Raw genomic sequence first — 57,671 nt, forward strand, 5'->3', positions numbered from 1 at the left:
AAATCATCTATAGAATTATAGTCATATAATTTTATTTAAGATATTTATTATATAACAATATGTATTATCTATATTAGATTATTATTAAAATATTTTTTTATTTTAAATAAATTAAAAATGTTTTTACTAGATAATACATTTTTATAATTTTTAAAGATTATAGTAATATTTTTTAAAAAATATTTATTATATTTTCAGAAAAGATAAACTGTAAATTTTAATTTTAAAATTTTCTATATATTAATATAATATTAATATATTTTTATAATAACAATATTTTCTAGATAAAATAAAATATTGTTATTTATCAAACAATAATACATATTATTATGATTAATCAAAATTGTTCTTTATCAATGTGGTTGAAAAAATTAGAAAAAATAGGAGAGAAAAAAACATCTGATTTGATTTTATTAAAATCTATTGCAAAAAAATTAGATTTGTTAGATTGTAAAGCTTTTATTTTTACAGTGACTGGAACAAATGGAAAGGGTACTACTTGTGCAATGTTAGAAAGATTGTTATTAAAAGAAGGTTATCAAGTAGGACTATATACTTCTCCTCATTTATTTAATTATAGAGAAAGAGTTCGTATCAATGGGTTATTATTAGATGAAACAGAACATATTACTGCTTTTAAAAGTATAGAACTTGCGAGAAAATCTTTTATATTAACTTACTTTGAGTTTATTACACTTGCAGCATTACATTTATTTAGAAACTATTCATTAGATATTATAATATTAGAAGTAGGTTTAGGAGGTCGATTAGATGCGACTAATATTATTGATTCTGATATATCTATAATAACTAATATTGCTATTGATCATAGTAACGTCTTAGGCAAAACACGAGAGAGTATTGCTCGTGAAAAATCAGGTATTTTTAGAAAAGATACAATTTCTGTTATCGGAGAAATAAATATTCCAGATATAATAAAAAAAAATGCTATAAAAACACATACAATATTAAAAAAAATTAATGTAGATTGGCATTGGAAAAAAAAAAATGATTATTGGAATTTTTTTCATTCAAATATTGAATTATATAAATTACCCTTAACACAGATACCATTATCTAATGCAGCTATTGCTCTAGCTGCCCTTTATTATTCAGGATTTAAAATTCATGAAGATATTGTAAGAAGGTGTATTTCTTCTGTAAAACTACCTGGTCGATTTCAAATTATTTCTACTACACCTTATATAATTTTAGATGTTGCTCATAATCCACATGCAGCATCATATTTATCTAATAAATTAGAAGAAATGAATATAAAAGGAAAGATATATGCAGTAATAGGAATATTAAAAGATAAAGACATTATAGGTATTATTAATGAATTAAAAAATAATGTGCATTACTGGTTTACAGCACCTTTACAAAATATTCGTACTGCAAATAAAAAACAATTAAAAAATACTTTTCCTATTCATAATACATCTATTTTCAATAATATAAATGAAGCTTATAATCACGCGTTTTCAATGGTAAAAAAAGAAGATATTATTTTAGTTTTTGGTTCTTTTTTAACTATTTCAGAATTATTTTTTGATAAAATCTATGAATAATATAAAATAAAGGTAATTTTGGATAATATATGTTTTTGCTAGATTATATAATAATTTTTGTTATTATTCTCTCGTTTTTTTTCGGTTTATTACGTGGTTTTTATTATGAAGTAATATCTTCCTTTTTTTGGTTTTTTAATTTTTATTTTTTTAGTAAATATAATTATTTTATTAGTTTTTTTAAAAATACTATTCAAGATATTCTTTTAATAAATAATATGTTAATATTTATTATGATTGTTTTTTTTTTATTACAAAATATATTTTAAATATATATGTAAACAAAATTATTAAAAAAATTAAGATGTCTTATTGTAATGTTTTTTTAGGTGGAATCTTTGGCATTATTCGTGGTTTGTTATTAGTATTTTTTATACTACATATATTTAGTTATATTACTTTAGATAATTATAATTATTATATGAATCATTCTGTATTAATTTTTATTTTTTTAAATATATATGATATTTTTAATATATATAGTTTATAAAACTAAGCACATTATTTATATTGTTTTAAGACTATAGTGTGCTTAGAATTCATTATGTAAATGAGTAAAAATATTTAATGTTCAAACATAGCAGAAATTGATTCTTCGTTACTAATACGTCTGATTGCTTCTGCTAGCATACCTGCTAATGTTAATGTACGTACATTTTTTAATGATTCAATTGTTTTAGATAGAGGAATAGTATCACATACTACTACTTCATCAATCACAGAATTTTTTAAATTATTTGAAGCATTTCCAGAAAAAATAGGATGAGTTGCATATGCAAATACTCTTTTAGCACCTCTTTCTTTAAGAGCTTCTGCGGCTTTACATAGTGTACCTCCGGTATCTATCATATCATCTACTAAAATACAATCACGATTTGCCACGTCACCAATAATATGCATGATTTGAGATATATTAGCTCGAGGTCTTCTTTTATCAATAATTGCCATATCAGTATCATATAGTAATTTAGCAATTGCTCTAGCTCGAATAACTCCACCTATGTCAGGAGAAACAACAATAGGATTTTTTAATTCTCTTTGTAACATATCTTCTAAAAGAATTAAACTACCAAATACATTATCAACAGGTACATCAAAAAATCCTTGTATTTGTTCAGCGTGTAAATCTACTGTTAATACACGATCGACGCCAATACTCGATAAAAAATCAGCTACTACTTTTGCTGTTATAGGAACTCTTGCTGATCTAACACGACGATCTTGGCGAGCATATCCAAAGTAAGGTATTACTGCAGTAATTCTACCAGCAGATGCTCTTCTTAAGGCATCTACCATCACAACTAGCTCCATTATATTATCATTAGTAGGTGAACAAGTAGATTGAATAATAAAAACATCGCTTCCTCTTACATTTTCATTAATTTGAACACTGATTTCACCATCACTAAATCTACCGACAGCTGCATTTCCTAAATTAATATATAATCGATTGGCAATATACTTTGCTAGTTTTGGAATAGAATTTCCTGAAAAAAGTTTCATATCTGGCATAAAAAAAACCTTTTTTTTTAAAAGATTTAAATAAATAAATTAATATTAAATTTTTTTATTAAAAAGAATATTTTATTCTTTGTAAATCATTTCATGTAATGGTGATATATTAAGACTTTTTGCTACAAAGCTTTTCATGTTTTTAGGTATTAATTTAAAAATTTTTTCTGCAGAGTTTTTATCATTAAATTCAGAAAATATACAAGACCCTGTACCAGTCATACGAAAATGAGCATATGAGGATAATATTGCAAGTAATTTTTTAATTTTGATAAATGTTTTTTTTGCTATATCTTCAAAATCATTGTTAAAAGGTGCATTTAATAATTCTTGAATAGATTTTTTTGAGTGATATTTCGTCAATAAAGGGTTTAAAAACATTTTTTTTGTTGAGATATGAATATAAGGATATACAACTACATACCATTTTTCTTTTTTTTTTATAGGATATAATATATCTCCTATTCCTTCAATAATTGCAGTATGTCCCATAATGAAACCGGGTACATCTGATCCTATTTCAAGACCAAATAAAGATAGTTCTTGTAAAGTAAATTGTGTGTTCCATAATTTATTTAACACAATTAATGTAGTTGCTGCATTAGAAGATCCACCTCCTAATCCGCTGCCTATAGGTATTTTTTTTTTTAAGAATATTTTTGCTCCATTATAAGTGTTAAATATTCTTTTATAAATCAATCCTTTCTTTTTTAATAATTTAGCTGCAGTAATAATGCTATTTTGTTTATTTAAAAGATATTTTTCTTGAGTAAATAATTTGATAGAACCTGTTTTATTAGGCACAATTTTTAATGTATCACCATAATTAATAAATTGAAATAATGTTTGTATATTATGATATTTATCTTTACGTATACCTGTTATATATAAAAATAGATTAATTTTTGCAGGTGAAGGCCATGTATAGATTTTTTTAATTTTCATGTATTCATATAAAATATTTTATTATATAGTTTGATTAAAATTACAATAAGATCATTTAAAATGATATAATTTTTAATTATGTTCATCATACATTGTTTGATGTTAATTAAAAAATATTTTTACAAAATACTTATTATATAAGGATTGTATGAATAATTCTATTTTAAATAAATTAAAATCTTTACGCAATCGTTATCAAGAAATTGAATGTATGCTTACACAGAAAGATGTTATTGCAAATAGAGAACATTTTAAAGTTTTATCTAAAGAATATTTAACATTATCTAAAATTATGAAAATTTTTATGAAATGGGAAAAATTAAAAAGTGATATTAAAAATATTAAAATCTTATTAAATGATATTGAAATGCAAGAGATTGCTAAAGAAGAATTATATTTATTACATAAAGAAAAAGAGATATTAGAGAAAGAAATTAATATATTATTATTACCTGAAGATCCTAATGATCAACATAGTTGTTTTATTGAAATTAGATCAGCAACCGGTGGGAATGAATCAGCAATTTTTGCTGGAGAATTATTTAGAATGTATACTCGATATGCTGAAATATATTCTTGGAAAACAGAAGTGATGTATACTAGTGATAGTGAAAAGGGAGGGTTTAAAGAAATTATTTTAAAAATCACAGGAAAAGGTGCGTGTGGACGTTTAAAATTTGAGTCAGGTGGTCATCGTGTACAAAGAGTTCCAGAAACTGAATCACAAGGAAGAATACATACCTCGACTTGTACTGTAGCTGTAATGCCTGTAATTCCTGAAGCTAAAAAAGAAGAAATCAATTTATCTGATTTGAAAATTGATACTTTTAGATCATCAGGTGCAGGAGGACAACATGTTAATACCACTGATTCTGCTATTCGAATTACTCATCTTCCTACTGGACAAGTTGTAGAATGTCAAGATGAACGTTCACAACATAAAAATAAAGCTAAAGCGTTATCTATTTTGTCTGCTCGGATTTATGCAAATCAATTAGAGAAAACGCATCAAGAAAGTTCTTCTATGAGAAGAATATTATTAGGTAGTGGAGAAAGATCAGATAGAAATAGAACATATAATTTTCCTCAAAATAGAATTACTGATCATCGAATTAATTTAACTATCTATAAATTAGATGAAGTTCTACAAGGTAAATTAGATTTTCTTATTGAACCTATACGTCAAGAATATCAAGCAGATATGTTATCTTCTTTATCTAAATAATACAAATGAATATTAAACATTGGATAAATCATACTATTAAAAAACTATATTTTTCCGAAAATCCACAATATGAAGCTAGATTATTACTGTCTTATGTTTCTGAGTATGATTATAGTTTTATTATGAAATCAGATGACATCTTGTTAACTAGAAAACAACATAAACTATTAAATAGTTTAATTAATCGTAGATCTTTAGGAGAACCAATAGCTTATATAATCGAAGAAAAAGAATTTTGGTCTTTGTCTTTACGTGTTTCATGTGATACTCTTATCCCTAGACCTGATACAGAAATTTTAGTAGAACAAGCATTATCTAAAATTCAAAATAATTTTTCAATTCTTGATTTAGGTACTGGATCCGGAGCAATTGCTTTAGCATTAGCAAGTATGTGTTCTGATTGTGAAATTATTGGTGTTGATAAATCAAAAAAAGCACTCAAAATAGCATGTATTAACGCATTTAAATTAAATTTTAAAAATGTTTTTTTTCATTATAGCAATTGGTTTTCAAATATTAATAAAAAATTTAATATTATTATAAGTAATCCACCATATATTAGTACAAAAGAAATAAAACTTTTAAAAAAAGATATTTTTTTTGAACCATTTAATGCTTTGATAGCTGATCAAGATGGTTTATCTGAAATTAAAAAAATTATAAAAAAAGCAAGATATTATTTATTTTTTGGAGGTTGGTTATTAATAGAACATGGATGGAAACAGAAATTATCAGTACAAAATTTATTCAAAAAATATAATTTTTCTGAAGTGCAATCTTATCAAGATTATGGAGGAAATGATCGTGTAACTATTGGAAAAAATATAATAAAATAAAATTTATAATATTTTATAAAATAAAAAATATTTTTTTTTAATATAGAATATATAAATTTAATCAAATTTGTATTATTTAAATTTTCGTTATTTTAAAAATTTTAAAAAATTTATTACTAAAACATATGAAATCTCTTTCTAATATTGATTTTTCTAAATTATCACTTTTTGATTCTATTATTATTGCTTCTCAGGTTATTCGAAAAGATTTTCCTGCAAACTGTGTTCTATCTGAATTAAAAAGTAAAATAAAAGAAGCTAAATCTTATATATCATCAGAAAATCAACCTAATAAACAATTAAAAAAATTATTAGAATTGTTTTATGTTCATTGGAATTTTGGTGGAGCTAGTGGTATTTATAAACTTTCTGATGTAATGTGGATTGATAATGTATTAAAGACACGTCAAGGAACAGCAGTGTCTTTAGGAGTTCTTTTTTTACACATTGCTCAAGAATTAAATTTGCCATTAAATCCTGTTGTTTTTCCAACTCAACTTATTTTAAGAGCAGATTGGATTAATGAGAAGAAATGGCTCATTAATCCTTTTAATGGAGATATTTTAGATAAACATACATTAGAAGTATGGTTAAAAGGTAATATTAGCCCAACAGCAGAATTGTATGAAAATGATTTATATAAATCGGAATCTATTACAGTTATACGTAAAATGTTAGATATATTAAAAGCTGCACTGATGGAAGAAAAAAAAATGGAATTAGCATTAAATGTTACAAATTTACTATTACATATTGATCCGAATGATCCATATGAAATTCGCGATCGTGGATTAATATACGCTCATTTAGAATGTAATCATGTTGCTTTAACAGATTTAATTTATTTTGTAGAACATTGTCCAGAAGATCCAATTAGTGAAATTATTAAAATTCAAATTCACTCTATAGAACAAAAAAAAGTTATATTGCATTAAATTTTTTATTGTGTAATTGGTAAATTACGTTTATGTAATGTCTTAAAGTATAATGTTTCAATTATTTTTTGTTTGTGTGAATCTATTTTTTTTCCTTCTAAATAAGAATCAATGACATTATATGTAACACCTAAAATAGATTCATCATCTTGTTGAGGATAATTATCTTCTAAGTCAGCCATAGGCTTTTTAGAATATAAATGTTTAGGAGAATTTAATTCTTTTAATAATAATCGACCTTGTCTTTTATTTAAATGATAAATTGGATTAATGTCTGTTCCACCATCACCAAATTTTGTAAAAAATCCAGTAAGATGTTCTGCTGCGTTTCCTGTTCCAACGACTAGACCATTATACATAGCAGAAACACTATATTGTACTTTCATTCTTTCTCGAGCTTTTTCATTACCTCGTACATAATCTGAAATTATAATTCCTGATTTTTGTAAAGATTTTTCACTTCTTAAAACTGCTTGTTTGATGTTAATGTTAAAAATTTGATCTGGTTTTATGAAATGAATAGCATCTTGACAATCTTGTTCATCAGATTGAATTCCATATGGCATTCTTAATGCGATAAATTTATAATAAGTGTTGTTTGTTTCATGTCTTAACTCTTGAATAGTCATTTGACATAATTTTGCTGTTAATGTGGAATCTTGACCTCCACTAATACCTACTATTAAAGATTTTAGAGAAAGATTTTGCAATAGATATTTTTTTAGAAAATTAATACAATTTTGAATTTCAATTTTTGGAATAATTACTGATTTTACTTTCATTAATTTTATAATTTTTTTTTGTAACATAACAGTCTCTTAATTATTAGTAAAATAAAATATTTTTGAATTTAACTATATTATAATTGTGGATAATAAATTGAATAATTTAATTTTAGTTTTAAATTGTGGTAGTTCTTCTATAAAATTTGCAATATTAGATCCTAAAAATGAAAAAAAATATTTATCTGGTATTGTAGAATGTTTATTTTTATCAGAAACATATATTAAATGGTGTTGTTTAGAAAAAAAATATTATAAAAAAATAGGTTCAAATATGAACCATGAAGATGCTTTAAATTTTATTATAGATGAAGTTTTATTAAAACAAAAAAATATTTTTAATAATATAATAGGGATAGGACATAGAGTAGTACATGGAGGTAATGAAATTAAAAAATCTAGTTTAATTAATGACTATGTCATAACTTGTATTAAAAAATATATTTGTTTTGCGCCATTACATAATCCAGCAAATTTAATTGGAATTCAAACAGTTATAAAAAAATATCCTATTTTATCAGATAAAAATGTAGCAGTTTTTGATACATCTTTTTATCAAAATATGCCTGAAAGTTCTTTTTTGTATGCCATACCATACAACTTTTATAAAAAATATCAAATTAGACGTTATGGTGCGCATGGTATCAGTCATAAGTATGTTTCTTATAAAATTTCTGTTATTTTAAATAAAAAATTTGATTCTTTAAACTTAATTACATGTCATTTAGGTAACGGATGTTCAATTGCAGCTATTTGTAATGGAGTATGTGTCGATACTTCTATGGGATTAACACCTTTAGAAGGTTTAGTTATGGGTACACGAAGTGGAGATATAGATCCTGCAATTATTTTTTTTATGTATAAACAACTTAATATGAGTATAGATGAAATTGAAATGATTTTAAATAAAAAATCAGGTTTATTAGGTTTAAGTGGTGTTAGTAGTGATTTTCGTTATTTCGAGAAACAATATCATTTAACAGAAAAAGCAAAAAGATCTGTTCAAGTTTTTTGTCATCGTTTATCTAAATATATTGCAAGTTATATGAGTTTAATGGAAAATCGTTTAGATGCAGTAATTTTTACTGGTGGTATTGGAGAAAACGTATCTTTAATTCGAGAATTAGTTTTTTCTAAACTTTTTTTATTAGGTTTTAAAATTAATTCTAAACTTAATTGTTCTACTGTAGGAGGAAAATCAGGATTGATTACTGAATCCTCTTCTCATCCAGTATTTGTGATTGCAACAGATGAAGAATTAGCAATAGCTAAAGAAACTATTAAGATAATTAATAAAAAATAGTTATTTTAGTGTGAGTTTTATTTATATTAAAAATAGATATATAAAAATATATATAGGATAATTATGTCGCGTATTATAATGTTAATTCCTTTAGATCAAGATGTTGGTTTAACTACAATAAGTTTAAGTATTGTTTATTTTTTTTATAAACAACGAATCAATAAACAATCTTCTCAATCTATATTATATTTCTCTTGCATAAAAAATCAATTAGATCACACTACATTAATTATTAAAAAATATTTTTCTAAATTTATTCATATATTGGATGATATAGATTTTTCAAAGTCTTTTTTTGATTCTCCAGAATATATATCTTTATTTAATCAAGTGATGGAAATATGTTATAAAAAAAAAAAAATACATGAATTAATTTTAATTAAAGGTATAAAGAAGAATCAGAATATTAATTCTGCAAAAATTAATTATGATCTTTCTCAAAATCTTGATGCAGAAATAATATTTATAGCTAATTTAAATAATAATTCTAAACAATGTATTAAAAACAAAGAAGAAGAAATACATTTTTTTTTAAGACAGTACCGATATAAAAATGTTTTAGGTATTATTTTTAATAAAATTAACAACCCTTTTTTTTTAGAAAGAACAAATTCTCTTATAAAGAAACTAATGATTTTAAAAGAATTTAATAAAACAACAAAGCAGATAGAAATTTCAAAAAAAAATTTTACAGATGATTTTCTTTCGGTGATAGCTTGTATTCCTTGGAATAGAAATATTATACAAATCAATATTTTAGATATTTTTTATTTTTTAAATATAGAATATATTTATTTAATAAAAAATAAAAATCATATTATAGAAGAAATAATTATATTTGATGAAAGTAGTGAAAATATGTTAAAAAAAAAGTATTTAAATACTTTAGTAATTGTTTCTTTTAGTCGTATAGATAATTTTATAAACATTATAAAATTATTAGATCTCAAAAATAATAATATTTGTTGCGTAATATTCACGGGAGCGTTTGACTCAAAAAAAAATATTATTCTTTTATGCAGGTTATTAATTAAAAAATCTATTTCTGTTTTTTTTACAAAAAAATATACAATAGATATATTATCTAAATTACAAAATTTTAATTATAATATTACTTTCAAAGATGATCTTTATATTAAAAAATTACAAAAATTTATTTCTAGTTTTTTTGATTTTTCTAATATTTTTTTTATAAATAAAAATAATAATTATATCAAGACATATTCACCAAAAGAATTTTGTTATCGTTTAAAAATTCTATCACAGAAAAAAAATAAACGTATTATATTACCAGAATCATATGATGTTCGAATTTTAAGAGCAGTTTCAATATGTAATACAGATAATATTGCACAATGTGTATTATTAGGAGATTCTCAAAAAATTTATCAAATAGCATGTAATAATAATATTAATTTACATAAAAATGTTGAAATTATTAATCCTTCTCTTATAAAAAGAAAATATGTTTCACGTCTTTTAGAAATTCGAAAAGATAAAAGTTTGGATCAATTAACTGCTGAGAAACAAATAGAAAATAATATTTTTTTAGCAACTTTAATATTAGAAGCTAATCAAGTAGACGGATTAGTTGCTGGGGCAATTAATAAAACATCAGATACTATACGTCCAGCATTACAGATTATTAAAACACATCCTAATAATTTTTTAGTATCATCTATTTTTTTTATGTTATTACCAAATACAGTTTTAATTTATAGTGATTGCGGTATTAACATAGATCCTAATTCAGAAGAATTAGCAGAAATAGCAATTCAATCAGCGGAGTCATCAAAAATATTTGGAATAGAACCACGTATTGCTATGTTATCTTATTCAACTGGTTATTCTGGAAGTGGGTCTCAAGTTGAAAAAATAAGAAAAGCTACTAAGATTGTTAAAAATAAAAGACCTGATTTAATTATTGATGGTCCTATTCAATATGATGCTGCTATTTCAGAATCAATTCGTAAATTAAAAGCACCATATTCACCGATCGTAGGATCGGCGAATGTATTTATTTTTCCGGATTTAAATTCTGGGAACATAGCTTATAAAGCTGTGCAACGTTCTGCAAATATAATGTCTATTGGTCCAATATTACAGGGATTAAGAAAACCAGTAAATGATTTATCACGAGGTGCTTCAGTAGAAGAGATAATTTATACTATTGCATTAACATCAATTCAATCTGAATAATATAGTAGATTTTTATAATTTTTATTTTAAATTTTAATTATAATATCGCCATATGGTTTACAACAACATGGAAGTATGTCTTTTTTTTTTAATAAAGCAGCCATTGGCTGTTTTATTAAATAAAATACTTTTCCTTTGATTAATTCAATTCTGCATATACCACAATATCCAGAACAACATTGATATTCTATATAAACTTTATTTATTTGTAATACAGATAATAGTGAAATATTGTCTTTATAAATAATTTTTTTTTGAACATTTATTATTTTAATAATAGCATTTTTCATATTTTATAATTGAAATTTTTTAAATTCATGATCAGATATCTCTGAATCAATTTGACCGACTAAATATGAACTAATTTCTGTTTCTTGAGGTGCGTTTTGTATATAATCAGAAGTTAACCAATCGTTAATCCAAGGAATAGGGTTAGATTTTTTTTGAAAAAGAGGAGAAAAACCAAGAGATTGAATACGAATATTAGTAATATATTCTATATACTGAAATAAAATATCTTTATTTAATCCAAGCATAGAACCATTTTTAAATAGATATTCAGCCCATTGTTTTTCTTGTTGCGAAGCTATAAGAAATATATTAATTGCTTCTTTTTTAGACTCTAAAATTATATTTTTCATATCTTTATCATGTTCTATATTACTTAAGATGTTTAATATGTGTTGTGTCCCCGTTAAATGTAATGCTTCATCACGTGCTATTAATCTAATAATTTTTGCATTACCTTCCATAATTTCTCTTTCTGCAAATGCAAATGAGCATGCAAAACTAACATAGAATCTAATGGCTTCTAAAACATTAACGCTAATTAAACATAGATATAGTTTTTTTTTTAAAGACTTTAAATTTATATCAATTTTCTTTTGATTAATCATATGAATACCTTCACCTAATAAATGCCAATAACTAGTGAGTTCGATTAATTCATCATAATAAATAGAAATATTTTGTGCGCGATTATTAATATGTTTATTTGAAATAATATCTTCAAATATCAAAGAAGGAGAATTAAAAATATTTCTAATAATATATGTATAAGAACGTGAATGAATAGTTTCTGAAAAAGACCATGTTTCAATCCATGTTTCTAGTTCAGGAATAGAAATAATTGGTAAAAAGGCGATGTTTGGACTCCTCCCTTGAATTGAATCAAGTAATGTTTGATATTTTAAATTACTAATAAAAATATGTTTTTCATGATCAGGTAAGTTTTGAAAATCGATTCGATCACGAGAAAGATCTACTTCTTCAGGTCTCCAAAAAAATGATAATTGTTTTTCAATTAATTGTTCAAATATGTTGTATTTTTGTTGATCATATCGTGCAATATTGACAGGTTGTCCAAAAAACATTGGTTCTTTAAGTTGATCATTTTTTTTTTTTGAAAAAATTGTATAAGACATAGATATTTAACCTTAATTAACCTAAAATTAAATTTAATTATATATTTTTATATAGTACATGAACCACTTTCACATATGTTTTCGAATTGAGATTCAGATATAATATTTTTCTGATCTTCAGAACCATCGCGAGTATTTTGATAATATAATGTTTTTATACCAAGTTGATAAGAGAATAGTAAATCATATAAAAGTTGTTTCATGGGAATTTTGTTATTTAAAAATTTTTTTGGATCATAATTAGTATTAACTGAAATAGATTGATCAATAAATTTTTGCATAATACCAGCAAGTTGTAAATATCCTATATTATTTGGCATCTCCCAAAGTAATTCGTATTCTGATTTTAGTTTTTTATATTCTGGTACTACTTGTCTTAATATTCCATCTTTAGATACCTTAATACTAACAAAACCTCTTGGAGGTTCAATTCCATTGGTTGCATTAGATATTTGAGAAGATGTTTCTGAAGGCATTAAAGCAGATAATGTTGAATTTCTTAAACCATATTGTTTTATTTTTAAACGTAATTTATCCCAATTAAAATGGAGTGGTTCATGACATATTTTGTCAATATCTTTTTTATATGTATCAATAGGAAGTTTACCTAAATAATAATTAGTATGATGAAATAAAGAACATTTTCCTTTTTCTTTTGCTAGTTGACAAGAAGCTTCTAATAAATAATATTGCATAGCTTCAAAAGTTCTATGTGTTAAATTTTTTGCGCTACCATCTGAATAACGAACTTTGTTTTTAGCTAAGTAATAAGCAAAATTAATTACTCCAATTCCCAGAGAACGTCTAGACATAGCTGATTTTTTAGCTGATATTACTGGGTAATTTTGATATTCTAATATTTCATCAAGAGCGCGAACAGATAATATTGATAATTCTTTTAATTCATCAAGACTTTTAATCATACCTAAATTAAAAGCTGATAACGTACATAGTGCAACTTCTCCATTCATATCATTAACATCGTTTAATGCTTTTGTTGGTAAAGTAATTTCTAAGCATAAATTAGATTGTCTTATTGGCGCAAGAAGAGGATTAAATGAACTATGTGAATTGCAATGATCAACATGTTGTATATAAATACGTCCAGTAGAAGTTCGTTCTTGCATTATTAATGAAAATAATTCTAATGCTTTAATAGTTTTTTTTCTTATATTTGTATTTTTTTCATATGTTATATATATTTCTTCAAATTTTTTTTGATTAGAAAAAAAAGATTCGTATAAATCAGGAACATCAGAAGGACTAAATAATGTTATCATTTCTCCAGACAACATTCTTTGATACATTAATTTATTAATTTGAATTGCATAGTCAATATGACGTACTCTGTTGTCTTCTATTCCTCTATTATTTTTTAATACTAACAAGCTTTCTACTTCTAAATGCCAAATAGGATAAAAAACGGTTGCAGCACCACCTCTAACTCCGCCTTGTGAACAAGATTTTACTGCACTTTGAAAATATTTATAAAAAGGTATACAACCAGTATGAAATGCTTCTCCATTTCTAATAGGACTGCCTAATGCTCGGATTTGTCCTGTATTGATACCAATTCCTGCACGTTGAGAAACATATTTAACAATTGTACTTGCAGTAGCATTAATAGAATTTAAATTATCAGCACATTCAATTAATACACAAGAACTAAATTGACGAGTAGGTGTTCTAACGCCAGACATAATTGGTGTTGGTAAAGAAATTTTAAATGTTGAAATAGCATTATAAAAACGTTGAATGTAATTCATGCGAATATTTTTAGGGTATCGAGAAAATAAGCATGCAGATATTAAAATATATAGAAATTGTGCACTTTCATATATCTCTCCAGTGATTCGATTTTGTATTAAATATTTTCCTTCTAATTGTTTTACAGCAGCATATGAAAAATTCATATCTCTCCAATGATCAATAAAAGAATTCATATGTAAAAATTCTGAATAAGAGTAATCTTGTAATAATTTTTTGTCATATTTCCTTAATTTTACCATTTTTTTTACATGATCATATAATGCTGGTGGCGTAAATTGACCGTAAGCTTTTTTTCTAAGATGAAAAATAGCTAATCTTGCAGCCATATATTGATAATCTGGTGTTTTTTGTGATATTAGATCAGCTGCAGCTTTAATAATAGTTTCATGAATATTAATAGTAGTAATATTATTATAAAATTGAATACGAGAACATAACGCTACTTGTGATACAGAGACGTCATTTAATCCTTCTGATGCCCAATTAAGTACTTTATGAATTTTATCTAAATTAATTTTTTCTGTTCTTCCATCACGTTTAGTAACAAAGAGATTATTTTTCATAATAAATTTAACTTATTTTTAAATAGTATAAAGATGTATTTATTGAATTTACTTTAATAAATAACAAATAAACAGTTTTTTTACATAGGTTCAATAATTCTTTGTAAAGCAACTACTTTTTCATTTTTTGATGTTCTTATTAATATAACACCTTGTGTATTTCGTCTGAGTATTCCTACTTCTGAAACTCTAATTCTAACTAATGTACCTGCATTAGTAATCATCATGATTTGATCTTGTTCGACTACTTGTATTGCTCCTATAATTTTCCCGTTTTTTTTTGTAATTTTAATTGATATTACACCTTGAGTAGCACGAGATTTAATAGGAAAATCAGTAATTTTAGTACGTTTTCCATATCCATTTTGTGTTGCTATTAAAATACATCCTTTATTTTTAGGTACGATTAATGATACAACTTTATCATTTTTTTTAATTTTAATACCTTTTACTCCAGAAGCAGTACGTCCCATGGTGCGTACGCTTGTTTCTAAAAATTGTACTACTTTACCGTTTTGCGTAAATAACATAATATTATTATTACCATCAGTTAACGCTACGCCAATTAATTCGTCATTAGCATGTAAATTAATAGCAATAATGCCAGCAAATCTAGGTTTTTTGAATTGTTTTAAAGAGCTTTTTTTTACTCTTCCATGAGCGGTAGTCATAAAAATATTAAGATTATCTTTATATTCATGGACAGGTAATATAGCTGTAATTCTTTCTTTGGCACTCAATGGTAAAATATTAACTATAGGTTTTCCTTTCGCATGTCTACTAGATTCAGGTAATTGATAAACTTTCATCCAATATAAAATTCCTCTACTAGAAAAACATAGTATAGTATCGTGTGTATTTGCTATTATTAAACTTTCTATAAAATCTTCTTCTTTTATTTTTGCAGCTGATTTACCTTTTCCACCACGTCTTTGAGCATTATAATCAGAAAGAGGTTGATATTTTACATATCCTGAATGTGATAGTGTGACTACTACATCTTCTTGATTAATTAAATCTTCAAAATTAATATCAGTATGGTGATTAGTAATTTTTGTTTTTCTTTTATCACTAAAATTTTTTTGTATAGATAAGAGTTCTGATTGAATTACGTTCAACATACATTTTGGATTTTCAAGTATTTCTTTTAATTCTTTTTTTCTCTTTTTTAAATTATTATGTTCTGAAAAAATTTTATTTTGTTCTAAATTAGTTAATTTTTGTAGACGTAAATCTAATATAGCTTGTGCCTGTATTTCACTAAAATGATATTTTTTATTATCAGATAAAATATTTTTATTAAAAGGAGAATAACATTGTGTAATATTATGAGATGTCCATGCTTTTTGAATAATTAAATTTTTAGCATCTTTTGAATTTCCTGCACTTTTAATTATTTCAATAATTAGATTAATATTGATAAAAGCAGTATTTAATCCTTCAAGAATATGAAGACGGTGAGAAATTTTATTTAATTCAAAAATACTACGTCTAATAATTATTTCTTGTCTATGAGATAAAAAATTTTTTAATATCTCTTTTAAAGATAAAATCTTTGGTTGTCCTTGACATAAAGCAACCATGTTAATACCAAAAGATATTTGCAATTGTGTTAACGAATATAATTGATTTAAAATAATTTCTGATATTGCTTCTTTTTTAACTTCTATAACAATTCTCATTCCATCTTTGTCAGATTCATCACGTAAACCAGAAATTCCATCAATTTTTTTATCTTTTACTAATTCTGCTATTTTTTCAATTAAACGTGATTTATTTACTTGATAAGGTATTTCATCAAAAATAATAGATTCTTTTTTATTTTTTTTATTTTTTTCAATTGTATGACGTGCGCGAATATAAATTTTTCCTTTTCCTGTACGATAAGCTTCTTTGATTCCTAATGTTCCATTTATAATACCTGCTGTTGGAAAATCTGGTCCTGGAATATGTTTAATAAGTTCTTCAAGAGTAATATCTTGATTATTAATATAAGCCAAACATCCATTAATTACTTCATATAAATTATGAGGAGGAATATTTGTCGCCATACCAACAGCTATACCAGAAGAACCATTGATTAAAAGATTCGGTATTTTGGACGGTAGTATTTCAGGGATTTTTTCAGTATCATCATAATTCGGTAAAAATTCAACAGTGTTTTTTTCTAAATCACTTAATAATTCATGGGCTATTTTAGACATGCGTACTTCTGTATATCTCATTGCTGCGGCAGAATCACCATCTATAGAACCAAAATTACCTTGACCATCAATAAGCATATAACGTAATGAAAATTTTTGTGCCATACGAACTATGGCATCATATACAGCAGAATCACCATGTGGGTGATATTTTCCTATGACATCACCTACTACTCGAGCAGATTTTTTATATGGTTTGTTCCAATCATTATTTAAAACATACATTGCAAATAGTATTCTTCTATGAACAGGTTTTAAACCATCTCGAACATCCGGCAATGCTCTTCCGACTATTACAGACATAGAATAATCTAAATAAGAGCTTTTTAATTCATCTTCAATATTGACCTGTATAATTTTTTTCTCAGGTTCTTTCATAAAGCTTTCATCTCTTTAATAAGAAGTAATTTAATTAAGTAGAAAAGTATAACATAATTAAACAATTAGATGCATATAAAGAACATTATTCTGAATATCAAATAACTTTAAGATATTTTTTATATTAAAAATATTTGTTTATTTTAAATGAAAGTATTAATATAAAAAATAGTTATGAATATTAAAATTGTTAAAAGTAATATTATATTGCATAAAAAGTAATATTATATTGCATAATATATAACTTAAACTTAACAATGAGATGCAATTATGAAAGATAAAGAAAAGAATTTAATAGAAAATTTGTTTTATCGCTTAAAAAATACTGAATTAAACATGTCTGAAAGAGATGTATCAGCAGACAACTTAATTCAAAATTTGGTTTCTAAACAACCTTCTTCTCCTTATTATATGACTCAAACAATATTGATTCAAGAAACAGCTATAAAAAAAATGGGTATGAAAATTGAAGAATTAGAAAAAAGAATTCAAGTATTAAATCAAGAAATATCAAATAAAAAGCCTAGTTTTTTATCTAGTTTTTTTAAAAAAAATACTGATTTTCAATCTTCTCAACCAATGTCTAATAATATTTGGAGAAATAAAGAAAATATTTCACAAACGCATGCTACTAATTTACCTCCATCATCTATTACTCAACCTTCACCTATAGTTAATAATACAATCGGAAATAGTGCTACTAGAAGTAGTGGTTTTTTAAGTAGTGCATTACAAACAGCAACAGGAGTGGCTGGTGGTATGATTTTAGGAAATATGTTAATGAGTGCATTTAATCATGTGAATAAACCAGAAGAAGAAATCTTTGATACGGTTAATAAATTCAATCAAGATGATAATGCAGAAAGACATTTTTTTGATAATCACACACAAAGTGATTTAGTGAATTATCAATCTGATGATATTATAGATTCTAACAAATATAATGAATGTACTGCAGAAGACTTCAGTAGCGATGTTGATGATGTGAATAATTTTGATACTGATGATGATAATTTCATTTAAAAAAATATTTTATAATCATATATTATTTGTTATCTATATCTATTAGTCTAAAATTTAAAAAAAATAAAGCCAGCATAAAATATTTTTTTGCTGACTTTAATTTTTTTTAAGAATATTTGCTGAGATATTCAGCAATTCCTTCGGAAGAAGCTTTAATGCCTTTTTCTCCCTTAGTCCAATTAGCAGGACACACTTCTCCAAATTGATTATGAAAATCTAATGCATCTACCATACGTATGGTTTCTTTAATGTTTCTACCAAATGGTAAATCATTAACAATTTGATGACGTATAATCCAATTAGAATCAATTAAAAATGTAGCTCTTAATGCTACACTTAATTTGGGATGTTCAATACCATAAGCTTTTTGAATATCGTGTTTTATATCAGAGATCATAGGGAAAAGAATTTTTCCAATACCACCATTTTTAGGTAATATGTTTTGCCATGCTTGATGAACAAAAACACTATCAATTGATACTCCTACAATCTTGACGTGTCTTTTTTCAAATTCTAAATAGAGTTGATTTAATTCAATGATTTCAGAAGGGCAAACGAAAGTAAAATCCATAGGCCAGAAAAATAATATGACAGATTGATTATTAGAATATTTTTTCAGATCAAAATCTTCAATAATTTTACCGTTGGATAAAACTGCTGGAGCGATAAAGTTTGGAGCAGTTTGTGTTACTAAAACCATATTTTCTCCTTAATTTTTATAATATTAAAAAAATATTTTTTAATTGTAAAAAATGTTAAAATATCATTTTTAGCTGAAACTTTACTAAAATGGAAAAAAATATGAAAAAAATTTTATCTTGGACAGATGTTTTATCACAAGAAAAAAAAAAGTATTTTATTGATATTATGCGATTTCTTAAAAAAGAACGTTTAAAAAAAACGATTTATCCTCAACAAAAAGATATATTTAACGCTTTTATTTTGACACATTTCAATGATATAAAAGTAGTGATTCTTGGACAAGACCCGTATTTTTCAAAAAATCAAGCACATGGTTTATCTTTTTCTGTTCCTAAATCTTATAATATACCACCTTCTTTACAGAATATATATAAAGAATTAAATAGTGATTTTAAAAAAAATGTTATTTTTAAACATGGATGTCTTGAAAGTTGGGCTAATCAAGGTGTTTTTTTATTAAATACTATTTTAACTGTTGAATCAGGTAAGCCAAAATCACATAATTCTATAGGATGGAACATTTTTACTGATACAGTAATTTCTAAGATTAATCAATATAGAAATTCTATTATTTTTTTATTGTGGGGAACTAATGCACAAAAAAAAGATATTTTTATTAATAAAAATAAGCATTATATATTAAGAGCGTCTCATCCCTCTCCTTTATCAGCATATAGAGGATTTTTAGGGTGTAAACATTTTTCATTAACTAATCAAATTTTATTAAATAATAGAAAAAAACCAATTGATTGGTTCGCAATTTAAAAAAATATTAATTTTTTTAATTAAAATTTAAATATCTCAATTTTTTATTATTAAAAAATTATTTTTTTGCAATTATTACAATAGCTTTTCTTAATAATACTTTATTAAAAGTAAATCCTTGTTTTTTAACAGAAATAATATGATTAGGTAATATATTTGAAGATGATTCTATCGCAATAGAAGTATGCAATTTAGAATTAAAAACTTCGTTTTTTTTGCCTTCAATTTTTAATCCGAATTTAGATAATATATTTAATAAAGATTGTAATGTAAGTTTAATACCTTCTATGAAAGGTTGATCTTTTTTTTTAAATGAGTTAGATGATATTATAATATCTTCTAAAGTTTCTATGATGGGAAAAATAGTTTTTAAGAATTTTTCTATTTCAGTTTCTTTTATAATATTTATTTGTTCTAAAGTATTTTTTTGTATGTTTTCTATTTTTGCTAATGTACGTAATTTAATATCATTAATTTTATTTTGGTTTTGAGATAATTGTAATTTTAATTCTTCTATTTTTTTATTTTGGCATATAATGATATCATTAATTTTTTCTTTATGATCTTCTATAATTGTTCTATTTTGATTCTTTTTATTATCCATAATATTTACCATTTTTTTATATGAATTATTAAATTATTATAAGGTTTATAATTAATCTTTCAAGGTTATTTATTATTAAAATACAACATACATTACGTTATTTTTTATTAGGAAGTTTTTTTTAATGAATCAATATTTTAGTTCTATTGGTATTATTGGTCGTCCACGTTATACAAGTGCATTAATAACACATAAAAAATTATATAAATGGTTAATAAAAAATGGTTATGAGGTTTTTGTTGAATCTTCTATTGCACAAGAACTAAAATTAGATAATCCTAAAACTGCTACATTAATTGAAATTGGGCAATCTTGTGATTTAGCTATTGTAATAGGAGGAGATGGTAATCTATTATGCGCAGCACGTATTTTATCGCTTTATGATATTAAAATTATTGGAATTAATAGAGGAAATTTGGGTTTTCTCACTGATTTAAATCCAGCAACTAGTTTAAAAAAATTATCAGAAGTATTATCTGGAAAATATTGTTTAGAAAATCGATTTTTATTAGATGTACAAATTTGTGAAAAAAAAATGATTTCTAAATCTAGTATAGCAATTAATGAAGTAGTTGTACATACAAAAAATTTGGCTCATATGATAGAATTTGAAGTTTATATTGATAATAAATTTTCTTTTTCTCAGAGAGCTGACGGTTTAATTATTTCAACTCCAACAGGTTCAACTGGATATTCGTTATCAGCTGGTGGACCAATTATTTCAACATCTTTAGATGCTATTCTTTTAGTACCAATGTTTCCACATACTTTATCTGCACGTCCATTAGTTATTCATAATGATAGTGTTATTTGTTTAAAATTTTCTAATATTGAAAGAAATTTAAAAATTAGTTGTGATAATCAAAACATTTTAACTATAAAGAAAAATGAACGTGTATTTATTCGTCGGAGTGGTTATTATTTAAATCTTATTCATCCTAAAAGTTATAACTATTTTAAAATATTAAATTCTAAATTAAATTGGTCTAAAAAATTTTTTTAGATATTTTTATAACTATTATTAAAACTATTTGTTTAAATAATGGATATTATGTGTTAATTATCAATATAAATGATTTTGGAGCTGGCGGGATTTGAACCCGCGTCCAAAATTTCTACGAATAAAGCACTACATGCTTAGTTTTTCTGCATTATATTTCATTATCTAATTTGGAAAAACACATTTTAGATATATAGCTTGTAATTTTTTTGTTCATGTCATCGTCAAGCTTGATAAACATGTTTTCTCTTTTTTTGACTTTCCTTTGTTCTCGTCCTAAGAGGGAGGCTGAGGAGGAAAGGCTTTAAAACAGTTTTTTAGGCTGCTAAAGCATAGTTATATTTATTATTTGCAGCTATTTTTTTTACGGTTTTTATCGAGGCAAACCGTTCCTCGGCATGCACTTTACTTTGTTGATAATTTTGTCGAATCCAAAAACAGCCCCTTTTAAATTAAGTATTGCAAAAAAAAATATTTTTGTCTATTAATTATTTTAAAGTTTTTTAAAAATAGTTTTTATAGTATAAGATTTTTTTAAATATATATATTGTATAATTTTACAAACAGGAATAAATATGAATATTATAAAAAAAATAAAGGATCAAATTAAAAATAATATTATTTTAATTTATATGAAAGGTACTCCAACGTCTCCTAGTTGTGGTTTTTCTGCTCAAGCGGTACAAGCTTTATCTGCGTGTGGTGAGAAATTTGCATATGTTGATGTTTTAGAAAATACAGATATTAGAAACGAATTGCCAAAATATGCTAATTGGCCTACTTTTCCTCAGTTATGGGTAGATGGTGAATTAATTGGAGGTTGTAGTATTATACTTGAAATGTTAGAAAATGGTGAGTTAAAAAAATTAATATCAGAAAAAGTAAAAAATAATAGAATTATATCCGAAGAATAATTAATATAAATAGAAAATATAATTAAAATAGTAAGATATGACATTATATAAAAGATTTTATTTTTCTAATCTGTTTTTATTAATGTCATATCTTTTTTTTATTGAATTATTTTGATATTTTTCATAAAAAAATATTTTTAGAAATACTATGTTTTCATGTTATGAATAGGCCATCCACCTAATCGTTTCCAACGATTAACTAATTCGCAAAAAAGATTAGCAGTTTGTAAAGTATCATATAGTGCTGAATGGGCTTGATTATTGTCAAATGATAATCCAATAGCTTTACAGGCTTTAGCTAATACTGTTTGTCCTACTACTAATCCACTTAAAGCTGCAGTATCAAATGTTACAAATGGATGAAAAGGGTTATTTTTTATATTTACTCTATGAATGGCAGCCATTAAAAAATTATGGTCAAAATTGGCATTATGAGCTACAACAATCCCTCGAGTGCATCTTTCTGTTTGAATGCCTTTATTAACTATATCAAATATAGATTGAATTGCTTTTTTCTCGCTAACTGCACCACGTAACGGATTAAATGGATCAATTTTATTAAAAGCTATTGCATCAGAATTTATTATTGAACCTTTAAATGGTTTTATATGAAAATGAAGTGTATTTTCTTTATGCAACCATCCTAAATTATCCATTTTTAGTGTAATCATAGCAATTTCTAATACTGCGTCAGTATTCGCATTAAATCCTGCTGTTTCAATGTCTATAACAACAGGATAAAATGTGCGAAATCTATTGCTTAATAGATTAAATGATTGAGTTGTAGACATCAAAATCTCATGTTTTAAAAAACTTTGTGTTTAATATAGTTAATTTGTTATATATTTTGATAATTTTATCTCAGTAACTTTTAAAAAAATGTACAATGATTCTTGTATAATATTAAATAATTGTACTATAATTTGTAAAAATATTTAATATTATAACATTAAGTTAATACTTAAAAGATATTGTATAATAATTTTTATTATAATGACATTGGAAAAATAAAATGAGTTACATTCTCCCTGCTTTGCCGTATTCATATGATGCATTAGAACCTTTTTTTGATGAACAAACTATGAAAATTCATCATACTAAGCATCATCAAAATTATATTAATAATACTAATACTATTTTAGAAAATACAACTTTTTCTTCATTATCTATTGAAGAATTAATTTCGATTTTAAATGAAATTATTTTAGACAATAAAAATGTATTACGTAATAATGCAGGTGGACATATCAATCATAGTTTTTTTTGGAAGGGTTTAAAAATTGGAAGTGTTTTAACACATGATTTTAAAAGAGAAATAGAAAAACAATTTGGAGATTTTGAGTCTTTTAAAGAACAATTTGAATCAGTAGCATTGAATCATTTTGGATCTGGATGGGTTTGGTTAGTGAACCAAAATGGTATTTTGTCAATAGTGTCTACTATTAATCAAGATAGTCCTCTTATGGGTAAAATAATATCTAAAACTTTTGGTAGTCCTATTATTGGATTAGATCTTTGGGAACATGCTTATTATTTAAAATATCAAAATAGAAGATTAGATTATATTAAATCTTTTTGGAACATTGTTAATTGGGAACGAGCATCAGATCTTTTACAGAAATAATTTTTTGATTGCAATGGTAATATTTATTTTTTAAAAAAAATTGATTTTTTTGTATGTTCCAATTTATTTTAAAAGAATTTTTTTTTAAAAAACATATAATAAAAATTATATGTTTTTTATATATTGAATCAAAATTTTATTTTTAAACGAAAGGATTTTTTTTGAATAATATCAAAATGATAGTAGGATTAGCTAATCCAAAAAAAGAATATCATAATACGCGTCATAATGTAGGTTCTTGGTATATTTACTCTTTAGTGAAATATTATTCACAGACTTTAAAAAGAGAAGATAAATTTTTAGGATTTACCACTTCTTTTAAAATAGAATCATATTATACTCGTTTTCTTATACCGAATATTTTTATGAATATTAATGGTCATTCAATTTTTAAAATGGCATCATTTTATCAAGTTCATTTAAATGAAATATTAATAGTACATGATGATTTAGAACTTGAACCTGGTTTAATAAAATTTAAATATAGTTATGGACATAATGGACATAATGGATTAAGGAATATTATTCATATTTTTAATAAAAAAACAAATTTTTCTCGTTTAAGGATTGGCATTGGTCGTCCAAAAGATAAGAGAAAAGTAGCTTCTTTTGTTTTATCTATCCCAATTCAAAAAGAAAAAATATTAATTCAAAACGCAATTATTAATGCTATAGAAAATAATTTTCTAAAAAATTTTTTAATAAGATAATAAAATAATACTTTTTTATTTTTTAAGGCATATAAATATGGGTTTTAAATGTGGTATCATAGGTTTACCTAATGTTGGAAAATCTACTTTATTTAATCTTTTAACTAAAAGCAATTCGGCAGTTGCTAACTTTCCATTTTGTACTATTAAACCAAATGTAGGAATTGTCCCTGTAGTTGATAAACGTATTGATCATTTAGCAAAAATTTTATCTCCTAAAAAAATTATCCATGCTGCTATAGAATTTATAGATATTGCAGGTTTAGTAAAAGGAGCTTCTCAAGGAGAAGGATTAGGTAATCAATTTTTAAACAATATACGTGAAACACATGCTATTGCACATGTTATTCGCTGTTTTAAAAATGATAATATTACTCATATTTATAATAAAATAGAACCTATTAGAGATATAGATATTATTAACACTGAACTCATATTATCTGATTTTGATTTATGTGAAAAAACAATATTACAATTACAAAAAAAAATAATATTGAAGAATAAAGATGCAGAAAAAAAAATATATGTTTTACAAAAATGTATGAATCATTTAAAAAATTTTCATATGTTAACAAATTTAGATTTGAATCAAGATGAAAAAAAAGTAATTAATTATTTAAATTTTTTAACTTTAAAACCCACTATGTATATTGCTAATGTTAATGAAGAAAAAGAATCAGATTATTTTTTAAACGAATTATATAAAAAAGCTAATAAAGAAAATGCTACAGTTGTTCCAATTTATGCTAATTTAGAATTAGATTTACTTAAAATGAATTATGAAGAACAAAACTCTTTTATGGAAGCATTTAATATTAAAATATTAAGCTTACAAAAAATTATTTCTTCTGGTTATCAGTTATTGAATTTAATAACTTTTTTCACTGCAGGTAAAAAAGAAATTCGAGCATGGCCAATTCTTAATGGAAGCACCAGTATTCAAGCTGCTCATAAAATACATAGTGATTTTAGTAAAGGTTTTATTAGAGCACAAATTATTAAATATGTAGATTTTATAAAATACAAAAGTGAATCTAAAATTAAAGAAATGGGAAAAATGAAAATAGAAGGTAAAGAATATTATATTCAAGATGGTGATATTATTCATTTTTTATTTAATATTTAAAAGTAATAAATGTACAAAATTTTACTTATTTTATTTTAGAGAGGAAATATTATTTTTTATCCTCTCTATATTATATTTATTTTTCTATTAAAAATTTTTTTAACTTTTGAAAATCAGGATTAATATTGTAAGATAATAGTGGTAAATGCATACGACTTTCTAATGCATCAGGCAATTCAAGTTGAGTATTTAAAATTTCTTCTACAGTGTTTTTAAATTTAGCGGGATGAGCTGTTCCTAAAAATAAACCAAATTCTTCTTTTTTTAACTGATTTTTTAATAATTGGTATGCTATTGCAGCATGAGGTTCAGATATATAGCCTAATTCAAATAATTCTTTTAATGCATTTTTTGTAGTAGAATCTGAAACACTGCCGAATCTTAATTCTTTTAAATTCCATTTTTTTCTATGAAATAATTCTTCAATTCGAGCCCAATTATTAGGTTGACTAATATCCATAGCATTAGAAATAGTAGAGATAGTTTTATTAGGATTCCATATTCCACTAGAGAGAAACCTTGGTACTGTATCATTAGCATTAGTACATGCTATAAATGCTTTAATTGGTAAACCTAAAGTTTTAGACAATAAACCAGCAGTTAAGTTTCCAAAATTACCACACGGAACTGCTATTACTAAATTTTTTCTTTGTTTTTCTGACATTAAAGAAAACGCTTCAAAATAGTAACAGATTTGTGCTAGTAATCTACTTATATTTATAGAATTAGCTGAGTTTAATCCTATTGATTCTTTAAGTTTTTTATCATTAAATGCTTCTTTAACTAGTTTTTGACAATCATCAAAACTACCATTAATTGATATAGTTTTTATATTTTGACCTAAAGTGCAAAACAATTTTTCTTGTAGAATGCTAATTTTTCCTTTTGGATATAAAATAATAACGCGGACATTTTTCATTTTATAGAATGCATGTGCTACTGCTGCACCTGTATCGCCTGATGTTGCAGTTAAAATAGTAACAGTTTCATGATTTCTATTCATTAACATTATCATTTGAGCCATAAAGCGTGCTCCAAAATCTTTAAACGCTAATGTGGGTCCGTGAAATAACTCTAAACAATCTATATTTTGTGTAATCTTTACTTTTAATGGATGTGTAAATGAAAAAGCTTTTTGAACATTTTTATATAGTTGTTTTTTAGATATTTCATGATGAATAAATTTAGAAAGTATTTCAGTACTTCTTGTAATAAAATCCATCTCTAATATTTTTAATAATTCAATAGGTTTGAAAACTGGTAATTTTACTGGAAAAAATAATCCTTGTTGTTGTCCTAACCCTAATTTTACAGCTGTTTCAAAATTCACTTCTTCTTGATTGTGTTTTAAGTTATAAAGTTGCATTTATTTATCCTATCTTTCTTACACCTTGTGAATCTAAAAAACAAATATGTACAAATCCAGTTTGATTTTGCAAATAATTTTTTTTTAACCATAAAGATATTTTTTGAGCTATAGAAATATTATCAGTAATAGAAAAAATAGTAGGTCCTGATCCAGATATACCAAAACTTATCGCTCCAATTTTTTTAATTTTTTCTTTTGCTTGTAAAAAATTAGGTAATAATTTAGTTCGATATGGTTCAGCTATTACATCTTGCATTAATCGTGCTGCTAAATCAGGTTGTTGACTATATAATGCATGAATAAAACCAGATAAATAACGACTGTTTTTAATACAAATTTCTTTTGTATATTTTTTTGGCAATATATTTCTAGCTGCTGAAGTAGAAACTTTAATTCCTGGCCAAGCAATTATCCAAAACCAATTTTTAAAATGGGGTATTTTTTGATTAATTATTTCTGAATCTTCTAGTATTAACTGTAATCCTCCAAAATAAGATGGTGCGACATTATCATAATGTATGCTTCCCGATATTTCACCTTCCATTTCTCCCATAAGAAGCAGTAATTCTTTTGAATTTAAAGGTTTATTAAACAATTCATTCATTGCAACTAAAGTAGCTACTATTGAACAAGCGCTAGATCCTAAGCCTGATCCAATAGGCATATTTTTTTCAAGTACAATAGATACTGAAATATTTTTTTTTATTACTCGAGAAAATCTTAACCAACATTTCCAAACAATATTTTGTTCAGTATCAGCAGGTAATTGATTAGAAAATATACCTTTATTAACTAATGTAAATTTTTTTGATAATTTTATTGTAACAAAATCACCCAATAAAGTGCCATCGATAGGTATAATTGCTGCACCTAAAATATCAAATCCCACTCCAACATTACCAATAGAAGCTGGTGCATAAATTTTAATCATTAATATGTCCTGACGTTTTTATGATAGTGTGCGTAATAAGTCGGCAAATACTCCAGATGCTGTTACGTCATTACCGGCACCATAACCTCTTAATACCAGAGGAATGGGTTGATAATAATTAGTATAAAATGCTAGTGCATTTTCACCATTTTTTACTTTATATAATGGATCATCGATATTCACTTCTTCTAATTTGATAAAAAATTTTTTACTGCTTTCTATAGTAGCAATAAATCTTAATACATTACCTTGGATTAGTGCTTTTTTAACTTTTCTTGAAAAACACGAGTCTAATTGTTTTAATTTTTCTAAAAACTCATCAACATTTTGATTTTTTTTAAATGTATTTGGTAATAATGCTTCAATATTAATATCTTTCAACTCAATATTATATCCAAATTCACGTGCAAGAATAAGCAATTTTCTAGCTACATCTAATCCAGATAAATCATCACATGGATTAGGTTCTGTAAAACCTAATTCTTTAGCTTCTCTAGTAGCTTCAGATAGTAAAATACCTTCTTCTAATCTTCCAAAAATAAAAGATAAAGAACCAGATAATATACCCTTAAAACGGATTAAAGTATCACCAGTTTGAAATAAATTTTTAATAGTTTCTATTACTGGTAATCCAGCTCCAACATTTGTTTCATAAAAAAATTTATTATTTGTTTCTAAAACAGCATGTCTTATTTTTTTATAATAATGTAATGTTCCAGTATTTGCTTTTTTATTTGAAGTAACTATATGAAAATTATTATAAAGAAAATCTATATATTTTTCTGATAACAATTGATCAGATGTACAATCTATAATTACTGAATTTGATAAATTGTTTGTTTTAATTACATCATCTAATATTTCAATATTGAATGATTTTGTAGATTCTTTGAAACTCTTTTTCCAATCAAATAGATTTTTTGTATTATCTAAATATAATATTTTTTTAGAATTAGCAATAACACGTATTTTAATTATTATATTTTTTTTATATAAATATTCTTTTTGTTTTAAGATTATATTAATTAAAGTGCTACCTACACCCCCTATGCCAATCAAAAAAACATGAATAATTTTTTTATTACTGAATAGTCTATCATGAACATTTTTAACGGCTTGTAAAATATTTTTTTGATCAATAACTAGAGAAATTGAATGTTCAGAAGAACCTTGTGAAATTGCAAGAATATTAATTTTTGATTGACCTAAAGTAGAAAAAATTTTTGATGCAATATTGCATTTTTTATTAATATCAGATCCTATTACTGAAAGAATCGATAAATTTTTTTTCATTGTAAAAGGATTTAATAATTTATTTTTTAATTCTAGTTGAAATTCTTTATTTAATAAATATAAGATTTGAGAAATATCATCTTCTGCAATACAAAACTTGATTGTATTTTTTGGAGATGATTGAGTAATCAGAAAGATATTAATATTTTTTCTGAAGAGTATAGCGAATATACGTGGAATAATATTTTTTAAATCTTGAATATAAGATCCAGATACATTACACATTGCTATATGTTTAATATATGTCACGCCTTTTAAAAATTGTTTTTTAGTGTCATCACTATTATTTTTTTTGCAAATTAAAGTTCCTTGGGCTTGAATATTATTAGTATTTTTAATCCAACAAGGAATATTAAATTGAGAAATTGGTTCAATAGTATGTGGATGCAATACCTTAGCTCCAAAATAAGCAAGTTCCATAGCTTCTTCATATGATATTGATTCTAATAAAAAAGGATTTGAGACTATTTTGGGATCGCAAGTTAATATGCCATCTACATCCGTCCAGATTTCACAACACTTTGCGTTTAAACAAACGGCTAATACTGCAGCAGAATAATCAGATCCATTTCTTCCTAATACTACTAATTCTTTATTTTGGTTACCTGCAATAAAACCAGGCATTAAAATAACGGTGTCTTTTTTTATTTTTAATTTTCTGATAAATTTTTTAGAATTATATATGTCAATAGTAGAATCTAAATAATTTTTTCCTATTGATATAAAATTTTTAACAGGATCAATAATAGTAACATTATAACCTTTTGATTTAAGAATGCTTTTCATTATTAATACTGATAGTATTTCTCCGCGAGAGATTATAATTGCACGAATATTATCTGGACATTGTTGTAACAATGTAATGCTGTATGTTATATCTTTTAATTTATTAAATTCTTTTTTGATGATATTTTCTATTTTTTGGTATAAAAAATTTTTTTCTATGTGTAATAAATTACGTATTAGTTCAATGAATATATTTTCTATAAGATTAATTGTTTCTAAACTATTTTTCTTTTTGATTATTTGTTCAACAATATTTACTAAATGATTAGTGATTTTAGCAGGAGCTGAAAGTACTACTGCGATTTGATCTTCTTTAATATTTTTTTTTATAATATTAGCTACAGATATAAATCTTTCTGCATTAGCTAGTGAAGTTCCGCCAAACTTTAATAATTTCATATTTTATAATTCCTTATAATTCTTTATATTGATGTCATAAAAAAACCCGCTTTAGGTATGAGCGGGTTTTTTTGTAAAGATCATCTGAGCCCACATCATGATTAGTTATAATAATTAGAATAGCTATTCTAGTGAAGTAGTGCAGAAGCTATGAATAGACATTAATATTTTTTATTCTATGAAATAAAAATTTTGTAATTATATAGAAAATATAACATAAATTATATTTTGATATAGATAGAATCTATTTTTTAATTACAAAAAAATTGCAAATAAATTTTATTATCTCAGTAATTTTTATAACATAACGATCATTATTACTGCAATAGTTAAAAAAAGAAATATTTTATTTTTAATTTTATATGAGTAGTTTATTTATTTAAAAAACTTTATATTTTTAATAAATGTAAGTATATTATTTAAAATTTTAATATATTTTCATTAAAACTAGAAATTTATTTAATATTATGAAACATGATATTCGTATTATTATTACTGAAAAAGAACTTAATATGCGTGTTCAAGAGTTAGGACAAGAAATTACTCATAAATATAAAGATAGTAAAAATAAAATGATATTAATTGCGTTATTACGTGGTTCTTTTATATTTATAGCAGATTTGTGTCGAAGAATTAAAATTGAGCATGAAGTAGATTTTATGACTACTTCTAGTTATGGTCGTGGAATAACATCCAGTGGAGATGTAAAAATTATTAAAGATTTAGATGAAGATATTTATAATAAAAATGTTTTAATTGTTGAAGATATTATTGATTCTGGAAAAACTTTGAGTAAAGTATTAGACATTTTAAAATTAAGACATCCAAAATCATTATCAATTTGTACACTTTTAGATAAACCAGAATGTCGTGAAGTAGATATTCATGTGGATTTTATAGGTTTTTCTATTTTAGAAAATTTTTTTATAGTGGGTTATGGTATTGATTATGCTCAATCTTATCGTTATTTGCCATATATAGGTAAAGTTGTCTTTAATACAAAATAAAATATTTATTTTAAAATTATTATGATTGATTTTTAATAGAGTTATATATATAAATAGTTATATATAATAATTTTGATAAAAACACAAAGAATTTTAGAATATTCATATTGTAATAATATTTAAATAATTTAGATAGTGATATTTTATGATTGTTAAAATTTTATATATTTTTAATATATTTTAATTAATATATTTATAGTGAAAAAAATAATTTTCATCTTAAAATAGAATAAAAAAATGTTATTTTTTTTAAAATATTACAAATATATTGAATTGAATTTATTTAAATATTTTATTTTATTGTATTTAGTATGAAATAAATATTTCAAATACAAAAAATATAATAATTTTTTTATGATGAATGAATCAGTTGTCTTTTAAATAAGATGTATTAAAAAATAAAAAAATTATAGTTTTTTAAATAATATATTTATTATTATTTTAATAATAAAAAAAATAATTATAAACAAAAAAATTATTTTAAAAATTAAAAAAAATTGAAAATAATACTTTGTATATTTAATATGATAAAATGATATTTTTAAAAAAATTAATAAAATGTTTATTTATACTAGGATTAAAATAAAATTCATAAGCTTTTATTTATGAGAAGATTATGAGAAGAGATACCCTGATTGATAATATAAATCAATTGAATATCCTTCTCTAAATTTTTTAATATGTTAGATTAACCAGTCATTTGTTTTTCTCTAATTTCTGCTAATGTTTTGCAGTCAATACAAAGATTAGCTGTTGGTCTGGCTTCTAAACGACGAATTCCAATTTCAATTCCACAAGAATCGCAATAACCAAAATCTTTTTCTTGAATTTTTTTTAAGGTAATTTCAATTTTTTTAATTAATTTTCGACTTCTATCGCGGTTGCGTAAATCTAAACTAAATTCTTCTTCTTGTGTTGCTCTATCAATAGGATCAGGAAAATTTGTAGCTTTATCTTGCATATATAGAAGAGTGTGACTAATTTCATCTTTTAATTGATTTCTCCAAGTTTTAAGAATTTTATCAAAGTGTAACATTTGGTTTTCATTCATATATTGTTCATCAATTTTTTTTTGATATGGTTTTAAACCTGCAATAGAAAGAACATTTAGAGATGATGTTTTTTTTTTATTTTCTGTTTCCATTTTTTTCTCTTATATAATTTTTTAAAAATTAAATATAAAATATATTTAAAAAAATACATAATCAATATTAATTGATAATTAGTTATTTTTATAATTAGTCTCAATTTTATAAATATAATTTTATGTTGAATTTTTCTAAAAAGACATAATTATAATAAATTATGTTAACATAAACTATAACTAAATATATTTTTTATATATTTTAATATTAAATAAGAATGCATTAGAATCAAACATTATAATTATAAAGTTATAAACTATCTAGGATTTTTAAAATGATACTTAATGATATTAAAAAATTTGCTTTAGGAATTGAATACAATGGAAGTTCGTATCATGGATGGCAAATGCAAAAAAACGTATCTAGTATTCAAGAAGAAGTTGAAAGAGCTTTATCTAAAATAGCTAATCACAAAATTAATATTGTTTGTGCAGGAAGAACTGATGCTGGTGTACATAGTATAGGTCAAGTGGTACACTTTTATACAACAGCTAAAAGAAAAAAAATATCTTGGTTAATTGGAACAAATCGTTATTTGTCTCGAGATATTTCTGTAAAATGGGTTCAAGAAGTTCCAGGGAATTTCCATTCACGTTATAGTGCAATTGCACGTTCTTATCGTTATATAATATATAACAATGATGTTCGTTCAGTTTTTTTTCCAAATAAATTATATTTTGTACATAAAAAATTAAATGAAAAAAAAATGTTTTCTGAAGCTCAATGTTTATTAGGAGAACATGATTTTACATCTTTTAGATCAATAGGTTGTCAATCTTTTTCTTCTTGGAGAAAAATTATAAAATTGAATATTTTTCGTTCTAATAATTTTATAATTATTGATATTAAAGCGAATTCTTTTTTATATCATATGGTAAGAAATATTGTTGGTTCGCTAATAGAAGTTGGAGCTAATAAAAAAAAAGAATTTTGGATTCAAGAATTGTTAACAAAACAAAATAGAAATTATGCTGCTGCAACTGCTCCAGCTCGAGGTTTATATTTATCATCTATAGAGTATCCTTTACATTTTAATATACCAAGACCAAAGCATACTGCTATATTATTTTTTTAATATAAAAAATACAAATTAAATATTTATTTTATGTTTTTTAGACAAAAGTATTAAATTAAATACAAGTATTAAAAATCATATATAAAGGAACTGTTAATGCATAATATTAAAAAAAAAAAATATTCATAAAAGTATTTTTTTCTGTTTTATTATTAATTCTTTTTTATGGATTTTATTTATATGTTAAAATCAATCAATTAATTAATGGAAAAATATGGAATTTCTCAAATTCAATATACGGTCGTATAGTAAATTTAGAACCAGGTAATAATGCATATTCTCAAACAGAAATATTAAATATTTTAAAAGATACTATGTATAGAAAAGTAGATTGTGTAATGTTACCGGGAGAATATAGTGTAAAAAATAATGTCATAGAATTTATAAGACGTTCTTTTGATTTTCCTGATATAAAAGAAGGAGAATTTTATACACAATTATTATTTGAGAATAATCTTCTCAAAGAGATTAAAAATCTTGAAAATGATCGCCATTTTAGTTTTTTTCGTTTAGAACCTAAATTGATTTCTATATTATCATCTCCTCAAGGAGAAAAACGTATTTTTGTTTCTCGTGATAAATTTCCAAAAATGTTAGTTAAAACACTTTTATCTGTTGAGGATAAACATTTTTATGAACATGATGGTATTCATATATCTTCTATAATAAGAGCTTGTTTAGCTAATATAACAGCTGGTCGTGCGATTCAAGGTGGAAGTACGCTTACTCAGCAATTAGTAAAAAACTTGTTTTTAACAAATACACGTTCAGTTTTAAGAAAAATTAATGAAATATATATGGCATTAATTTTAGATTGTTTTTATACCAAAGATCGTATTTTAGAATTATATTGTAATGAAGTGTATTTAGGTCAAGATGGTGATGAACAAATTCGAGGATTTCCATTAGCAAGTATTTATTATTTTGGATGTCCAATAAATGAATTAACTTTAGATCAATATTCATTATTAGTCGGAATGGTAAAAGGACCATCTTTATATAATCCTTGGAATCATCCTATTTCTGCTTTAAAAAGAAGAAATTTAGTTTTATTATCATTATATAATCAAGAGTATATCACAAAAAAAAATTATCAAGATTTATCTAAAAAATCTTTAAATATTCAACCTAAAGGTAATATTTTTTCACCTCATCCTGCTTTTATACAATTAGTATCTGAAGAATTTAAAAAAAAAATAAAATATCCAATTGAGCATTTTTCAGGTATAAAAATTTTTACAACTTTTGATTCTATTTCACAAAATGCATTAGAAAAGGCTGTTGAAATTGGTGTGCCTATATTAAAGAAAAAAAAACAATTAAAAGATTTAGAAACAGCGATGATAGTTATAGATAAATTTACAGGTGAAGTGCAAGCACTCGTTGGAAGTGCTACACCAAAGTTTCATGGTTATAACCGAGTATTAAATGCTCGTCGTTCAATTGGTTCATTGTCTAAACCAATAACTTATTTAACTGCTTTGTCACAACCTAATAAATACCATTTAAATACTTGGATTTCTGATCGTCCAATTGCAATTAAATTAGATAATGGAGAATATTGGATTCCAAAAAATAATAATTTTTATTTTAGTGGAAAAGTTATGTTATTAGATGCATTAATTCATTCAATTAATATTCCTACGGTTAATCTGAGTGTAGATATAGGTTTCGAAAAGTTAGTTGATCATTGGTTAAAATTAGGTATATCTAAAAATCATATTTCTCTTTTTCCATCAATATCTTTAGGAGCTATTAATTTAACACCTATTGAAATAGCTCAAGTATTTCAGGTTATTGCAAATAGTGGTGATAAATCGTCATTATCTTCATTGAGATCAGTTATATCAGATAATGGTCAAGTATTTTATCAAACTTTGCCCCAATTAGAACATGTAGAATCTGCTGAAGCTTCTTATTTAACATTATATGCTATGCAACAAGTAGTAAATAATGGTACAGCGAAATCGTTAGGAAAAAATTTTAAAGAATTTTCTTTAGCGGGAAAAACTGGAACTACAAATAATTTGATTGATAATTGGTTTGTAGGAATTGATGGCAAACAAGTAGTTATTACATGGATAGGAAGAGATAATAATGAAACAACTAAATTATATAGTGCTTCTGGAGCAATGAAAATTTATGAAAGATATTTACAATATAAAAAACCAAAACCATTAGTATTAATACCGCCAAAAAACATTAATATGTTTTATGTTGATACATTAGGAAGATTATTTTGTAAAAAAGATCATCAACATCATCGAATAATACCAATATGGAATTTAAAAAATAAAAAAATTTGTGATGCTGATACAGAATTAGAATATTATTCAATAGATAAGAAAAAAAATATTTTATCTTGGTTTAAAAGTTTATTTTAAAAAATATCTTTTTAAGATTATAATCTTATATTTTTTTAGATATTAAATTATATATATATATTTATTATAACACATAATAAATGAATAAAATAAAGAATATCTTTATTATAAATTTAAAAAATTTAAATATGAGAATTTATAGTATGTTAATTAAATTTTTCAATAAAATATTTAGCAATCGCAATAATCGTATACTAAAAAAATTTAAAAAAATAGTATATTCTATTAATCAATTAGAAAAAGATTTTGAAAAATTATCAGATAAAAAATTACAATTACAAACAGATATATTACGATTAAGATTAAAAAAAGGAGAAACTTTAGATAATATATTACCTGAAGCTTTTGCTACAGTTCGAGAGGCAAGTAAACGCGTTTTTAATATGAGACATTTTGATGTACAAATATTAGGAGGTATTGTTTTAAATAAACAATGTGTTGCGGAAATGCGAACAGGTGAAGGAAAAACCTTAACTTCTACACTACCAGCTTATTTAAATGCATTAACTGGAAAAGGTGTACACATAGTAACTATGAATGATTATTTAGCTCGTAGAGATGCCGAACAAAATACTCCTTTATTTAAATTTCTTGGTTTGAAAGTAGGTTTAAATCTATCAGATATGTCTGCTAGTTTAAAAAGAGATGCTTATTTATCTGATATTACATATGGTACTAACAATGAATATGGATTTGATTATTTGCGTGATAATATGGTTTTCTTTCCTGAAGAAAGAGTACAAAGAGAATTAAATTATGCATTAGTAGATGAAGTTGATTCTATTTTAATAGATGAAGCTAGAACACCTTTAATTATTTCGGGACCTGCAGAAGATAGTTCTGAGCTATATCAGGAAATTAATACAATTGTTCCTCATCTAATTGCTCAAACAAAAGAAGATTCAGATATGTTTCATGGGATAGGTCATTTTGTTGTTGATGAGAAATCAAAACAAGTACATTTAACAGAACGAGGATTAATTACAGTTGAAAATTTTTTATTTGATAAAAAATTAATGAAAATAGGAGAATCATTATATTCATCTAATAATATTATATTAATGCATCATGTTTTAGCTGCACTACGTGCTCACAAATTATTTATGCGTAATGTTGATTATCTTGTAAAAGATAATAATGTAATCATCGTAGATGAACATACTGGTCGTGCTGTTCCTGGACGGAGATGGTCAGATGGATTACATCAAGCAATAGAAGCTAAAGAAAATGTGCCTATTAAAAATGAAAATCAAACTTTAGCATCAATAACATTCCAAAATTATTTTCGTTTATATAAGAAAATAGCAGGTATGACAGGAACAGCTGAAACTGAATCTTTTGAATTCAATACTATTTATAATCTTGATACAATTGTAATACCTACAAATAAAAAAATGATACGAAAAGATTTACCTGATTTAGTATTTATTACTGAAAAAGAAAAAAATAATGCTATTATTAAAGATATAAAAAGATGCTTTTCTTTAAAACAACCTGTATTAGTAGGTACAGTTTCTATTGAAAAATCAGAAATTATCTCTAGGGAATTATTAAAATTAAATATTCATCATAATGTTTTAAATGCTAAATTTCATGCTAAAGAAGCAGAGATTATAGCACAAGCAGGAAAATCTAATTCTATTACTATTGCTACTAATATGGCTGGTCGAGGTACAGATATAGTTCTTGGTGGTAATTTAGAGGTGCAATTAAATAAAAATAAAAAACTTTCACTACAAGAGCTTGAAAATATTAAAAGAAAATGGCAGAGAGAACATGATTTTGTTATTTCTATTGGGGGATTACATATCATTGGCACAGAACGTCATGAATCACGGCGTATTGATAATCAGTTAAGAGGTCGGTCTGGTCGTCAAGGAGATAGTGGTTCGTCTCGTTTTTATCTTTCTATGGAAGATCCATTAATGCGCATTTTTGCATCTGATAAAATTATAAATATGATGAAAAAATTAGGATTATCTTTTAATGAATCTATTGAACATCCATGGATAACTAAAGCTATAGAAAATGCACAAAAAAAAGTAGAAAATCGTAATTTTGATATTAGAAAACAATTATTAGAATATGATGATGTCATTAATCAACAACGTCGTGTTATTTACGCTCAACGTAATAAATTAATTGATAGTAAAGATATAAAAATTATGATACATGATATTTTTGAAGATGTTTTAAAAAAAAATATTTCTGTATATATACCAAATAATACTTCTAAAGAAAAATGGAAGATTATTGAATTAGAAAATATATTAAACACTAATTTTCATTTAAAAATAAATATTTTAGAGTGGTTGAATATACAACCTAATTTAAATGATATAGAGTTGGTGATAAAAATAATTGATATTGCACAAAAACAATATGAAAAAAAAGAAACAATCATTGGTTTAAATAATATGCGTATCATAGAAAAAACTATTATGTTACAAACATTAGATACGCTTTGGAAAGAACATTTATCAGCAATAGAATATTTAAGACAAGGCATTCATTTAAGAGGTTATGCACAAAAAGATCCTAAACAGGAATATAAAAGAGAATCTTTTAATATGTTTTCGAACATGTTAGAATTATTAAAAAATGAAGTAGTATTATTTTTGAGTAAAATTGATTTATTTCATGCAAAAAAATATCTTTATCCAAGTAAATATTTTAAAGATTTTTTAGATAATATAAAAATTAGTCGAAATGCAATATGTATTTGTGGTTCAGGTAAAAAATATAAGCATTGTCATGGAAGATTGTAAAATAATATATCTGTAATCATTTTTATTTTAAATTAGTAAAAAAATTATATTTTTGTAAAATATAATTATATAACTTAACTATTATTAAAAATAAAATAAAAAGTAATTTTTGATTTTTAAATAATTATTTTTATATTATATCATAAAGTACATATGTAATTTTAAGTTTTCTAATTTTTTATCTTTAAAATAACAACATCATAAATTCTACTAAAAATTTTCAAAATTATCAAAATACAAATAATTTTTTAAAAATGATTATGATATTAAATATACTTAATATCAATAAAATTTTGTTAGATAATTTTTTTTAATTATATTTTTTTTTTGATGTTGTTTTGATAAATATAAATAAAATAAATTCAAATAATTAACATATAATTGAATTTTTCTATAGTTATAATTATTAAAAATAATATCATCAGAAATAGATATTCTTTTTTTTCTAGTAGTTTGTAATGCAATAATTTTTTTTGCTTCTAAAATATTAATATTATCTCTTTTAATAATACGTGTAATTTGTTTTTTAACAGGTGCATCTACTAAAAGGATTCTATTAGCTTGTTTTTCTAAATTTTTTTCAATAAGTAACGGAACGACCCATAAACACCAATGTGATTTTATATTGTATATTTGATTTTTGGTTTCTTGATAAATTTTAGGATGTAATAAATTTTCTAACCATAAACGATCATTTTTATTATTTAAAATATGTTTTCTAAGTAAATATCGATTAATTGAATTATTTACATTTAATACTTTTTTACCAATTTTTTTTTTAATAGAATATACTACTTTTAAATTACGTTCTACAATATTTTTTGCAATCACATCAGTATCAATAATATTGACACCTATTTTTTTAAAACAATTAGAGACAGTAGTTTTTCCACTACCAATACCTCCAGTAAGTGCTACAATATAAGTCATAATATATTAATTTTGTAATATTTTATATTAGAATACAGATGATAATTTTATATGTATTAAAAAAGATATTAAATTAGGTTTTAAAGATTTTTAAATCTTAATAAAATATTTTACGTTAAAAATGTTAGTATAAGTGAATTTTATAGATTATTTTCTCTTAAAAATATTTTCTGATCTTTAGTCAGAAACGCTTTTTATTTAAGATATATAAATATAATAAGTATTTTTGCAATAGTGAAAGTTTGATAAAAATTTAAAATATTAACAGATATTTATAAATATTTTTTTAAAAATTGTAAAGATTTTATAAGTAGACTTTTTGATAACATATTAAATTGTTTAATTATCTTAATAAAATATCTAATGAAGATTATTTAAAAGCTAAAAAGATTATTTTATGATTTTTTAAATAAGATACAACATTTATATTTAATATTAATGATTTAAATAGTTATTTTAGATATTTTATATCTTTTTAAAAAATAAACAATTATTTTTTAGATAAAATTATTTATAGAACATATTGTTACTAAAGAAATAAGTATAGAATAGATGTTTTCTACATCTAATACAGTTGAATTCAAAATTAGTTTTAGGTAAGTATATACTACTATATATAATATATTGATAAAACTGATATTTGTTATTTTTATTGTTCAGATATAATAACATATCTAAATAAAGTTATTCATAAGATAAATTAATTATTTGTAATAGAACATCTACTACATCTAGGCACATGTCGAAATGATTTTAAGAAAAGACTGATTTTATTATTGTTTATGTTCAAGAAAATTTAATCTTTAAATAAAGAATACACAGGGAAATAATAAAAGCAATATCTAAAATATATCTACTATTTTATAGTATTAATTTGGTTTCTGTAACATAACGCTATTTTAATAAAATTTAAGAATATTCTATATCTAAAAAGAATTTAAAATATCTTTTCTGAGAAAAATTTATAATATTATTATACATGACTTCAAGAAAAATCAGTTTTTTTATATTAATATTGACGTCTCAATATTGAAGCAAAATCATTAAAAATAAATTTATAAGATAGAATTTATACAGGTTAATAAACAAGAAAATTATATTTTTAATATTTTTAAAATTGGATGAATATTTTTAGAAAATATTTTATATTTTAAGCATCAATAACATTAACTATATTTATATATAATTAATTTTATTGGTGTTTTTTAGATTAAAATAATTTAAATGTAAAACACATATAATGTATAAGGAATTTATACCATGTCAGAAAATTTATATCATGACGTGGATCCAATTGAAACTAATGATTGGGTGCAAGCTATTGAATCTGTTATCCGTGAAGAAGGTTATGAAAGAGCTCATTTTTTAATAGAACAAATATTAAAAAAATCTAAGATAAACAAAGTAAAATTTTTTAGATTATTTTTTACTAGTGATTATATTAATACTATTTGTAGTAACGATGAATATGAATATCCTGGCAATCTTATTTTAGAAAAACGTATACGTGCAGCAATTCGGTGGAATGCTATCATGATGGTATTACGTGCATCAAAAAAAAATTTAGAATTAGGTGGCCATTTATCATCTTTTCAATCGTCTGCAACAATATATGAAGTATGTTTTAATCATTTTTTTCAATCTAGTAATTGTGAAAATGGAGGGGATTTAGTTTATTTTCAAGGTCATATTTCTCCTGGAATTTACGCTCGTGCTTTTTTAGAAGGACGATTATCAAAAGAACAACTAGATAATTTTAGACAAGAAGTTGATGGAAAAGGTTTATCATCTTATCCCCATCCTAAATTAATGCCAAATTTTTGGCAATTTCCTACTGTATCAATGGGTTTAGGACCTATTTGTGCTATATATCAAGCAAGGTTTTTAAAATATTTAAAACATCGTCAGTTAAAAAATACTGAACGACAAACAGTTTATGCTTTTTTAGGTGATGGTGAGATGGATGAACCAGAATCCAAAGGGGCTATTTCTATAGCAGTACGTGAAAAATTAGATAATTTAATATTTATTATTAATTGCAATTTACAAAGATTAGATGGACCTGTAGTTGGTAATGGGAAAATTATAAATGAATTAGAAAGTTTTTTTTACGGTGCTGGATGGAAAGTAATAAAAGTAATCTGGGGAAGTAATTGGGATATTTTATTTAAAAAAGACACCACAGGTAAATTAATTCAATTAATGAATGAAACTGTTGATGGTGACTATCAGACTTTTAAATCTAGAAATGGAGCATATGTTCGTAAATATTTTTTTGGAAGATATAAAGAAACATATGAATTAGTAAAAGATATGACTGATGAAGAAATATGGCAATTAAATAGAGGAGGACACGACCCTAAAAAAATATTTAATGCTTTAAAACAAGCTAAAGAGACACAAAATAAACCAACAGTTATTTTAGCACATACTGTGAAAGGTTATGGCATGGGAATTGCCGCAGAAGGCCAAAATATTGCTCACCAAATAAAAAAAATAAATTTAGAAGGAATAATGTATATTCGAGATCGTTTTAATATTCCTATATCTAATAATGATATTAATAAGTTACCATATATTACTTTTAAAAAAAATTCTAAAGAATATTCTTATATACATGCTCAACGAAGAAAACTAGGTGGTTATGTTCCTTATCGTTTATCTAAATTCACTAAAAAAATAGTTATTCCAGAATTAACAGAATTTAAAGTATTGTTAGAAGAACAAAAAAAAGAAATTTCTACAACTATAGCTTTTATTCGTATTTTAAATATTATTTTAAAAAATAATTCCTTAAAAAATTTAATAGTACCAATAATTGCTGATGAAGCACGTACATTTGGAATGGAAGGTTTATTTCGTAAAATAGGCATTTATAGTCCTCATGGTCAAAAATATATTCCTCAAGATCAAGGACAATTAGCATATTATAAAGAAGAACAAAAAGGGCAAATTTTACAAGAAGGAATTAATGAATTAGGTGCAGCTTCATCTTGGTTAGCTGCAGCGACTTCTTATAGTACTAATAATTTTCCTATGATTCCATTTTATATTTATTATTCAATATTTGGTTTTCAAAGAATAGGAGATTTATTTTGGGCAGCTGGAGATCAACAAGCAAGAGGGTTTTTGATTGGAGGAACTTCTGGAAGAACCACTTTAAATGGTGAGGGATTACAACATGAAGATGGTCATAGTCATATACAATCTTTGACTATTCCTAATTGTATATCTTATGATCCTGCATTTTCTTATGAAATTGCTGTAATTATACAAGATGGATTAAAACGAATGTATGGGCCTAGTCAAGAAAACATATATTATTATATTACTACTATTAATGAAAATTTTTATATGCCAGCTATGCCTATAGGTGCAGAAGAAGGTATTTGTAAAGGTATTTATAAATTAAAAACTTTATATAGTACTACTGAATTAAAAATTCAATTAATAGGATCTGGTGCAATTTTGCATTCTGTTTGTGCAGCTGCAGAAATTTTATATAGAGATTATTCTATTACAATAGATATATATAGTGTAACTTCTTTTACAGAATTAGCTAGAAATGGACAAGATTGTGAACGATGGAATATGTTACATCCTAATGAAAAAAATAAAATAGCATATGTTAAAACAGTAATGAACACATATCCGACTGTCGCAGCAACTGATTATATGAAATTGTATGCTGAACAAATTCGTCATTATATTCCTTCAAAAGAATATCATGTTTTAGGAACAGATGGTTTTGGTCGTTCAGACAGTCGTGATAAATTACGTATTCATTTTGAAGTAAGTGTACATTACATAGTTATAGCTGCTTTAAATTTGTTAGCTAAAATAAAACAGATTAAGATAAAGGTAGTAGAAGATGCGATTATTAAATTTAACATTAATCCTGATAAAATTAATCCGCGTTTAGCTTAAGAGGTGTCACACTAGTGGATATAGAAGTAAAAGTTCCTGATATTGGCTTAGATGAGTTAGAAGTAACGGAGATACTTGTTCATATTAATGAATATGTTGCATTAGAACAAGGTTTAATTACTGTAGAAGGAGATAAAACTTCTATGGAAATACCGTCTCCTATTTCAGGTATTGTAAAAAAAATTCATATAAAAATTGGTGATAAAGTAAAAACTGATTCTTGTATAATGATATTTAAGGTGGATAGTTTAACTACTCCTTTATCTGAAATAGACAATAATAAAATAGATGATAATCATCATCTAGAAAAAAGTGTTTCATACAATCCAAAATATTCAGATTTTCCAAAAAATGTTAAAAAAGATAATATTTTTCATGCAACTCCAGTGATCAGACGTTTAGCTAGAAATTTAAATATTAATTTATGTGAAGTGGTAGGAACAGGTCCTAAAAAACGTATTTTAAAAGAAGATTTAGAACTATATAAAAACACTCTTGTTACACAAAATAATCAAAATCATTTAAATATTGTTAATGAATCTGAAATAAAAGAGTTAAAGTTAAGTAACATGCAAAAAACAGTGGGTTATAATCTTCATCAAAATTGGATTAATATACCTCATGTTACACAATTTGATGAAGTAAATGTTACTTTATTAGAAGAATTTCGTAAAAAATATAATAATACAAGAAAAATACAAAAAAAAATAGGTAATAATATTACTATGTTAATTTTTGTGATTAAAGTAGTATCATATGCATTAGAAAAATTTCCTATTTTCAATAGTTTTTTAACTGCACATAATAAAAAAATTATTTTAAAAAAATATATTAATATTGGCATAGCTGTAGATATTGATAATGAGTTGTATGTACCTGTATTAAAAGATACTAATAAAAAAAATGTTAAGCAATTATCCAATGAGTTAAGATTACTTTTAGAAAAAGCAAAAAATAAACAATTACATGCTACAGATATGACAGATGGATGTTTTACAATCTCTAATTTAGGAGGTATTGGAGGCAGTTGGTTTTCTCCAATAATTAATGCTCCTGAAGTTGCTATTCTTGGGGTATCTAAAATTCAGACAAAACCATTATGGGACGGAAAACAATTTATTCCATCTTTAATGTTACCTCTATCTTTATCTTATGATCATCGTGTAATTAATGGAGCTATTGCAGCTCGATTTCTTACATTTATTGGAAAAATATTATCTGATATACATTTTTTGATTATGTAATTTTCATATTTGTTTTATTAAAATGTTTTTTAATTCAAATATACTATACGTGAGGTTGTAATGAATGAAAAAATTCATGCTCAAGTAGTAATTATTGGATCTGGACCTGCAGGGTATTCTGCAGCTTTTCGTTGTGCAGATTTAGGTTTAGATACTGTTTTAATAGAGCGTTATAATAAATTAGGAGGAGTGTGTTTAAATGTGGGTTGTATTCCTTCAAAAACGTTATTACATATAGCTAAAGTTATTAAAGAAGCAAAAGAATTATATGAATCCGGTGTTATTTTTAATACACCAGTAATCGATATTAAAAAAATAAAAATTTGGAAAGAAAAAATTATTAATAAATTAACTCATGGTTTATCTCAGATGAGAGATAAAAGAAAAATAAGAATTTTTCAAGGAGATGCTATTTTCAATACTGATAAAAGTATTTATGTGAATAATAAAGAAGATAAATTAACTATTTTTTTTGATTATGCTGTTATTGCAACAGGTTCTAAACCCACAAAAATTCCTTCAATACCATATAACGATACGAGGATTTGGGATTCAAGTGATGCTTTATCATTAAAAAATATACCAAATCGTTTTTTGATTATAGGTGCAGGTATTATTGGTTTAGAAATGGCAACAATATATAGCGCATTAGGTTCAAATGTTGATATTATTGATCGATTTAATCATTTTCTTCCTGCAGTAGATGAAGATATTTCTAACGCATATATCAAATCTATTAATAAAAGATTTAATTTAATGCTAAATACTCATATAGAAAAAATTAAATTAGAACAATCTAGTCTGATTGTAAACATAGTACGAGATGGTGTTGATCAAAAAAATATATTTTATGATAATATCTTAGTTGCTGTAGGAAGAACTCCTAATATTGACAAATTAGGTTTAGATAAAATTGGACTAAAAATTAATAATTTTGGTTTTATTGAAGTGAATAATCAATTGCAAACAAATATACCTTATATTTATGCGGTAGGTGATGTAACTGGTTTTCCTATGTTAGCTCATAAAGGTGTTCATGAAGGGCGTATTGCAGCTGAAGTTATTTCTGGTCAAAAGCATTATTTTGAACCAACAGTTATTCCATCAATAGCATATACTGAACCTGAAGTTGCTTGGGTTGGATTAAATGAAAAACAAGCTAAAAAAGAAAATATAGATTATTCTGTCTCTACTTTTCCCTGGAATGCATCAGGAAGAGCTATGGCTTCAAATTGTACTATGGGTTTAACAAAATTACTTTTTAATAAAAGAAATAATAAAATTATTGGAGGATCTATTATAGGAACAAATGCTGGTGAATTAATTGGAGAAGTAGGACTTGCTATTGAAATGGGGTGCGATGCTGAAGATATTGCATTAACTATTCATGCTCATCCTACTTTATATGAATCCATTGGTTTATCTGCAGAAATTTTTCAAGGAACAGCAACAGATGTATTAAATGTTAACAGATAGTGAGATATGTTTCTAAAGAAAAAAAGATTATAGAAATATCATTTCTATAATCTTTTTGTTGTTTAAAAAAAATTTTATTTTTAACAATTGATTTTTGAAAGATTTTTAATTGTATTTTTATGGATTAAATCTGATTTTGATATATTTCTACCATAATATATTTCTCGCATCTCTCTTAATAGTAGATTAACAACATGAGAGTATTTTTCTTTTTCTAAATCTTCTAAATGAATGTTAAATAAATAATTTTTTAAATTAAAATCTTTTAATAGCATTCGAGTATGAAAAATATTTTCTTGATACATATTTACATCAAACATTTCATAAGTTGATTTTATATGATGAGACATAAAATTTTGAATAGAACTAATTTTATGATCAATAAAATGTTTTTTACCATTAATATCTCGAGTAAACCCTCTTATACGATATTCAATAGTGACAATATCTGATTCTAATTGATGTATAAGATAATTTAGTGCATTGAGAGGTGATATAACACCACATGTTGAAACTTCAATATCAGCTCGAAAAGTACAAATTCCATTTTGAGGATGACTTTCTGGATATGTATGCACACAAATATGACTTTTATCTAAATGAGCAATTACAGAAGATGATGTAAATGTATTATTTAAAATATTGATTTTTTTTGTATTTTTCCTCATCGGTTCTTCTGATACTGAAATCGTTACACTGGCTCCCTGAGGTTCATAATCTTGATGAAATATATTTAAAATATTAGCACCAATAATTGAGCAGGTTTTTTTTAAAATATTAGTTAACCGAATGGAATTATACTGTTCATCAATATAAGAAATATAACTATTACGCGAATCATCAGTATTTGCATAGCAAATATCATAGATACAAAAACTTAGGCTTTTAGTTAAATTATTAAAGCCATATAATTTTAGTTTTTGCAATTTAATCATTCTCCTATAAAAGGATTTTAATTTTTATTTAATTCATTTATAATATATTGAGGTAAATAAAAACTACTAATATGAATTTTAGCATTATAGTAATTAAAATTTAATTTTGTATTATTAATAGATAATTGTATGTCTTGTATATTTTTTTTACGTAATTTTATATTATCTGTACCCCATGCAAACATCATAATTCCTCCATAATAAGTAGGAATAGCAGCTTGATAAAATTGTGTGTCATAAAAAATATTTTTTAAATGTTTATAAGTAAGAATAGTTTCATCTTTTTGAAGAAAAAAAACACCATTTTGTGCTACAAAAAGACCGTTTTTATTGAGGCATCGTTTACAGTTCCAATAAAATTCTAATGAGAATAAATTTTTTCCATAATTGATAGGATCTGTAGAATCAGATATTATTAAATCAAATGTTTCTTTTGTTTCACGTATAAAATTCAAACCATCATCAATTATTAATTTTAAACGTAAATCTTGATAAGCATTATAACTATGATTTGGAAAATATTTTTGGCATAAGTTAATTATAGTATGATCAATTTCTACCATAGTAATATTTTTAATATCTTTATGTCGGCATACTTCTCGAAGTATTCCTCCGTCACCTCCTCCTATGATTAGTACATTTTTTACTAAACCATGAGAAAATATAGGAACATGAGTCAGCATTTCATGATATATAAATTCATCATGTTCAGTTGTTTGTACAATGCCATCTATTACCATGATTTTCCCAAATCTAGAATTTTTAAAAATGATTACTTCATGATATTCAGTTTTTTTTTTATATAGTATTTCTTGAATTATGAAATATTGCCCGAAATGATTATATAATTTTTCATGCCATGTTTTTGCGTGAGCCATGGTTATATTTATACATCCTATTATAATATATAATTAATTTGATTATTTTGGGAGTAATGAAACAATTATGAATACTATTAATATGAATACTATCAAATAGTAGATTGTATTTTTAGAATTTAAAAAATAAGAAGGATAATAATTTTTATCAAAAATTAAGTTTTAAAAAGTATTTTTTATATTATAATATTAATTGAATATTTTTACATAATACATCTTATAAAAAATTGTATGAGTTAAGATTATCAAAAATATTAATAGAATACTAATTTTTATTAAATAGATTAAATAATATTTATATTTTAATTAAGTTTTCTAAGATATATTTTACAAATCTAAAAGAATGTAGAGATGCAATAGATATATTTTGTTTAAAATTAAATATAGCATTTTCATTTGATAAGTCTGATATAGATTTGACGACTATTAATGGAATATCAAACTTATAGCAAACTTGAGCTATTGCTGCTGACTCCATATCTACAGCTATCGCTGTAGGAAACTTGTTTTTTAAAATATTGATATCAGAATTATTATTAATAAATGAATCACCACTAACAATCAGTCCTTGTTTCAATGTTAATGTATTATTAAAATAATCTTCGTAAAAATATTTATATATTTTTTTGTTAATTATAAATTGTTTTGGATATTCAGGTATTTGTCCATATGAATAACCAAAATTTGTTAAATCTACATCATAATAACAAATGTTTTTAGGAAGAATAATATCTCCAATTTTTAATGATGCTGATAAGCTTCCAGCAGAACCACTATTAATAATAATATCTGGTTGATATAAATTAATAAGAAGCATAGTTGATATGCTTGCAGAAACTTTTCCAATTCCTGATTGTATTAAAAAAATATTACTTTTTTTAAATTTTCCAATATTAATTTGATAATCTTGAATTATTTTCGTTTTAAATGGATTTATAATTTTTGTAAATATTTTAATTTCTTCTTGTAAAGCACCAATAATTCCGATTTTCATTTTAATAAAGTATATAATTAATTATAAAAAATTGTGTATTATCAATTAATATATCTTGTTGATTATTAAATACTAAATGATGAACCACAACCACATGTATTTTTTGCATTAGGATTGAATACTATAAATTTAGAACCTTCTAAATTTTCTAGATAATCTATTTTTCCACCATACAAATATTGTAAACTAATAGGATCAATAATTAATGAAACACCTGATTGTGTAATTATAATATCATCATCATTTTTTGATGAATCGAAAATAAATTGATATTGAAATCCGCTGCATCCTCCACCATTTATATAAATTCTTAATTTTAAATTATGATTATTTTTTATTTTAATGATTTTTTGTAATTTTTGAATTGCTTTTTCTGTAAGTTGTAACGAATTTTCAGAAAATTTTTTCATATTTATTATGTTCTCAAAATATTTAAAAATATTTAAATATAAATTTTTTTATTTATTTTCAATGATATATTAAATATTTATTTAATTATTAGAAATTTGTTTTGTATAACAAAAGATCCTGGCGCCGATATATGATCTAGTCTTTATTGGCGCAGGTTATTAAAATGATAATATTATTAATCAGCATTGAATTCAATATTTTTTAAAAATATTCATCGTTATACAAAATTTAATCTGATTTTTTGCGAAGAAAAGATGGAATATCTAAATATTCTGCTTCTTTATTAATTTTATCTTCTGAATGTTTTATTTCTTTTTTTATAATTTTTTTATCTATTTTAGATGGAGAAACATTTAAATATTGATAACGATAATCCATTAGTACTTCTCTAGAAGATTTGTTTTTCATATGATTAAGATCTGAATGTTTTTCCATACCAATACCTGTAGCAACAACTGTGACACGTAAAGTATCATTCATATCAGGATCTAAAGAAGTACCTATGACCACCGTTGCATTATCTGAAGCAAATGATCGAATAGTATTTCCTACTGTTTCAAATTCATCTAACTTTAAATCAAAACCAGCAGTAATATTTACTAAAACACCTCTAGCACCTGATAAATCTATATCTTCTAATAAAGGACTAGATATAGCTATTTCTGCAGCTTCTTCCGCACGATTATCTCCAGAAGATATTCCAGTTCCCATCATAGCATATCCCATTTCAACCATAACGGTACGTACATCAGCAAAGTCTACATTCATTAATCCAGGTCTTGTTATTAATTCAGCAATACCTTGTACTGCACCTTTTAATACATTATTAGCGGCACTAAAAGCATCAAGTAAAGAGATCCCTCGATTAAGAACTTTTAATAATTTATCATTAGGAATAGTAATTAAAGAATCTACATATTTTGATAATTCAATTACACCCTGTTCTGCTACAATCATTCTTTTTTTTCCTTCAAAATTAAAAGGTTTAGTTACGACTGCTACAGTCAAAATTCCTAATTCTTTTGCTATTTCTGCTACAACAGGAGCTGCCCCAGTACCAGTTCCACCTCCCATACCAGCTGCGATAAATACCATATCAGAACCATCTAAAGCAGATTTTAATAATTCTTTATCTTCTTCTGCTGATGTACGTCCGATTTCAGGATTAGCTCCAGCCCCTAATCCTTTAGTAACATTATTACCTATTTGTATTGTTTGTCCTACTTCTATTTTTCTTAATGCTTGTGCATCTGTATTAATTGCAAAAAATTCTACTCCTTCAATGCGTTCTCTAACCATATGTTCTACTGCATTTCCACCACCACCTCCAACTCCAATCACTTTAATAATCGCATTATTACTTAATTCTGTAGGTTCAAACATGATGTTTTTCCATTATATATCTATATTTTATTTTATAAATTTTTGAGTATGCTATATTTTAAAATTCTGTTTGAATCCAATCATTAATTTTTTTAAAAACTCTGTCAATAAAAGAATTGTCTCGTTTTTTCTCATCAGCATTTATGTAACATTCTTTAGCATAATGTAACAAACCTGCTGCTGTTGCATAATGTGGTTCAATGATATTTTCTATTAATCCAGAAAGATGTAAAGGTTTAGCAAGTCTTACTTTTTTATGAAAAATTTTTTCTGCACACTCAGTTAAACATGTAATATTTGATCCACCTCCTGTAAGAACGATACCACTTAATAATTCATATTTTTTTCCTCTTTGATAAAGTTGTTTTTGCATATTAAGAATAGAATCTTTTATTAAAGATAGTAGTTCAACATATCTTGATTCAATAACTTCTATTAATGCATCTTGTTGTAAAGTGTCTGTAAAATTATTATTGATATTAGAAAAATCAATATTTTTTGAAGATCCTAAAGATGATTTAATTGCAGATCCATATTTAATTTTTATAATTTCTGCATCATGATGAGAGGTTCTAAAAGCATAAGCAATATCACTAGTAACAATATTTCCTGCATATGGAATAACTTGACTATGTTGTATAGCACCATCAATATAAATATTAAAATCTATTGTCCCTCCCCCTATATCAATCATACATACACCGAGTTTACATTCTTCTTCAGTTAAAACAGCTTTACTTGAAGCTAAACCTGAGAAAATAACTTGATCTACTTGTAAATCACATTTTTCTACAGCTTTAACAATGTTTTTTATTGTATTTTTATGGCAAGTAATTAAATGGACTGTGACTTGCATGCGTATTCCAGATAGTCCTAATGGATTTTTTATGCCAGATTGTTGATCAATAGAATATTCTTGTGGTATTACATGTAAGATGTGATGTTCATTTAAAATTTGAACAGATTTTGCAATATGTATAGCATTTTCTAGATCTTCTTGTGTCACTTCGTCTGTAAGTGGAACAATTCCTATTTCATTTTGACAATTGATATATTCATTAGATAAAGATAAATATACAGAAGTAATATGACAATCTGCCATTTTTTCAGCTTGATTAATAGATTCTTGTATGCATGTAATAATTGCATCTAAATTATTAATTTTTCCTTTATCTATCCCCTTAGATACACAAGTTCCAAATCCAATAATTTTAATTTTTTCATCTATTAATATTTCTCCTACTAAAGTTACTACTTTATTAGTACCAATTTCTAATCCAACTACTAATTTTTTATCTTGTGATATGATCATTATTCCCTGACCTATACTTTTTTTAGTTTTTTTTAAAAAAAACTATTTTTTAATATTCATACTATGTTTAATTGATAAATTGTATTTTTATAATTATATGAAATGTATAAAATTAAGATAAAAATATTTTAAAAATCATGTTTGATGTTATATAGATTTTATCTATTTTAAATTTTTATTATTCATATTTAAAATTGATAATACTAATTCATCAAATGATATCCCAAATGCTTTTGCAGCAATAGGAGTTAAACTTCTATTTGTCATGCCGGGTATAGTATTAATTTCTAATAACCAAAATCGATTTTTATGATCTAATATGAAATCAATTCTTCCACAACCACTACATCCTAATGTTTTCCAAGCAATCATCGCTATTTTTTTTATTTTTTTTTCTTGAATTATATTTAATCCACTTGGACATGAATATTTAGTAGAAGAAGATATATATTTCGCATGGTAGTCATAAAATGAATTTTTAGTAGAAATATGAATAGGAGGTAAAACTTCTTCTCCTAAAATAGATACAGTATATTCTTGTCCTTTAATAAATTTTTCAATTAGAATATGATCATCATAATTAAATGCTATCTTGATAGAATCATAAAGTTGTTCAATAGAAGAAATTACTGTTATGCCAATACTTGAACCTTGTTGATTAGGTTTAATTAAAACTGGCAATCCTAATTGTAATATTTTTTTTTTTATGCGAGAATATAAACAATCAATATTTTTTTTTTTTGAAATATAAATATCAGGTGCTATTAAAAGACCACAAGATTTCCATAATAATTTAGTTCTAAACTTATCTATAGAGATTGAAGAAGCCATAATTCCACTACCTGTGTAAGGTATATTTAAATATTGAAGAACCCCTTGTATACTACCATCTTCTCCACCTTTTCCATGTAATGAAATATATGCTGTATCAAATCCTTTTTCTCTTAATTCCATAATAGAATTATCACGAATATCAATTGGATAAGCATTTAATTTTGATTTTAATAAACTGTTTAGAATAGCATATCCTGATTTAATAGAAATTTTTCTTTCGGGAGATGTGCCACCTAATAAAACTGCTATTTTTTTGTTCATTTTATCACTTTTTTATTTTTGAAATAAATATTTTTTTATTATTTGATCTATATTTCCTGCTCCCTGTATTAAAATAATATCATTACCAGTTAATCTAGGAATAAGCGTATCTAATATTAGATTATTATCAGTAATAAAATTAACATATTTTTTTTTGTATTTTTTAATTTCATTGTAAAGTGAAAAACTATCTGCTCCAAGAATATATTTTTCATTTGCAGAATATACATTTAATATTAATAATACATCGACTTGAGATAAAATTTTAACAAAATCATAATATAAATTATGAGTTCTTGTATATCTATGAGGTTGAAATATCATTATTAAATTCTTATTGGGCCATCCAGTTCTTATTGTATTGATAGTTTCTAATAATTCTGTCGGATGATGTCCATAGTCATCTATCAACATAGTTTTTTGATTATTGATAATGTTTTTTTGAATTAAATATTTTCCTAAGAATTCAAATCTTCTGGATGTACCTTGAAAATTTTTTAAAGACGAAATTATATTACAATGTGTTATTTTTTCGTTAAGGGCTAGAGCAACAGCAGCTGTTGCATTTAATGCATTATGTTTTCCAGGAATATTTAATGTTATATTTAATTTAATTTGATTTTTTATGATTATTTGAAAACTCCCAATAAAAGCATCTTGCTTATAAGAACAGATGCAAAAATCGGCATTTTTATTAAATCCATATGTAAGTATTTTGCATTTAATATTTGGTAATATATCACAAATAGCATCATTATCTATACATACAATGGCTGTTCCATCTAATGAAATTTTTTGTAAAAAAGTTAAAAATGTTTGTTTTAATTTTATAAAATTATTATCATAATGATTCATATGATCAGATTCAATATTAGTAATAATTCCTATTTTAGGATTTAAATATAAAAATGAAGCATCACTTTCATCAGCTTCTACAATAAAATAACGAGAATGTCCTAATCTTGCATGAGAGCTAATTGATTTTATTAAGCCACCGTTAATTATTGTTGGATCTAGATTATTTTCAATAAAAATATCTGTAATCATTGAAGTAGTAGTAGTTTTACCATGTGTGCCAGAAATTGCAATGCCATATTTAAATTTCATTAATATTTCAAGCATTTCTGCTCTTAATAATATAGGAATATTGTTTTTTTTAGCATAAATAATTTCTTGATTATGTGATAAAATAGCGCTAGATTTAATAATAAAATCAATATTTTGAATATTTTTTTCGGAATGTTGAAAATATATTTTTGCTCCTAAATCAATTAATTTTTTTGTCATACTGTTTTTCAGTAGATCAGAACCACTAATTTTATGTCCTAGTTTTAGTAAAATTAAAGCAATTCCTGACATACCTGAACCGCTGATACCAATGAAATGAATATTTTTATTATTTTTATCAGTGATGAAAAAATTTATATCTTTTATATTTTTTATATGCATATTTTGATCTTTTATTAATTTAATTTATTTATATAAAATCTATATTTTTTTTAGACATCTTATTAATGATATTAAAAATATTTTTTGTTGCATTTCGCATACCTAAAGAAAAAGCTTTTTCTGCCATAATTAATAGTGTTTTTCTATTTAATGAATTTAGTATGTTTACTATTAATAAAGTATTAAAATTAGATTGATCAATTATTTTAGCAGCTCCAATTGCTTCTAATTCTTCTGCATTTCGATGTTGTTGTTTGTCTTTATGCGGATAAGGTATAAATATAGCAGCTAATCCTACTATAGTTATTTCACTTACGGTTAAAGCTCCAGAACGACTAATAATTATATCAGCCCATTCATATGCAGAGGCAATATTTTCAATAAAACAAGTAATAAAACATTTACTTAATCCAAATTTTTTATATTTTTTTTTTGTTTTTTCTAATTCATTATTACCTGTTTGATGCCAAATAATACATTTTTCTTTTAATAAGGCAAATGCTTCTGGTAAAACACGATTGAGAATAGATGCTCCTTGGCTGCCTCCAAGAACTAGTATTCTTAAAAATCCTTGTCTATTTTGAAAACGTTTAATAGGGATAGGAATTTTGATAATACTTTCGCAAACTGGATTACCTACTGCGATTGCATTTTTTAATGTTCCTGGGTGCGCTTGTATATTTTTTGTAGATATTTTAGAAAGCCAACGATTAGTCATACCTGCTATTTTATTTTGTTCATGTATAATCAGTGGGGTATTGGAATGCCAAGCAGCTATCCCTCCTGGACCTGATACATAACCTCCCATCCCTAATACAATATCTGGAGCCCAATTTTTTATTATTTTTTTTATATTATAATAAGAACGCAATATATATATTGGTGAATAAAATAAATTTTTTAAATTAGCATTACGTAATCCTTTAATTCTTATAAAATGCATTTTAATACCATATTTTGGTACAATTTTAGATTCTATACTATTTTTAGTACCTATCCAGTTTACATGCCATCCCTTTTTAATTAAATAACGTGCTATAGTTAATCCTGGAAAAACATGACCACCGCTTCCACCAGCCATAATTATTATTTTTTTTGCAATCATTTAGATCCTCTAGGAAAAGCTTGTAATGTTTTTAACTTTAGTTCGAAATCAATTCTTAATAAAAAAAAAATAGCTATTGAATTTATTATTAAACTAGAACCTCCATAACTAACAAATGGTAAGGTTAATCCTTTAGTAGGTAAAAGACCAGTAGCTGCTCCAACATTAATAAATGTTTGAAAGTTAAACCAAATACCAATTGAAGAGGCTAAAAATCCTGAGAAAATTTGGTTCTTTTCTAGAGATTTTTGTCCAATATATAAAGCTCGAAAAGAAATTATAAAAATAATTAATAATATAAAAATTGAACCAATACAACCTAATTCTTCACCGATAATAGAAAATATAAAATCGCTATGTGCATCCGGTAAATAATTTAACTTTTGTATTGAATTACCTAATCCTTCTCCTAAAAAATTACCTCTACCTAATGCGATTAATGATTGTGTTAATTGATATCCATTACCGAATGGGTCTTCCCAAGGATTCCAAAAAGATAAAATTCTTTTAATACGATACGGTTCTAGCAATATTAATAGAAAAATTATCAATATACTTAGAGTAATAATAAATAAAAATTGTTTTATTTTTACTCCTGATAGAAATAAAACTGATAAAGTAGTGAAAATAATAACAATTACAGCCCCTAAATCAGGCTCTGATAAAAGAAGAATTGACTCTATAATTACGATACTAATAGGTTTTAAAAAACCCCAAATATAATTTTTTACTTCGTGATGTTTTCTTGACAAGTAACTAGATATATAACAAAAAGAAGAAACTTTGCATATTTCAGATGGTTGTATATGTAAAAAACCTATATTGATCCATCGAAAAGATCCATGTATTGAATGACCAACTATTAATACAAAAAAGAGTAATAATATTGATGTAATAAGTATAAAACTACTATTTTTTTCCCAAAAAATAATGGGTGTACGTAAAAAAATAAAAGACAATAAAAATATTAAAAAAAAATAAAATACTTCTCTTTTAATAAAAAAAAATGAATTATGATACATACTTTGACTAATAGGAATAGATGTAGAAATCACCATAATGAATCCGATAGACATTAAAATTAATGTCAACCATAATAATATACGGTCATATAGTATTATATAAGATTTTTTTTTATTATATTTTTCTTCAATGTTTTTCTTATTTTTTATTTTTTTTTTTTCTTTCATCAAGTTATTTCCTTGGTTAACTTTACAAAAAGATTGCCTCTCTCTTCAAAATTAGTAAATTGATCTAAAC

The 57,671-nt window shown here is 24.3% G+C and carries 48 protein-coding genes and 1 other RNA gene (2 of these 49 running past the window's edge); 22 read left to right on the plus strand and 27 right to left on the minus strand.

The features are described from left to right. The 3 genes from D9V74_RS00770 to D9V74_RS00785 all read left to right on the plus strand — a co-directional run. A protein-coding gene (locus tag D9V74_RS00770; RefSeq protein WP_158362383.1) for an NADH-quinone oxidoreductase subunit N crosses the window boundary here: on the plus strand, positions 1–21 show its end. The gene continues 1,443 nt to the left of window position 1, outside the view; 21 of the gene's 1,464 nt are visible here — the last part of the coding sequence; its start codon lies off the left edge, out of view; the stop codon is at positions 19–21. Positions 22–329: 308 nt separating this feature from the next. Beyond that, the gene (gene folC, locus D9V74_RS00775; RefSeq protein WP_158362385.1) at positions 330–1,571 is read left to right on the plus strand and encodes a bifunctional tetrahydrofolate synthase/dihydrofolate synthase; all 1,242 of its coding nucleotides are present in this window, start codon (positions 330–332) and stop codon (positions 1,569–1,571) included. A gap of 304 nt (positions 1,572–1,875) precedes the next feature. Beyond that, positions 1,876–2,061: a hypothetical protein gene (locus D9V74_RS00785; RefSeq protein WP_261979364.1), complete on the plus strand. Its 186-nt coding sequence runs from the start codon at positions 1,876–1,878 to the stop codon at positions 2,059–2,061. A 74-nt stretch (positions 2,062–2,135) separates the two neighbouring features. On the opposite strand, the gene D9V74_RS00790 is transcribed toward D9V74_RS00785, so the two are convergent. After that, on the minus strand, positions 2,136–3,083 hold the full coding sequence (locus tag D9V74_RS00790) for a ribose-phosphate pyrophosphokinase (protein WP_158362389.1): 948 nt from the start codon (positions 3,081–3,083) through the stop codon (positions 2,136–2,138). Positions 3,084–3,155: 72 nt separating this feature from the next. Then, positions 3,156–4,028 (minus strand): 4-(cytidine 5'-diphospho)-2-C-methyl-D-erythritol kinase, encoded by an 873-nt coding sequence (ispE, locus tag D9V74_RS00795; RefSeq protein ID WP_158362391.1) that lies wholly within the window; start codon positions 4,026–4,028, stop codon positions 3,156–3,158. 148 nt (positions 4,029–4,176) lie between these two features. Here ispE and prfA point away from each other — a divergent pair, with 148 nt between their 5' ends. From prfA to sirB1, 3 genes are all read left to right on the plus strand, one after another. Next, positions 4,177–5,253, plus strand: coding sequence for a peptide chain release factor 1 (gene prfA / locus D9V74_RS00800; RefSeq protein WP_158362393.1), 1,077 nt, complete (start codon positions 4,177–4,179; stop codon positions 5,251–5,253). Between the two features lie 5 nt (positions 5,254–5,258). Further along, a complete protein-coding gene (prmC, locus tag D9V74_RS00805; RefSeq protein ID WP_158362395.1) occupies positions 5,259–6,089 on the plus strand; it encodes a peptide chain release factor N(5)-glutamine methyltransferase in 831 nt (276 codons plus the stop codon). Positions 6,090–6,214: 125 nt separating this feature from the next. Beyond that, positions 6,215–7,024, plus strand: a complete 810-nt coding sequence (sirB1, locus tag D9V74_RS00810; RefSeq protein ID WP_158362397.1) for an invasion regulator SirB1 — start codon at positions 6,215–6,217, stop codon at positions 7,022–7,024. 5 nt (positions 7,025–7,029) lie between these two features. On the opposite strand, the gene nadE is transcribed toward sirB1, so the two are convergent. Further along, positions 7,030–7,833, minus strand: a complete 804-nt coding sequence (nadE, locus tag D9V74_RS00815) for an ammonia-dependent NAD(+) synthetase (protein WP_158362399.1) — start codon at positions 7,831–7,833, stop codon at positions 7,030–7,032. 58 nt (positions 7,834–7,891) lie between these two features. Here nadE and D9V74_RS00820 point away from each other — a divergent pair, with 58 nt between their 5' ends. Further along, positions 7,892–9,109: an acetate kinase gene (locus D9V74_RS00820; protein WP_158362401.1), complete on the plus strand. Its 1,218-nt coding sequence runs from the start codon at positions 7,892–7,894 to the stop codon at positions 9,107–9,109. Positions 9,110–9,172: 63 nt separating this feature from the next. Beyond that, positions 9,173–11,308 (plus strand): phosphate acetyltransferase, encoded by a 2,136-nt coding sequence (pta, locus tag D9V74_RS00825; protein WP_158362403.1) that lies wholly within the window; start codon positions 9,173–9,175, stop codon positions 11,306–11,308. Positions 11,309–11,334: 26 nt separating this feature from the next. Here pta and yfaE read toward each other — a convergent pair whose 3' ends face one another. The 4 genes from yfaE to gyrA all read right to left on the minus strand — a co-directional run bounded on the left by yfaE (position 11,335) and on the right by gyrA (position 17,647). Further along, positions 11,335–11,598: a class I ribonucleotide reductase maintenance protein YfaE gene (yfaE, locus tag D9V74_RS00830; RefSeq protein ID WP_158362405.1), complete on the minus strand. Its 264-nt coding sequence runs from the start codon at positions 11,596–11,598 to the stop codon at positions 11,335–11,337. Between the two features lie 3 nt (positions 11,599–11,601). Then, on the minus strand, positions 11,602–12,732 hold the full coding sequence (nrdB, locus tag D9V74_RS00835; RefSeq protein ID WP_158362407.1) for a class Ia ribonucleoside-diphosphate reductase subunit beta: 1,131 nt from the start codon (positions 12,730–12,732) through the stop codon (positions 11,602–11,604). 47 nt (positions 12,733–12,779) lie between these two features. Further along, positions 12,780–15,065, minus strand: a complete 2,286-nt coding sequence (nrdA, locus tag D9V74_RS00840; RefSeq protein ID WP_158362409.1) for a class 1a ribonucleoside-diphosphate reductase subunit alpha — start codon at positions 15,063–15,065, stop codon at positions 12,780–12,782. An 80-nt stretch (positions 15,066–15,145) separates the two neighbouring features. Then, positions 15,146–17,647: a DNA topoisomerase (ATP-hydrolyzing) subunit A gene (gene gyrA / locus D9V74_RS00845; protein WP_158362411.1), complete on the minus strand. Its 2,502-nt coding sequence runs from the start codon at positions 17,645–17,647 to the stop codon at positions 15,146–15,148. A 270-nt stretch (positions 17,648–17,917) separates the two neighbouring features. On the opposite strand from gyrA, the gene D9V74_RS00850 reads away from it, so the two are divergent. Next, positions 17,918–18,670 carry a DUF2076 domain-containing protein gene (locus D9V74_RS00850; RefSeq protein ID WP_158362413.1) on the plus strand — a complete coding sequence of 251 codons (753 nt, stop codon included), beginning with the start codon at positions 17,918–17,920 and terminating at the stop codon, positions 18,668–18,670. A gap of 106 nt (positions 18,671–18,776) precedes the next feature. Here the strand turns inward: D9V74_RS00850 and D9V74_RS00855 are convergent, their stop codons facing one another. Next, positions 18,777–19,370: a peroxiredoxin gene (locus D9V74_RS00855; protein WP_158362415.1), complete on the minus strand. Its 594-nt coding sequence runs from the start codon at positions 19,368–19,370 to the stop codon at positions 18,777–18,779. Positions 19,371–19,471: 101 nt separating this feature from the next. Between D9V74_RS00855 and ung the strand changes: the two genes are divergently transcribed. Further along, entirely contained in the window at positions 19,472–20,137 is a 666-nt protein-coding gene (gene ung / locus D9V74_RS00860) for a uracil-DNA glycosylase (RefSeq protein ID WP_158362417.1), read from the plus strand. 58 nt (positions 20,138–20,195) lie between these two features. On the opposite strand, the gene grpE is transcribed toward ung, so the two are convergent. After that, the gene (gene grpE / locus D9V74_RS00865; RefSeq protein WP_158362419.1) at positions 20,196–20,741 is read right to left on the minus strand and encodes a nucleotide exchange factor GrpE; all 546 of its coding nucleotides are present in this window, start codon (positions 20,739–20,741) and stop codon (positions 20,196–20,198) included. A gap of 124 nt (positions 20,742–20,865) precedes the next feature. Between grpE and nadK the strand changes: the two genes are divergently transcribed. Next, the gene (gene nadK, locus D9V74_RS00870; protein WP_158362421.1) at positions 20,866–21,744 is read left to right on the plus strand and encodes an NAD(+) kinase; all 879 of its coding nucleotides are present in this window, start codon (positions 20,866–20,868) and stop codon (positions 21,742–21,744) included. 75 nt (positions 21,745–21,819) lie between these two features. Here nadK and ssrA read toward each other — a convergent pair. Next, positions 21,820–22,186, minus strand: a transfer-messenger RNA (tmRNA) gene (gene ssrA, locus D9V74_RS00875). A gap of 130 nt (positions 22,187–22,316) precedes the next feature. Here ssrA and grxD point away from each other — a divergent pair. Beyond that, entirely contained in the window at positions 22,317–22,655 is a 339-nt protein-coding gene (gene grxD / locus D9V74_RS00880; protein ID WP_158362423.1) for a Grx4 family monothiol glutaredoxin, read from the plus strand. A 146-nt stretch (positions 22,656–22,801) separates the two neighbouring features. On the opposite strand, the gene rnt is transcribed toward grxD, so the two are convergent. Further along, positions 22,802–23,446 (minus strand): ribonuclease T, encoded by a 645-nt coding sequence (rnt, locus tag D9V74_RS00885; RefSeq protein ID WP_158362425.1) that lies wholly within the window; start codon positions 23,444–23,446, stop codon positions 22,802–22,804. 221 nt (positions 23,447–23,667) lie between these two features. Between rnt and D9V74_RS00890 the strand changes: the two genes are divergently transcribed. From D9V74_RS00890 to ychF, 3 genes are all read left to right on the plus strand, one after another. Next, positions 23,668–24,279 carry a Fe-Mn family superoxide dismutase gene (locus D9V74_RS00890; RefSeq protein ID WP_158362427.1) on the plus strand — a complete coding sequence of 204 codons (612 nt, stop codon included), beginning with the start codon at positions 23,668–23,670 and terminating at the stop codon, positions 24,277–24,279. A 176-nt stretch (positions 24,280–24,455) separates the two neighbouring features. Beyond that, positions 24,456–24,989 (plus strand): aminoacyl-tRNA hydrolase, encoded by a 534-nt coding sequence (gene pth, locus D9V74_RS00895; protein WP_158363105.1) that lies wholly within the window; start codon positions 24,456–24,458, stop codon positions 24,987–24,989. A 37-nt stretch (positions 24,990–25,026) separates the two neighbouring features. Next, the gene (gene ychF, locus D9V74_RS00900; protein WP_158362429.1) at positions 25,027–26,115 is read left to right on the plus strand and encodes a redox-regulated ATPase YchF; all 1,089 of its coding nucleotides are present in this window, start codon (positions 25,027–25,029) and stop codon (positions 26,113–26,115) included. Positions 26,116–26,191: 76 nt separating this feature from the next. Here ychF and thrC read toward each other — a convergent pair whose 3' ends face one another. Genes thrC through thrA form a run of 3 tightly spaced genes read right to left on the minus strand, consistent with a single transcriptional unit; the run spans position 26,192 to position 30,893 of the window. Beyond that, positions 26,192–27,481, minus strand: coding sequence for a threonine synthase (gene thrC / locus D9V74_RS00905; protein WP_158362431.1), 1,290 nt, complete (start codon positions 27,479–27,481; stop codon positions 26,192–26,194). A 4-nt stretch (positions 27,482–27,485) separates the two neighbouring features. Beyond that, positions 27,486–28,415 carry a homoserine kinase gene (thrB, locus tag D9V74_RS00910; RefSeq protein ID WP_158362433.1) on the minus strand — a complete coding sequence of 310 codons (930 nt, stop codon included), beginning with the start codon at positions 28,413–28,415 and terminating at the stop codon, positions 27,486–27,488. A gap of 18 nt (positions 28,416–28,433) precedes the next feature. Continuing rightward, a complete protein-coding gene (gene thrA / locus D9V74_RS00915; protein WP_158362434.1) occupies positions 28,434–30,893 on the minus strand; it encodes a bifunctional aspartate kinase/homoserine dehydrogenase I in 2,460 nt (819 codons plus the stop codon). A 467-nt stretch (positions 30,894–31,360) separates the two neighbouring features. Between thrA and hpt the strand changes: the two genes are divergently transcribed. Beyond that, positions 31,361–31,900 carry a hypoxanthine phosphoribosyltransferase gene (gene hpt, locus D9V74_RS00920; RefSeq protein WP_158362435.1) on the plus strand — a complete coding sequence of 180 codons (540 nt, stop codon included), beginning with the start codon at positions 31,361–31,363 and terminating at the stop codon, positions 31,898–31,900. A gap of 688 nt (positions 31,901–32,588) precedes the next feature. On the opposite strand, the gene dksA is transcribed toward hpt, so the two are convergent. Next, positions 32,589–33,044, minus strand: coding sequence for an RNA polymerase-binding protein DksA (dksA, locus tag D9V74_RS00925; RefSeq protein WP_158362436.1), 456 nt, complete (start codon positions 33,042–33,044; stop codon positions 32,589–32,591). A 275-nt stretch (positions 33,045–33,319) separates the two neighbouring features. Here dksA and truA point away from each other — a divergent pair, with 275 nt between their 5' ends. From truA to secA, 3 genes are all read left to right on the plus strand, one after another. After that, complete coding sequence (gene truA, locus D9V74_RS00930) at positions 33,320–34,120, plus strand: tRNA pseudouridine(38-40) synthase TruA (protein ID WP_158362437.1); 801 nt, start codon at positions 33,320–33,322, stop codon at positions 34,118–34,120. A 125-nt stretch (positions 34,121–34,245) separates the two neighbouring features. After that, the gene (gene mrcB / locus D9V74_RS00935) at positions 34,246–36,504 is read left to right on the plus strand and encodes a penicillin-binding protein 1B (RefSeq protein WP_261979371.1); all 2,259 of its coding nucleotides are present in this window, start codon (positions 34,246–34,248) and stop codon (positions 36,502–36,504) included. Between the two features lie 143 nt (positions 36,505–36,647). Next, positions 36,648–39,272 (plus strand): preprotein translocase subunit SecA, encoded by a 2,625-nt coding sequence (gene secA, locus D9V74_RS00940; protein ID WP_158362439.1) that lies wholly within the window; start codon positions 36,648–36,650, stop codon positions 39,270–39,272. 282 nt (positions 39,273–39,554) lie between these two features. On the opposite strand, the gene coaE is transcribed toward secA, so the two are convergent. Next, on the minus strand, positions 39,555–40,202 hold the full coding sequence (gene coaE / locus D9V74_RS00945) for a dephospho-CoA kinase (RefSeq protein ID WP_158362441.1): 648 nt from the start codon (positions 40,200–40,202) through the stop codon (positions 39,555–39,557). A 1,260-nt stretch (positions 40,203–41,462) separates the two neighbouring features. On the opposite strand from coaE, the gene aceE reads away from it, so the two are divergent. Genes aceE through lpdA form a run of 3 tightly spaced genes read left to right on the plus strand, consistent with a single transcriptional unit; the run spans position 41,463 to position 46,849 of the window. Then, positions 41,463–44,129 carry a pyruvate dehydrogenase (acetyl-transferring), homodimeric type gene (gene aceE, locus D9V74_RS00950; protein WP_158362443.1) on the plus strand — a complete coding sequence of 889 codons (2,667 nt, stop codon included), beginning with the start codon at positions 41,463–41,465 and terminating at the stop codon, positions 44,127–44,129. Positions 44,130–44,143: 14 nt separating this feature from the next. After that, the gene (locus D9V74_RS00955; protein ID WP_158362444.1) at positions 44,144–45,373 is read left to right on the plus strand and encodes a 2-oxo acid dehydrogenase subunit E2; all 1,230 of its coding nucleotides are present in this window, start codon (positions 44,144–44,146) and stop codon (positions 45,371–45,373) included. Between the two features lie 60 nt (positions 45,374–45,433). After that, positions 45,434–46,849, plus strand: a complete 1,416-nt coding sequence (lpdA, locus tag D9V74_RS00960; protein ID WP_158362446.1) for a dihydrolipoyl dehydrogenase — start codon at positions 45,434–45,436, stop codon at positions 46,847–46,849. Positions 46,850–46,929: 80 nt separating this feature from the next. Here the strand turns inward: lpdA and speD are convergent, their stop codons facing one another. From speD to murD, 11 genes are all read right to left on the minus strand, one after another. Then, positions 46,930–47,784 carry an adenosylmethionine decarboxylase gene (gene speD / locus D9V74_RS00965; RefSeq protein ID WP_158362448.1) on the minus strand — a complete coding sequence of 285 codons (855 nt, stop codon included), beginning with the start codon at positions 47,782–47,784 and terminating at the stop codon, positions 46,930–46,932. Positions 47,785–47,801: 17 nt separating this feature from the next. After that, positions 47,802–48,662, minus strand: coding sequence for a polyamine aminopropyltransferase (gene speE / locus D9V74_RS00970; RefSeq protein ID WP_158362450.1), 861 nt, complete (start codon positions 48,660–48,662; stop codon positions 47,802–47,804). Positions 48,663–48,957: 295 nt separating this feature from the next. Then, the gene (locus D9V74_RS00975; protein ID WP_158362452.1) at positions 48,958–49,656 is read right to left on the minus strand and encodes a 5'-methylthioadenosine/adenosylhomocysteine nucleosidase; all 699 of its coding nucleotides are present in this window, start codon (positions 49,654–49,656) and stop codon (positions 48,958–48,960) included. 65 nt (positions 49,657–49,721) lie between these two features. Continuing rightward, on the minus strand, positions 49,722–50,066 hold the full coding sequence (erpA, locus tag D9V74_RS00980) for an iron-sulfur cluster insertion protein ErpA (RefSeq protein ID WP_158362454.1): 345 nt from the start codon (positions 50,064–50,066) through the stop codon (positions 49,722–49,724). A gap of 229 nt (positions 50,067–50,295) precedes the next feature. Beyond that, entirely contained in the window at positions 50,296–51,450 is a 1,155-nt protein-coding gene (gene ftsZ / locus D9V74_RS00985) for a cell division protein FtsZ (RefSeq protein WP_158362456.1), read from the minus strand. Positions 51,451–51,508: 58 nt separating this feature from the next. Then, positions 51,509–52,762: a cell division protein FtsA gene (gene ftsA / locus D9V74_RS00990; RefSeq protein ID WP_158362458.1), complete on the minus strand. Its 1,254-nt coding sequence runs from the start codon at positions 52,760–52,762 to the stop codon at positions 51,509–51,511. 162 nt (positions 52,763–52,924) lie between these two features. Next, positions 52,925–53,857, minus strand: coding sequence for a D-alanine--D-alanine ligase (locus D9V74_RS00995; protein WP_158362460.1), 933 nt, complete (start codon positions 53,855–53,857; stop codon positions 52,925–52,927). Positions 53,858–53,869: 12 nt separating this feature from the next. Next, positions 53,870–55,306 carry a UDP-N-acetylmuramate--L-alanine ligase gene (gene murC, locus D9V74_RS01000; RefSeq protein WP_158362461.1) on the minus strand — a complete coding sequence of 479 codons (1,437 nt, stop codon included), beginning with the start codon at positions 55,304–55,306 and terminating at the stop codon, positions 53,870–53,872. Between the two features lie 28 nt (positions 55,307–55,334). After that, a complete protein-coding gene (gene murG / locus D9V74_RS01005; protein WP_158362463.1) occupies positions 55,335–56,411 on the minus strand; it encodes an undecaprenyldiphospho-muramoylpentapeptide beta-N-acetylglucosaminyltransferase in 1,077 nt (358 codons plus the stop codon). Beyond that, positions 56,408–57,601 (minus strand): cell division protein FtsW, encoded by a 1,194-nt coding sequence (ftsW, locus tag D9V74_RS01010; RefSeq protein ID WP_158362465.1) that lies wholly within the window; start codon positions 57,599–57,601, stop codon positions 56,408–56,410. The genes murG and ftsW overlap by 4 nt, the downstream gene beginning before the upstream one ends. Then, positions 57,601–57,671, minus strand: partial view of a UDP-N-acetylmuramoyl-L-alanine--D-glutamate ligase gene (murD, locus tag D9V74_RS01015; protein WP_158362467.1) — the 3' portion only. 1,252 nt of this gene lie beyond the right edge of the window; the window shows 71 of its 1,323 coding nt (coding positions 1,253–1,323); the start codon falls outside the window, past its right edge; its stop codon occupies positions 57,601–57,603. Before murD ends, ftsW begins: the two co-directional genes overlap by 1 nt.

Source organism: Buchnera aphidicola (Macrosiphoniella sanborni) (assembly GCF_005080885.1).
Taxonomy (GTDB): domain Bacteria; phylum Pseudomonadota; class Gammaproteobacteria; order Enterobacterales; family Enterobacteriaceae; genus Buchnera; species Buchnera aphidicola_AU.

Excerpts from the sequence above, each read along its gene's own strand:
- folC (WP_158362385.1), top strand. The coding sequence starts at position 330 with ATGATTAATCAAAATTGTTCTTTATCAATGTGGTTGAAAAAATTAGAA.
- D9V74_RS00785 (WP_261979364.1), top strand. The coding sequence starts at position 1,876 with ATGTCTTATTGTAATGTTTTTTTAGGTGGAATCTTTGGCATTATTCGT.
- D9V74_RS00790 (WP_158362389.1), bottom strand. The coding sequence starts at position 3,083 with ATGCCAGATATGAAACTTTTTTCAGGAAATTCTATTCCAAAACTAGCA.
- ispE (WP_158362391.1), bottom strand. The coding sequence starts at position 4,028 with ATGAAAATTAAAAAAATCTATACATGGCCTTCACCTGCAAAAATTAAT.
- prfA (WP_158362393.1), top strand. The coding sequence starts at position 4,177 with ATGAATAATTCTATTTTAAATAAATTAAAATCTTTACGCAATCGTTAT.
- prmC (WP_158362395.1), top strand. The coding sequence starts at position 5,259 with ATGAATATTAAACATTGGATAAATCATACTATTAAAAAACTATATTTT.
- sirB1 (WP_158362397.1), top strand. The coding sequence starts at position 6,215 with ATGAAATCTCTTTCTAATATTGATTTTTCTAAATTATCACTTTTTGAT.
- nadE (WP_158362399.1), bottom strand. The coding sequence starts at position 7,833 with ATGTTACAAAAAAAAATTATAAAATTAATGAAAGTAAAATCAGTAATT.
- pta (WP_158362403.1), top strand. The coding sequence starts at position 9,173 with ATGTCGCGTATTATAATGTTAATTCCTTTAGATCAAGATGTTGGTTTA.
- yfaE (WP_158362405.1), bottom strand. The coding sequence starts at position 11,598 with ATGAAAAATGCTATTATTAAAATAATAAATGTTCAAAAAAAAATTATT.
- nrdB (WP_158362407.1), bottom strand. The coding sequence starts at position 12,732 with ATGTCTTATACAATTTTTTCAAAAAAAAAAAATGATCAACTTAAAGAA.
- nrdA (WP_158362409.1), bottom strand. The coding sequence starts at position 15,065 with ATGAAAAATAATCTCTTTGTTACTAAACGTGATGGAAGAACAGAAAAA.
- gyrA (WP_158362411.1), bottom strand. The coding sequence starts at position 17,647 with ATGAAAGAACCTGAGAAAAAAATTATACAGGTCAATATTGAAGATGAA.
- D9V74_RS00850 (WP_158362413.1), top strand. The coding sequence starts at position 17,918 with ATGAAAGATAAAGAAAAGAATTTAATAGAAAATTTGTTTTATCGCTTA.
- D9V74_RS00855 (WP_158362415.1), bottom strand. The coding sequence starts at position 19,370 with ATGGTTTTAGTAACACAAACTGCTCCAAACTTTATCGCTCCAGCAGTT.
- ung (WP_158362417.1), top strand. The coding sequence starts at position 19,472 with ATGAAAAAAATTTTATCTTGGACAGATGTTTTATCACAAGAAAAAAAA.
- grpE (WP_158362419.1), bottom strand. The coding sequence starts at position 20,741 with ATGGATAATAAAAAGAATCAAAATAGAACAATTATAGAAGATCATAAA.
- nadK (WP_158362421.1), top strand. The coding sequence starts at position 20,866 with ATGAATCAATATTTTAGTTCTATTGGTATTATTGGTCGTCCACGTTAT.
- grxD (WP_158362423.1), top strand. The coding sequence starts at position 22,317 with ATGAATATTATAAAAAAAATAAAGGATCAAATTAAAAATAATATTATT.
- rnt (WP_158362425.1), bottom strand. The coding sequence starts at position 23,446 with ATGTCTACAACTCAATCATTTAATCTATTAAGCAATAGATTTCGCACA.
- D9V74_RS00890 (WP_158362427.1), top strand. The coding sequence starts at position 23,668 with ATGAGTTACATTCTCCCTGCTTTGCCGTATTCATATGATGCATTAGAA.
- pth (WP_158363105.1), top strand. The coding sequence starts at position 24,456 with ATGATAGTAGGATTAGCTAATCCAAAAAAAGAATATCATAATACGCGT.
- ychF (WP_158362429.1), top strand. The coding sequence starts at position 25,027 with ATGGGTTTTAAATGTGGTATCATAGGTTTACCTAATGTTGGAAAATCT.
- thrC (WP_158362431.1), bottom strand. The coding sequence starts at position 27,481 with ATGCAACTTTATAACTTAAAACACAATCAAGAAGAAGTGAATTTTGAA.
- thrB (WP_158362433.1), bottom strand. The coding sequence starts at position 28,415 with ATGATTAAAATTTATGCACCAGCTTCTATTGGTAATGTTGGAGTGGGA.
- thrA (WP_158362434.1), bottom strand. The coding sequence starts at position 30,893 with ATGAAATTATTAAAGTTTGGCGGAACTTCACTAGCTAATGCAGAAAGA.
- hpt (WP_158362435.1), top strand. The coding sequence starts at position 31,361 with ATGAAACATGATATTCGTATTATTATTACTGAAAAAGAACTTAATATG.
- dksA (WP_158362436.1), bottom strand. The coding sequence starts at position 33,044 with ATGGAAACAGAAAATAAAAAAAAAACATCATCTCTAAATGTTCTTTCT.
- truA (WP_158362437.1), top strand. The coding sequence starts at position 33,320 with ATGATACTTAATGATATTAAAAAATTTGCTTTAGGAATTGAATACAAT.
- secA (WP_158362439.1), top strand. The coding sequence starts at position 36,648 with ATGTTAATTAAATTTTTCAATAAAATATTTAGCAATCGCAATAATCGT.
- coaE (WP_158362441.1), bottom strand. The coding sequence starts at position 40,202 with ATGACTTATATTGTAGCACTTACTGGAGGTATTGGTAGTGGAAAAACT.
- aceE (WP_158362443.1), top strand. The coding sequence starts at position 41,463 with ATGTCAGAAAATTTATATCATGACGTGGATCCAATTGAAACTAATGAT.
- lpdA (WP_158362446.1), top strand. The coding sequence starts at position 45,434 with ATGAATGAAAAAATTCATGCTCAAGTAGTAATTATTGGATCTGGACCT.
- speD (WP_158362448.1), bottom strand. The coding sequence starts at position 47,784 with ATGATTAAATTGCAAAAACTAAAATTATATGGCTTTAATAATTTAACT.
- speE (WP_158362450.1), bottom strand. The coding sequence starts at position 48,662 with ATGGCTCACGCAAAAACATGGCATGAAAAATTATATAATCATTTCGGG.
- D9V74_RS00975 (WP_158362452.1), bottom strand. The coding sequence starts at position 49,656 with ATGAAAATCGGAATTATTGGTGCTTTACAAGAAGAAATTAAAATATTT.
- erpA (WP_158362454.1), bottom strand. The coding sequence starts at position 50,066 with ATGAAAAAATTTTCTGAAAATTCGTTACAACTTACAGAAAAAGCAATT.
- ftsZ (WP_158362456.1), bottom strand. The coding sequence starts at position 51,450 with ATGTTTGAACCTACAGAATTAAGTAATAATGCGATTATTAAAGTGATT.
- ftsA (WP_158362458.1), bottom strand. The coding sequence starts at position 52,762 with ATGATCATATCACAAGATAAAAAATTAGTAGTTGGATTAGAAATTGGT.
- D9V74_RS00995 (WP_158362460.1), bottom strand. The coding sequence starts at position 53,857 with ATGAACAAAAAAATAGCAGTTTTATTAGGTGGCACATCTCCCGAAAGA.
- murC (WP_158362461.1), bottom strand. The coding sequence starts at position 55,306 with ATGCATATAAAAAATATAAAAGATATAAATTTTTTCATCACTGATAAA.
- murG (WP_158362463.1), bottom strand. The coding sequence starts at position 56,411 with ATGATTGCAAAAAAAATAATAATTATGGCTGGTGGAAGCGGTGGTCAT.
- ftsW (WP_158362465.1), bottom strand. The coding sequence starts at position 57,601 with ATGAAAGAAAAAAAAAAAATAAAAAATAAGAAAAACATTGAAGAAAAA.